General features: G+C 43.7%; 56 protein-coding genes and 1 riboswitch (2 of these 57 only partly in view). Of the genes, 37 read left to right on the forward strand and 19 right to left on the reverse strand.

Annotated features, from left to right (window positions below; genetic code table 11):
- The 5 genes from ACWPWY_RS01130 to ACWPWY_RS01150 form a co-directional block, all read left to right on the forward strand.
- Positions 1-8: the 3' portion of a TetR/AcrR family transcriptional regulator gene (locus tag ACWPWY_RS01130; protein WP_191797266.1), read on the forward strand. The gene continues 574 nt to the left of window position 1, outside the view; only the last 8 of its 582 coding nucleotides appear in the window; the start codon falls outside the window, past its left edge; the stop codon is at positions 6-8.
- Positions 9-223: 215 nt separating this feature from the next.
- Positions 224-1,291 carry a sulfate/molybdate ABC transporter ATP-binding protein gene (locus tag ACWPWY_RS01135; protein WP_454190015.1) on the forward strand — a complete coding sequence of 356 codons (1,068 nt, stop codon included), beginning with the start codon at positions 224-226 and terminating at the stop codon, positions 1,289-1,291.
- Positions 1,292-1,447: 156 nt separating this feature from the next.
- Positions 1,448-3,055: an ABC transporter substrate-binding protein gene (locus tag ACWPWY_RS01140; RefSeq protein ID WP_454190016.1), complete on the forward strand. Its 1,608-nt coding sequence runs from the start codon at positions 1,448-1,450 to the stop codon at positions 3,053-3,055.
- A gap of 160 nt (positions 3,056-3,215) precedes the next feature.
- Complete coding sequence (locus ACWPWY_RS01145) at positions 3,216-3,662, forward strand: hypothetical protein (protein WP_454190017.1); 447 nt, start codon at positions 3,216-3,218, stop codon at positions 3,660-3,662.
- Between the two features lie 32 nt (positions 3,663-3,694).
- Entirely contained in the window at positions 3,695-4,480 is a 786-nt protein-coding gene (locus ACWPWY_RS01150) for an MBL fold metallo-hydrolase (RefSeq protein WP_454190018.1), read from the forward strand.
- A 22-nt stretch (positions 4,481-4,502) separates the two neighbouring features.
- On the opposite strand, the gene ACWPWY_RS01155 is transcribed toward ACWPWY_RS01150, so the two are convergent.
- The gene (locus tag ACWPWY_RS01155) at positions 4,503-6,035 is read right to left on the reverse strand and encodes an aminotransferase-like domain-containing protein (RefSeq protein WP_454190019.1); all 1,533 of its coding nucleotides are present in this window, start codon (positions 6,033-6,035) and stop codon (positions 4,503-4,505) included.
- Between the two features lie 134 nt (positions 6,036-6,169).
- On the opposite strand from ACWPWY_RS01155, the gene ACWPWY_RS01160 reads away from it, so the two are divergent.
- Entirely contained in the window at positions 6,170-7,123 is a 954-nt protein-coding gene (locus ACWPWY_RS01160; RefSeq protein WP_454190020.1) for a DMT family transporter, read from the forward strand.
- Positions 7,124-7,360: 237 nt separating this feature from the next.
- On the opposite strand, the gene ACWPWY_RS01165 is transcribed toward ACWPWY_RS01160, so the two are convergent.
- Both ACWPWY_RS01165 and ACWPWY_RS01170 read right to left on the reverse strand, forming a co-directional pair.
- Positions 7,361-7,870, reverse strand: coding sequence for a hypothetical protein (locus ACWPWY_RS01165; RefSeq protein WP_454190021.1), 510 nt, complete (start codon positions 7,868-7,870; stop codon positions 7,361-7,363).
- Positions 7,871-8,050: 180 nt separating this feature from the next.
- On the reverse strand, positions 8,051-9,079 hold the full coding sequence (locus ACWPWY_RS01170) for an ABC transporter substrate-binding protein (protein ID WP_454190022.1): 1,029 nt from the start codon (positions 9,077-9,079) through the stop codon (positions 8,051-8,053).
- A gap of 214 nt (positions 9,080-9,293) precedes the next feature.
- Here ACWPWY_RS01170 and ACWPWY_RS01175 point away from each other — a divergent pair, with 214 nt between their 5' ends.
- From ACWPWY_RS01175 to ACWPWY_RS01185, 3 genes are read left to right on the forward strand one after another with little or no spacing between them, the layout of a single operon-like run.
- Positions 9,294-10,280: a FecCD family ABC transporter permease gene (locus ACWPWY_RS01175; protein ID WP_454192755.1), complete on the forward strand. Its 987-nt coding sequence runs from the start codon at positions 9,294-9,296 to the stop codon at positions 10,278-10,280.
- Positions 10,277-11,320, forward strand: a complete 1,044-nt coding sequence (locus ACWPWY_RS01180; protein WP_454190023.1) for a FecCD family ABC transporter permease — start codon at positions 10,277-10,279, stop codon at positions 11,318-11,320. The genes ACWPWY_RS01175 and ACWPWY_RS01180 overlap by 4 nt, the downstream gene beginning before the upstream one ends.
- 37 nt (positions 11,321-11,357) lie before the next feature.
- Positions 11,358-12,176: an ABC transporter ATP-binding protein gene (locus tag ACWPWY_RS01185; RefSeq protein WP_454190024.1), complete on the forward strand. Its 819-nt coding sequence runs from the start codon at positions 11,358-11,360 to the stop codon at positions 12,174-12,176.
- Positions 12,177-12,350: 174 nt separating this feature from the next.
- On the opposite strand, the gene ACWPWY_RS01190 is transcribed toward ACWPWY_RS01185, so the two are convergent.
- Positions 12,351-12,605, reverse strand: a complete 255-nt coding sequence (locus tag ACWPWY_RS01190) for a hypothetical protein (protein WP_454190025.1) — start codon at positions 12,603-12,605, stop codon at positions 12,351-12,353.
- A gap of 39 nt (positions 12,606-12,644) precedes the next feature.
- Positions 12,645-12,956 (reverse strand): hypothetical protein, encoded by a 312-nt coding sequence (locus ACWPWY_RS01195; RefSeq protein WP_454190026.1) that lies wholly within the window; start codon positions 12,954-12,956, stop codon positions 12,645-12,647.
- 219 nt (positions 12,957-13,175) lie between these two features.
- Between ACWPWY_RS01195 and ACWPWY_RS01200 the strand changes: the two genes are divergently transcribed.
- On the forward strand, positions 13,176-13,805 hold the full coding sequence (locus ACWPWY_RS01200; protein ID WP_454190027.1) for a hypothetical protein: 630 nt from the start codon (positions 13,176-13,178) through the stop codon (positions 13,803-13,805).
- Between the two features lie 349 nt (positions 13,806-14,154).
- Here ACWPWY_RS01200 and ACWPWY_RS01205 read toward each other — a convergent pair whose 3' ends face one another.
- Both ACWPWY_RS01205 and ACWPWY_RS01210 read right to left on the reverse strand, forming a co-directional pair.
- Complete coding sequence (locus ACWPWY_RS01205; RefSeq protein WP_454190028.1) at positions 14,155-14,955, reverse strand: Cof-type HAD-IIB family hydrolase; 801 nt, start codon at positions 14,953-14,955, stop codon at positions 14,155-14,157.
- 59 nt (positions 14,956-15,014) lie between these two features.
- On the reverse strand, positions 15,015-16,016 hold the full coding sequence (locus tag ACWPWY_RS01210) for a lipoate--protein ligase (RefSeq protein WP_454190029.1): 1,002 nt from the start codon (positions 16,014-16,016) through the stop codon (positions 15,015-15,017).
- A 213-nt stretch (positions 16,017-16,229) separates the two neighbouring features.
- Here ACWPWY_RS01210 and cobD point away from each other — a divergent pair, with 213 nt between their 5' ends.
- The 12 genes from cobD to ACWPWY_RS01270 all read left to right on the forward strand — a co-directional run bounded on the left by cobD (position 16,230) and on the right by ACWPWY_RS01270 (position 29,587).
- Complete coding sequence (gene cobD / locus ACWPWY_RS01215; RefSeq protein ID WP_454190030.1) at positions 16,230-17,321, forward strand: threonine-phosphate decarboxylase CobD; 1,092 nt, start codon at positions 16,230-16,232, stop codon at positions 17,319-17,321.
- A complete protein-coding gene (locus ACWPWY_RS01220) occupies positions 17,321-18,091 on the forward strand; it encodes an adenosylcobinamide amidohydrolase (RefSeq protein WP_454190031.1) in 771 nt (256 codons plus the stop codon). The genes cobD and ACWPWY_RS01220 overlap by 1 nt, the downstream gene beginning before the upstream one ends.
- The gene (gene cbiB, locus ACWPWY_RS01225; RefSeq protein WP_454190032.1) at positions 18,088-19,065 is read left to right on the forward strand and encodes an adenosylcobinamide-phosphate synthase CbiB; all 978 of its coding nucleotides are present in this window, start codon (positions 18,088-18,090) and stop codon (positions 19,063-19,065) included. Before ACWPWY_RS01220 ends, cbiB begins: the two co-directional genes overlap by 4 nt.
- Complete coding sequence (locus tag ACWPWY_RS01230; protein ID WP_454190033.1) at positions 19,059-19,724, forward strand: histidine phosphatase family protein; 666 nt, start codon at positions 19,059-19,061, stop codon at positions 19,722-19,724. The genes cbiB and ACWPWY_RS01230 overlap by 7 nt, the downstream gene beginning before the upstream one ends.
- A gap of 167 nt (positions 19,725-19,891) precedes the next feature.
- Positions 19,892-20,102: riboswitch (cobalamin riboswitch) on the forward strand.
- A gap of 164 nt (positions 20,103-20,266) precedes the next feature.
- Positions 20,267-21,265 (forward strand): ABC transporter substrate-binding protein, encoded by a 999-nt coding sequence (locus ACWPWY_RS01235; protein ID WP_454190034.1) that lies wholly within the window; start codon positions 20,267-20,269, stop codon positions 21,263-21,265.
- Positions 21,262-22,308, forward strand: coding sequence for a FecCD family ABC transporter permease (locus tag ACWPWY_RS01240; RefSeq protein WP_454190035.1), 1,047 nt, complete (start codon positions 21,262-21,264; stop codon positions 22,306-22,308). The genes ACWPWY_RS01235 and ACWPWY_RS01240 overlap by 4 nt, the downstream gene beginning before the upstream one ends.
- Positions 22,305-23,132: an ABC transporter ATP-binding protein gene (locus ACWPWY_RS01245; protein ID WP_454190036.1), complete on the forward strand. Its 828-nt coding sequence runs from the start codon at positions 22,305-22,307 to the stop codon at positions 23,130-23,132. Before ACWPWY_RS01240 ends, ACWPWY_RS01245 begins: the two co-directional genes overlap by 4 nt.
- Positions 23,133-23,335: 203 nt before the next feature.
- A complete protein-coding gene (cobT, locus tag ACWPWY_RS01250; protein WP_454190037.1) occupies positions 23,336-24,418 on the forward strand; it encodes a nicotinate-nucleotide--dimethylbenzimidazole phosphoribosyltransferase in 1,083 nt (360 codons plus the stop codon).
- Positions 24,415-24,969, forward strand: a complete 555-nt coding sequence (cobU, locus tag ACWPWY_RS01255; RefSeq protein ID WP_454190038.1) for a bifunctional adenosylcobinamide kinase/adenosylcobinamide-phosphate guanylyltransferase — start codon at positions 24,415-24,417, stop codon at positions 24,967-24,969. Before cobT ends, cobU begins: the two co-directional genes overlap by 4 nt.
- Positions 24,966-25,799 carry an adenosylcobinamide-GDP ribazoletransferase gene (gene cobS, locus ACWPWY_RS01260; RefSeq protein ID WP_454190039.1) on the forward strand — a complete coding sequence of 278 codons (834 nt, stop codon included), beginning with the start codon at positions 24,966-24,968 and terminating at the stop codon, positions 25,797-25,799. Before cobU ends, cobS begins: the two co-directional genes overlap by 4 nt.
- Positions 25,800-25,939: 140 nt before the next feature.
- Positions 25,940-27,523 carry a cobyric acid synthase gene (locus tag ACWPWY_RS01265; protein WP_454192756.1) on the forward strand — a complete coding sequence of 528 codons (1,584 nt, stop codon included), beginning with the start codon at positions 25,940-25,942 and terminating at the stop codon, positions 27,521-27,523.
- A 669-nt stretch (positions 27,524-28,192) separates the two neighbouring features.
- Positions 28,193-29,587, forward strand: coding sequence for an L-cystine transporter (locus ACWPWY_RS01270; RefSeq protein ID WP_454190040.1), 1,395 nt, complete (start codon positions 28,193-28,195; stop codon positions 29,585-29,587).
- Between the two features lie 111 nt (positions 29,588-29,698).
- Here ACWPWY_RS01270 and ACWPWY_RS01275 read toward each other — a convergent pair whose 3' ends face one another.
- Positions 29,699-30,790: a M24 family metallopeptidase gene (locus ACWPWY_RS01275; protein ID WP_454192757.1), complete on the reverse strand. Its 1,092-nt coding sequence runs from the start codon at positions 30,788-30,790 to the stop codon at positions 29,699-29,701.
- Positions 30,791-31,010: 220 nt separating this feature from the next.
- Here ACWPWY_RS01275 and ACWPWY_RS01280 point away from each other — a divergent pair, with 220 nt between their 5' ends.
- Both ACWPWY_RS01280 and ACWPWY_RS01285 read left to right on the forward strand, forming a co-directional pair.
- Complete coding sequence (locus tag ACWPWY_RS01280) at positions 31,011-31,880, forward strand: SDR family oxidoreductase (RefSeq protein ID WP_454190041.1); 870 nt, start codon at positions 31,011-31,013, stop codon at positions 31,878-31,880.
- Positions 31,881-32,014: 134 nt separating this feature from the next.
- A complete protein-coding gene (locus ACWPWY_RS01285) occupies positions 32,015-32,512 on the forward strand; it encodes an N-acetyltransferase family protein (RefSeq protein WP_454192758.1) in 498 nt (165 codons plus the stop codon).
- A gap of 44 nt (positions 32,513-32,556) precedes the next feature.
- Here the strand turns inward: ACWPWY_RS01285 and ACWPWY_RS01290 are convergent, their stop codons facing one another.
- The 3 genes from ACWPWY_RS01290 to ACWPWY_RS01300 form a co-directional block, all read right to left on the reverse strand.
- Positions 32,557-32,994 carry a threonine/serine exporter family protein gene (locus ACWPWY_RS01290; protein WP_285746938.1) on the reverse strand — a complete coding sequence of 146 codons (438 nt, stop codon included), beginning with the start codon at positions 32,992-32,994 and terminating at the stop codon, positions 32,557-32,559.
- A gap of 66 nt (positions 32,995-33,060) precedes the next feature.
- Positions 33,061-33,807 (reverse strand): threonine/serine exporter family protein, encoded by a 747-nt coding sequence (locus ACWPWY_RS01295; RefSeq protein ID WP_454192759.1) that lies wholly within the window; start codon positions 33,805-33,807, stop codon positions 33,061-33,063.
- Positions 33,808-34,036: 229 nt separating this feature from the next.
- On the reverse strand, positions 34,037-34,954 hold the full coding sequence (locus ACWPWY_RS01300; protein WP_191797318.1) for an ArsR/SmtB family transcription factor: 918 nt from the start codon (positions 34,952-34,954) through the stop codon (positions 34,037-34,039).
- A gap of 365 nt (positions 34,955-35,319) precedes the next feature.
- Here ACWPWY_RS01300 and ACWPWY_RS01305 point away from each other — a divergent pair, with 365 nt between their 5' ends.
- Together ACWPWY_RS01305 and ACWPWY_RS01310 are read left to right on the forward strand one after the other, a co-directional pair.
- Positions 35,320-36,270 (forward strand): glycoside hydrolase family 43 protein, encoded by a 951-nt coding sequence (locus ACWPWY_RS01305; protein WP_454192760.1) that lies wholly within the window; start codon positions 35,320-35,322, stop codon positions 36,268-36,270.
- 328 nt (positions 36,271-36,598) lie between these two features.
- Entirely contained in the window at positions 36,599-37,606 is a 1,008-nt protein-coding gene (locus tag ACWPWY_RS01310; RefSeq protein WP_454190042.1) for a glycoside hydrolase family 43 protein, read from the forward strand.
- Positions 37,607-37,689: 83 nt separating this feature from the next.
- Here ACWPWY_RS01310 and ACWPWY_RS01315 read toward each other — a convergent pair whose 3' ends face one another.
- Positions 37,690-38,541 carry a VCBS repeat-containing protein gene (locus ACWPWY_RS01315; RefSeq protein WP_454190043.1) on the reverse strand — a complete coding sequence of 284 codons (852 nt, stop codon included), beginning with the start codon at positions 38,539-38,541 and terminating at the stop codon, positions 37,690-37,692.
- A gap of 201 nt (positions 38,542-38,742) precedes the next feature.
- Between ACWPWY_RS01315 and ACWPWY_RS01320 the strand changes: the two genes are divergently transcribed.
- Positions 38,743-39,132, forward strand: a complete 390-nt coding sequence (locus ACWPWY_RS01320; protein WP_454190044.1) for a hypothetical protein — start codon at positions 38,743-38,745, stop codon at positions 39,130-39,132.
- A gap of 109 nt (positions 39,133-39,241) precedes the next feature.
- Here the strand turns inward: ACWPWY_RS01320 and ACWPWY_RS01325 are convergent, their stop codons facing one another.
- Positions 39,242-40,105, reverse strand: a complete 864-nt coding sequence (locus ACWPWY_RS01325) for an SDR family oxidoreductase (RefSeq protein ID WP_454190045.1) — start codon at positions 40,103-40,105, stop codon at positions 39,242-39,244.
- The gene (uxuA, locus tag ACWPWY_RS01330) at positions 40,102-41,199 is read right to left on the reverse strand and encodes a mannonate dehydratase (RefSeq protein ID WP_454190046.1); all 1,098 of its coding nucleotides are present in this window, start codon (positions 41,197-41,199) and stop codon (positions 40,102-40,104) included. Before uxuA ends, ACWPWY_RS01325 begins: the two co-directional genes overlap by 4 nt.
- A gap of 243 nt (positions 41,200-41,442) precedes the next feature.
- On the opposite strand from uxuA, the gene ACWPWY_RS01335 reads away from it, so the two are divergent.
- From ACWPWY_RS01335 to ACWPWY_RS01345, 3 genes are all read left to right on the forward strand, one after another.
- Complete coding sequence (locus ACWPWY_RS01335; RefSeq protein ID WP_454192761.1) at positions 41,443-42,483, forward strand: NAD(P)-dependent alcohol dehydrogenase; 1,041 nt, start codon at positions 41,443-41,445, stop codon at positions 42,481-42,483.
- Positions 42,484-42,645: 162 nt separating this feature from the next.
- Complete coding sequence (locus ACWPWY_RS01340) at positions 42,646-43,422, forward strand: class I SAM-dependent methyltransferase (RefSeq protein WP_454190047.1); 777 nt, start codon at positions 42,646-42,648, stop codon at positions 43,420-43,422.
- 132 nt (positions 43,423-43,554) lie between these two features.
- Positions 43,555-43,848, forward strand: a complete 294-nt coding sequence (locus tag ACWPWY_RS01345) for a GNAT family N-acetyltransferase (protein WP_454190048.1) — start codon at positions 43,555-43,557, stop codon at positions 43,846-43,848.
- Between the two features lie 104 nt (positions 43,849-43,952).
- Here the strand turns inward: ACWPWY_RS01345 and ACWPWY_RS01350 are convergent, their stop codons facing one another.
- On the reverse strand, positions 43,953-44,510 hold the full coding sequence (locus ACWPWY_RS01350; protein WP_454190049.1) for a GNAT family N-acetyltransferase: 558 nt from the start codon (positions 44,508-44,510) through the stop codon (positions 43,953-43,955).
- Positions 44,511-44,674: 164 nt separating this feature from the next.
- On the opposite strand from ACWPWY_RS01350, the gene ACWPWY_RS01355 reads away from it, so the two are divergent.
- A complete protein-coding gene (locus tag ACWPWY_RS01355; protein WP_213533399.1) occupies positions 44,675-45,001 on the forward strand; it encodes a hypothetical protein in 327 nt (108 codons plus the stop codon).
- Positions 45,002-45,075: 74 nt separating this feature from the next.
- On the opposite strand, the gene speD is transcribed toward ACWPWY_RS01355, so the two are convergent.
- The gene (gene speD / locus ACWPWY_RS01360) at positions 45,076-45,945 is read right to left on the reverse strand and encodes an adenosylmethionine decarboxylase (protein WP_213533397.1); all 870 of its coding nucleotides are present in this window, start codon (positions 45,943-45,945) and stop codon (positions 45,076-45,078) included.
- A 223-nt stretch (positions 45,946-46,168) separates the two neighbouring features.
- On the opposite strand from speD, the gene ACWPWY_RS01365 reads away from it, so the two are divergent.
- Both ACWPWY_RS01365 and ACWPWY_RS01370 read left to right on the forward strand, forming a co-directional pair.
- Positions 46,169-46,957: a class I SAM-dependent DNA methyltransferase gene (locus ACWPWY_RS01365; RefSeq protein WP_454190050.1), complete on the forward strand. Its 789-nt coding sequence runs from the start codon at positions 46,169-46,171 to the stop codon at positions 46,955-46,957.
- Positions 46,958-46,960: 3 nt separating this feature from the next.
- Positions 46,961-47,740 (forward strand): hypothetical protein, encoded by a 780-nt coding sequence (locus tag ACWPWY_RS01370; protein WP_454190051.1) that lies wholly within the window; start codon positions 46,961-46,963, stop codon positions 47,738-47,740.
- A gap of 136 nt (positions 47,741-47,876) precedes the next feature.
- On the opposite strand, the gene ACWPWY_RS01375 is transcribed toward ACWPWY_RS01370, so the two are convergent.
- A complete protein-coding gene (locus ACWPWY_RS01375) occupies positions 47,877-48,908 on the reverse strand; it encodes an RluA family pseudouridine synthase (RefSeq protein ID WP_213533392.1) in 1,032 nt (343 codons plus the stop codon).
- Between the two features lie 186 nt (positions 48,909-49,094).
- Here ACWPWY_RS01375 and ACWPWY_RS01380 point away from each other — a divergent pair, with 186 nt between their 5' ends.
- Positions 49,095-49,934 carry a MetQ/NlpA family ABC transporter substrate-binding protein gene (locus ACWPWY_RS01380; protein WP_213533390.1) on the forward strand — a complete coding sequence of 280 codons (840 nt, stop codon included), beginning with the start codon at positions 49,095-49,097 and terminating at the stop codon, positions 49,932-49,934.
- A gap of 182 nt (positions 49,935-50,116) precedes the next feature.
- Here the strand turns inward: ACWPWY_RS01380 and ACWPWY_RS01385 are convergent, their stop codons facing one another.
- Positions 50,117-51,487, reverse strand: coding sequence for an alkaline phosphatase (locus tag ACWPWY_RS01385; protein WP_213533388.1), 1,371 nt, complete (start codon positions 51,485-51,487; stop codon positions 50,117-50,119).
- 339 nt (positions 51,488-51,826) lie between these two features.
- Between ACWPWY_RS01385 and recQ the strand changes: the two genes are divergently transcribed.
- The 3 genes from recQ (at position 51,827) to ACWPWY_RS01400 (ending at position 56,110) form a co-directional block, all read left to right on the forward strand.
- On the forward strand, positions 51,827-53,704 hold the full coding sequence (recQ, locus tag ACWPWY_RS01390) for a DNA helicase RecQ (RefSeq protein ID WP_213533386.1): 1,878 nt from the start codon (positions 51,827-51,829) through the stop codon (positions 53,702-53,704).
- An 85-nt stretch (positions 53,705-53,789) separates the two neighbouring features.
- Positions 53,790-55,559 (forward strand): B12-binding domain-containing radical SAM protein, encoded by a 1,770-nt coding sequence (locus tag ACWPWY_RS01395; protein WP_454192762.1) that lies wholly within the window; start codon positions 53,790-53,792, stop codon positions 55,557-55,559.
- A 272-nt stretch (positions 55,560-55,831) separates the two neighbouring features.
- On the forward strand, positions 55,832-56,110 hold the full coding sequence (locus tag ACWPWY_RS01400; protein WP_454190052.1) for a hypothetical protein: 279 nt from the start codon (positions 55,832-55,834) through the stop codon (positions 56,108-56,110).
- A 380-nt stretch (positions 56,111-56,490) separates the two neighbouring features.
- On the opposite strand, the gene ACWPWY_RS01405 is transcribed toward ACWPWY_RS01400, so the two are convergent.
- On the reverse strand, positions 56,491-57,185 hold the final stretch of the coding sequence (locus ACWPWY_RS01405) for a DEAD/DEAH box helicase (RefSeq protein WP_454190053.1). 2,284 nt of this gene lie beyond the right edge of the window; only the last 695 of its 2,979 coding nucleotides appear in the window; its start codon lies beyond the right edge, outside the window; it ends in the stop codon at positions 56,491-56,493.

Below are 57,185 nucleotides of genomic sequence, written 5' to 3' on the forward strand. Positions count from 1 at the left end.
GTCTGTAATCCCCTTCTTTTGGTATACGTCAACACCATGTCACGCTTACATACTTCAAAGCGGTAAACTATCATAACGTTACAATATCATAACGGTAATATGCGAAAGTGTTTTCTGATCATCAGACGAGAAATGATTGACGAAATCCCCCTATATTTGGTAAAGTATCAAATAAAGTAATTCCTACCTAAATAATAGGGAATATGTGATGGAGGATGGCGTCATGCATGTGGAAGTCCGTGGACTTAGCAAACATTTTGGCAATTTTCATGCAGTTAAAGATGTTTCTTTTGATATAAAAAAAGGTCATCTCATTGGTTTACTCGGTCCAAGTGGAGGAGGAAAAACTTCCATACTACGTATCTTGGCTGGGCTTGAAAATCCCGATGCGGGTGAGATTCGCTTGCATGGACAGCTAGTTAACCATCTTCCGCCCCAAGAACGGGGAATCGGATTTGTATTTCAAAACTATGCTTTATTTAAACATATGACCGTGTTCGATAATATCGCGTTTGGACTTAAGGTGAAGAAGCAGTCCAAAACACAGATTCATAATCGAGTTATGGAGCTTGTTGAACTAACAGGTCTCAGCGGCTTTGAGAAGAGATACCCTCACCAGTTATCTGGAGGACAAAGACAGCGGGTTGCGTTTGCAAGAGCGCTTGCTCCTGAGCCTCAGCTTCTTCTGCTGGATGAACCTTTTGCTGCAATTGATGCCAAGATTCGGCATGAGCTGAGATCCTGGTTGCGTGAACTCATAGAGCGGGTAGGTATTACCTCGATTTTCGTTACACACGATCAGGACGAAGCGATTGAAGTCGCTGATGAAATTATGATTATAAATGGGGGAGCACTCGAACAAAAAGGGACTCCTTGGGATATATATAAACAGCCGGAAACACCTTTTGTAGCCTCTTTTATTGGTGAATCAACGATTGTTGAGCATGCACGGGAACTGAAGGGATTTGACAAGTTAACAGGTTCTGCTGTTGAAGCGAAGGCTCTGATTCGTCCCGAATATATTGAGGTAGGGTCAGAACATGAATTTACTTTACTGTCGGCTACCGAAAAGGGGAAGGTTCGTGCCTTGCACTTCCGCGGCAGCGAATGGCTTGTTGAAGTCATGGTGGGGAATAACAAGTTGATTACGTATCGTTCGTTAGAGAAAGAGACACTATCAGTAGGGCAAGAGGTTCGTGTCCTTGTTCACAGGGCCTATCTTTTTAATGATCATGAAAACTGGATGGTCGAAAATCACCTGAAAAGTGATCCGATGCCAGTATCTATATAGGGAAATTCACTTTTACCCTGAACGTTAACTGACGTGCAGGGTTTTTATTATGGGTTATATTATTTTGCTTTTTAGATGAACCTTGTTTATACTACATTCATAATATTGGCGAGGATACCTAAATGCTATTTATGCATCAGGAGGATAACAACGAGAATGAAATATTCAAAATGGATTCGAAAGATGTTGCCGCTTCTTCTCATCTTAGGGTTACTGCTGACTGCATGTGACACGCAAGAAGATCAGACTAAAGTCGGGAATGCGGGCAATGAAATAACCGGCGAAGTAAGCTCCCCTGAAAGAGGGGGTAGTATCAACATCGCCGTACAAGATGATCCGAAGGTAATGAATCCCTTATATGCGACAGATCGGATTACGCTTACCGTGAACCAGTCGCTCTATGCACCGCTCTTTTATATGGACAATGGAAAGAAAGTATACGCCTTGGCTGAGCGTGCATATGCTTCAAAAGATTACAAAACTTATTTTATCAAGCTGAAAGAAGGACTTACATGGCATGATGGAAAAGCCATTACTGCCGATGATATTGTGTTTACCGTCAATCAAATCATAGATGATACACAGAATAGTCCCTTCCGTAGCCAGTATGTTTTTGATGGACAACCAGTGAAGGTAGTAAAGATCGATGAACTGACTGTCAAATTTGTACTACCTGAAGCAACTCCTTCATTCGAGGGCGCATTAATGTATCTTTATCCGATTCCAAAGCACATCTATCAAGGCGAGAAAGATATCGCTCATAGTTCTAAGAATGATCATCCCATTGGATCGGGCCCTTTTAAGTATAAGGAATATGTACCAGGTGAGCATCTAACTTTGGAGCGTTTTGAAGACTATTATGACGGGGCAGCCTACTTGGATACGATTTCGTATCAAATCATGGACCCGGATACAGCAGATCAGGCACTCCACGAGGGTGTTGTGCAGATGTCACTGATTGATACCCAGGAATATGAGGTGCTGAATGAATCAGGGGAATATAACCTCGTAACTTATGCAGATGGTCGTCTCGAGTACATGGTATTTAATATGAATACACCGAAGATGAAAAAGAAAGAAGTCCGGGAAGCGATCGCCTATGCTTTGGATAAAGAAGAAATGATTCGAATTTCGTATCTGTCGAGCAGGTTTGCAGATCAGGCTTCTTCTATATTTACACCAGATACGCTATATCATACTTCCGAAGTAAGGACCTATGATTATGATCCTGAGAAATCCAAGGAATTGCTGGAACAGGCAGATGTTACAAATTTAAAAATCCGTCTTGCTTATGTGAAAACCAGCAAAACACAAATGAATCAGGCTCTCTACATCCAGCAGAAACTCAAAAAGGTTGGAATCGAAGTCGAGCTAAAACCGATGGAAGCAGCCGTGTATGAAAAACGAAAATTGGATCAAAACAATACTGATTTTGAGCTTTCGCTTGCCGGCTATATTCTTGGTCCAGACCCTGTTAGTTATGAGACTCTTTATATGAGCAGTGGGGTATATAATGAATCGCATGCTGAGAACGAAGATCTGGATACCTTGTGGGAACGTGCTTCCGAAGAAGTCGATTCGGCTGCTCGCCAGAAGTTATATGTACAGATTCAACAGAAGATTGCAAAGGAACTTCCGGTTTTGCCGATTGCTTATACCAAAAGTGTCATCGCAGTAAGTAAAGGTTATGGAGGACTAGAAGATGCGATCGCTCAGCCGATTGTTCTCTTCCGTGATTTATCCAAAATTCACTTCATTAAATAAAGAAGAGGAAACGACCGATGCAGGTCGTTTTTTCTTTTGCAAACATCGGTTGATCTTGAACAAGGGATGAATAAAGGTCTACAATAGAATCAATTTCATAATCCCTTTAGTTGCTTTAATCAGGAGTATTACATTACCATGCGAAGAGGAGTGTTACCTCATGAACCAGGAAGTGAAACTGTCGCAGTACACCGCTATATTACTAGAGAATGCAAGAAGAACCGGGCTCACGAATGAAGAGATAGTAGAAGCAGTACGAGCGGAGAATACGGAGCTGTTAAAAGTCGCCGAGCGCCCGCATTATACATACGAGTCTTTTTTCTCTTATGCGAAAGAGCATGGCGAAGATTTAGAAAAAGCAATAAAGGAAGGATACCGGATTACATTTAATACGAATAATGGTCTCAAAAACTGGATTGCAACTACATTTCAGCTTGATCCTAGCAAAGATTTTACCTTAGGAGAGGGACGGATCGAAGGCCTGGTCTTGACTGAACCACAAGTAGAAAAACTGGAGCGCACGCTTGCATTTAATTGGGAGATAAAAGAGATCCGGCAAACAGCAGACGGGCGCAAACAGCTCACGCTGGGCATTCGCGGGCAATAATGAACGCGGGACGCAAGAAAGGAGAATGATCCATGACAAAATATAATAAGCTGACCTTTCTTGGTACGGGTGACGCGATGGGTGTGCCGAGGGTATATTGTGATTGTAAAGTGTGTGAGGAAGCAAGAACAACCGGGATGAATCGCCGATATCGCTCTTCGGTGTTTGTAGAGAGTGACCAGGGGGAGTTTTTCATCGATGGAGGGCCAGATTTTCGGCACCAGATGGAGATGCTGAAGAAACGTAAACTTCAGACGATGCTAGTGACACATCCTCATTTTGATCATATTGGCGGACTTCCTGAGTGGGCTGATGCCTGCCGCTGGCTCGGAGAGAAGGGTGAACTGTACGCACCGCAAGAAGTGCTGAATGCGATTCAGGCACAGTTTCCTTGGCTCCAAAGTCATATTGAGATGAAACCAGTTGATCTGGAGAATGGCCTTGCGCTTGCGGGATACCACATTCGGGCCTGGAAAGTAAATCATGGAAAAAACGGTTACTCGTATGCATATCGCCTTGAGAAAGATGGGTACATATGGGTATACTGCTCCGATTCTATTGATCTAAGCGAAGAAGAACAAAAACCGCTGTATGGTCTTGATCTGCTTGTGCTGGGTACAAGTTTTTATCATGAGGAAGCTGCTTTTGAAACTCGGTCGGTATACGACATGATGGAGGCACAAGAACTCATTACCAAGGTACAGCCAAAACAAACGATTTTTACTCATATGTCTCATGACGTTGATCTTCGCAAAGATTATACGTTAAGCCCAGGTATCACACTTGCTCATACCGGGCTAATGCATTCGTTAACATAAGGTTGCTTTCTCTAATTCGTGCTCATACGGTGCGTATCATAGAGTTGTAAGCATCTATTAGTCTCTGCATTCCTTCTTCGATCTGACGCTCACTTGTATAACAGTAGCTCAGTCTAATACTTGAGCTGTGATGTACAGCGTCAGGATCGCAGAAGGGACCAGGTACGAAGGATACAGATAAGGCAAGGCTTCTCCGTAAGAGTTCCATGGACGACACACCTTCGGGTAACTGAACCCACAAACCGAGTCCGCCTTTTGGGGGAGTCCACTCCCAATTCGTCTTCGCAAGACATCTCTCCATAGCTTCCTTCCGCAGTGACAGAGCAATACGCAGCTTCTCCATGTGAGTCTGCATCCGGGAAGAAGTGAAGTAATGCATAAAAATTTTCTGCCCAAGGAGAGGGGAACCTCCATCTGCTAGTGATTTTAGAGTTAATAAATCCTTCATAAGCCAAGGACTACACAGAACGGCTGCAATCCGCAGACCTGGCGCGATATATTTACTGAAACTTCGTATATACATGACAACACCTTCTGTATCATAGCCGTAAATAGGCAGGGGAGGTTCCTCTTCAAAATACATATCATAAGTTGTGTCATCTTCCGTAATTAGAAAGTGATATTCTTCTGCAAGCTCGACAAGCCGTTTTCGCTTCGATGCAGGAAGTACATAACCGGTTGGGTTATGAAACGTAGGGTTCACATACATCATGCGCGGTTTGTAGCTCCGAATGATACTCTCAAGCTCGTCCATATCATATCCGTCCGGGAGCATAGGGATTGTGATGATATGTGCGCCTTGCTGACGAAAGATATCGATAGCCGCACTGTAAGTTGGACGCTCCACAATGATGGTATCTCCCGGTTTAATCATAAGTCTAGCGATGAGATCAATCGCCTGCAGGGCTCCGGAAGTAATGAGTATATCTTCAGGAAGAAGAAAGAATTGATGCCTTTTTTTGAAGTATTCTGCAAGAGTCACGCGAAGTTCTTCATCCCCCTGAACCGTAGAGTAAGTACCGAGAAGTTTAGGATAGAGATCAAACACTTTTTTTACATATTCGGACATATACGCATTGGGCAGCAGAGCTGGATCTATGAGTGCTTTGGAGAACTGGTAATCTACCTCATGTGCCTGAAGCTCAGATAACATATTGGTACGAAGCGGTGAGCTGACAACAGGCGGTTTGAAATTCATGCCGGATAGACTGGGAGGAGATAGTAACTGCTGAATGCTGCGTGTGCCATCGTAAGTCTGATCGCTTACTGAAGCTAGGTTATGTTGAAGGTTACTATTGTTCAATTCTTTCTCTATACAGGGCATTACATAATATCCGGACCGATCTTTGGCATATATTCTGCCGTTATGAACGAGCTGTTGATAGGACTTAAATACGGTCAGCCTGTGCACCCCGAGCTGCTCTGCAAGTGTACGTACCGAAGGCAGTTTGTCATGAGCGATATAGTCTCCGCGATCGATTCGTACTAGAAGAAAGTCAGTAACTTGCTGAGAAAGAGGTTGCTTTGTCAAAAAATCATGGCGTTTATTTTTCATCGGTTCCACCTTTTTCTGTGGTTGCTGTGAGTTCATTGTACGACACATTCCTGCTTAATCTGTTCTATTGTAGCACTTCTGTTCTATTCCTAGCAGATTACAATGAGCAGATAGATATGAGGAGGATGGATGGAATGAGACGATTGCTTACGGCGTATACCGTTATGTGTTTAATCTTTGGAACGACTTTTTTAGCTATAAAAATCGGGAACGACGCGGGTGTGCCGCCTTTCTTTGCTGCTGGTGTGCGATTTACGCTTGCGGGTTCCCTATTATTTTTATTTTGTTTGTGGAAAAAAACAACCACCTTGTCTCTGCTTTGGCGTAAAGAAGTATTGATCATAGGAAGTTGTCTGACGTTTCTAACGTTTGCAGGTTTATATTACGGGGAAAAATATATCAGCTCCGGAGTGGCGGCGGTGTTATCCGCAACCGGACCGCTGATGATTATATGGATTCAATCCGCTATGACGAAAAAAAGACCGCACGTCTTGTCAGCGCTGGGTTGTATCACTGCTTTTGCAGGTGTTGTGCTAATTCTTGTGCCTGAACTATCTATTCAAGCGGGAGGCATGTGGCTCGCTGGAGCTGTAGCTGTGCTGATCGGAGAAATCTTTTATGCCTCGGGGTCAGTATATTCTGGACGAACAGCATCAAGGCTAAGAGATCATGCCTCAATTGCCGTTAATGGTGTTCAGATGTTATATGGCGGGGTGATGTTGTTACTGCTGTCTGCGATCACCGAGCAGCCGAAGGTAGAGGTCTTATTTCACCCGTCAGCAGCCGGGTCTGTTCTGTATCTGACAGTATTCGGTTCTATGATTGGTCATAGTCTGTTCTATTACCTTGTTACGCGTACGAATCCGCTATTTCCGTCTACATGGCTGTACATTTCTCCAATGATTGCACTCGGAATCGGGATGTTTTTCTATGGAGAGCATGTGAGCTGGTTGACCCTGCTCGGATCGGTCATTATCATTGGAGGACTGATTCTGGCAAATTGGCATACGTTAAAAGGACTTTTACAAACGAAAAAAGAAATCAAAGCAATAGGATCAAACCAAATTTCAACCGAAACGGCATCATAAAAAATAAATTCTCTGCTTGCGTATCGTTTTTCCATGGTCAGTCGTTTACCTGTTATAAGCGCTGAAGAGGCTGTGGAATATGGGATTGTAGATAAGATTGTTGCAAAATAAATCAAGTAAGGCAGAGGGTACCCTCTGCCTTTTTTATATACATAATACAGGCCTCTTCTCGGCGTAAGAAATGAGAGAGGCCTGTATTTTTTGAATTATGTAATATCACATCATGTACATTATGTATTAGTAAGAATGTTTTTTTGGACGGAAGAGCGTATAAGCTCCAGCAACGATGAGCAGAAGAGCAAGGATTGGCTGGATAATGGAGAACTGATGCAGCATGGAACCAATGGAGAATGCGATGAAGAAAATAAAGGATAGTACAGCCAAAATATTGATGGGAATCAGCAAATATTTGTTTTTGTTACCGAACCAGTAAAGTTCAAATAATCCGACCGCTACCGCCAGTATAAAACCAGGCCACATGGTAATCCAGCTGTCTGTAACAATAGCAATCTGGCAAGTCAGTCCTGTGGTGAGCAGAATACCTCCGGGAACGAGAAGCCCGATTCCACGGCCGATCAGCGAGAAATACATCCAGTGGAAAAGTACCCCTAGCGGAATAAGGAAGAAAGTCGGCCAGAAGTAGGCAAAAATAGAGCCCGTTCCAATATCCTTACCGGAGTTGAGGAGCAGAAAAATACCGATCAAAATGAGTAGCGGGGCTACAAGATTTTGTTTCCTTAATCTCAAATGAATCACTCCTTTCTATAAATTCAACTAAACGTATCATAGCAAATAAGAGTGAAGCTGTAATCGGTCTAGAGCAAGTGAATCATACTAGACTTAAGTCCAGTTGTGAGAAGGATATGAAGTGATGTTTATAAAAAAAAGGCACAGTTCTTTGAACTGTACCCATGAGCTAGTATTCTATTATTCTGCAATCTCATAAAACCCGTAGAGTTCATCAAGTAGCAAGTTTGCTGCCAGAATTCCTCCGGCTGTATTCCATACAGCATCGTCTACTTTATATGCTCGGCCATTCTTAACGGCATTTAGATTCTGCCAAAGCGGGTCTTGTATCATTTCCGTCTCGGTATCATTACCTTTGTCGTCGCCAGTGTCATAGGTAAAGTAAAAGAGACGATCGGCATCAGCTTCCGGCAAACGTTCTTTCGTAATTTCATCTACGAATTCAGTTGCATTTTGGGTGATTTCTGTCCGTGCCAAGCCTATTTTTGCAAAGATATTACCTGTGAACGTATCGGTATGATAAATGCGGGTTTTGCCAGCCATAAAACGGACAACAGACACCGTTTCATTCACTTTGTCGCCTGCTTTAGATTTAAAATCGGCAATGCGATCGTTGAATTCGGTGATTTTCGCTGCGCCTTCTTCGGTTTTATTCAGCGCTTCTGCATAAAGCTTGAAATTGATTTCCCAGTCACCGCGAAGATCCTCAGCCATAACGGTTGGAGCAATTGCTTTTAACTGATCATAGACTTTCTCTTGGCGCATTTTGTTACCGATAATAAGATCAGGCTGCAAACCTGCGATCAGTTCGAGATTCGGCTGACTCTCGTCCCCGACTACGGTTACGCCTTCCATTTGATCTTTAATATGTGCGTACCAAGGATCTCCAGTCCAAGATTTAACGGCTCCAACGGGTTTAACTCCTAGAGAAAGCAGTGCTTCGGTTCCTTCGTTAGTGAGAATAACGACCTTCTGAGGTGTTCCTTTGATTTCTGTTTCACCCATTGCATGTTTTACCGTGTATGTACCTGTGCCTGTTGTTTCTTCATTTGTGGTATTGCCAGAAGCAGGCTGGGAAGATTCATTGCCCGCACCGCCTTCCGTTGTCTGGCTTCCACAACCAGCTAGAACGAAGAAAATAAGCATGAGCATAACTGCTCCGAATAAGCGTAAGCGATGACTCTTTGTATGTACGTTTAAAGCTACCATGTAACCAGTTCCCCCTGAAATAATATATTGATAATGATTATCAAACATTAAGTCTGAATATATAACCAGTTTCTACCATTGTCAAGCGTTGAATGAGAATGAATATCAAAAAGATTGACAGTTCTTTCTTTCTTCTACTAAAATTGCGGAGTGAACTATTAGATGGAATTCTATGAATAAAATGATATATACAAAAATGAGTAGGGGATTAATGATGCGCATCTTGGGGCTGGCCTTATCGATTGGACTACTGATTTTTGCCATGATGAGTAGTGTTATTTTTGGTGTCACCCGCATTCCTCTGTCGGTTATTTGGCAGGCGGTGATGGAACCAAATGGAAGTACCGAACACTTAATTATCCAGACAGCAAGGATTCCTCGTGCACTGATCGCTGCTGCAGTTGGCGGGAGTCTAGCTGTTGCTGGAGCTATTATGCAGGTTCTCACTCGTAATCCAATCGCTTCTCCGAGTACCTTAGGTGTGAATGCGGGAGCAGCCTTTTTCGTCGTTGTGGCTACAGGCTGGTTAGGTATATCCGGTCTTCAGCAAACGACTTGGATTGCTCTTTTTGGTGCTGCTGTGAGCGGTGGGGTTGTGTTTTTCCTTGGCAGTATGGGCCGAGATGGAATGACACCTGTGAAAATCACACTAGCTGGTGCTTCGATGACTGCATTTTTCCATTCTCTGACTCAAGGTTTAATGTTGTCAGACGGCAAGATGTTTGATCAGGTACTGATATGGCTTGTCGGATCCGTTGCTGGTAGGGAACTTGATCAGCTCATGGCTGTTGTCCCTTATATGGGGATTGGACTACTGATTGCACTCCTGCTGTCAAGACATCTTAACGTATTGTTCATGGGAGACGATATTGCGGCAGGGCTAGGACAAAAGACGGCTATGATTAAAATTCTTTCGGCCGTCTCTATTATTTTACTGGCAGGTGCATCGGTTGCTGCAGCAGGTCCAATTGCGTTTATAGGTATTATCATTCCGCATATCATGAAGTTTTTTCTGCCGAATGATTATCGCTGGATCTTACCGTATAGTTTCGTATGGGGTGCGGTACTCCTTGTTTCCGCAGACGTGCTGTCCCGCTACATTGCGATTCCCAAAGAGGTGCCAGTCGGTGTCATGACGGCCATCATCGGCGTTCCATTCTTTGTCTATATTGCAAGAAAGGGAGGACGCCAAGGAGCATGAGCAAATACAAGTCATTTCAAATGTCTAACGGCAAACTTTCATTTTTAATTGAAAAAAGGACCTTATGGGTTACGCTCGTTCTGTTCATCCTCTGTGCTGCGGCCATGGTAATCTCAACGGGAATCGGAAGTCAGTACATTTCTCCATCGCAAGTGATCAGCTCCCTATTTGGTCAAGCAGATCCAACGGTAGAAATCATTGTAGAAAAGCTGAGACTGCCGCGTATTCTTACTGCCGTAATGGTTGGGGCTTCTCTTTCGGTTGCAGGAGCTGTGCTGCAAGGAGTGATTCGAAATCCACTTGCATCACCAGATGTAACGGGAATCACGGACGGTGCTTCACTCGGAGCTGTACTTTTCATATTTTTCACATCAGGCACAATTTCAATAAAATACATGCCGCTTGCCGCGATCCTGGGCGCAATTCTAGTAACCGGACTGTTGTATGTTCTGGCTTGGAGAGGCGGAGTAACGCCTTTGCGTCTTGTGCTTGTCGGTACAGGCCTTGCAGCTGCGCTCAAATCAGTCTCTTACATGTTTATTATTGCAGGTCCGATGCAGCTGGCAGAGCGGTCCATTACGTTCATGACGGGGAGTATTTATGGAGCATCATGGGATTCGGATGTGTATATCCTGCTTCCTTGGGTCGTTATCCTTCTACCATTAACCTGGTTTCAAGCGAGAAAGGTAAACATTCAAGCACTCGGAGACGAAGTAGCGGTAAGTGCAGGGGCGCATGTGCAGAAACATCGCCTGCTGCTCATCGTGCTCAGTGTGGCACTAGCAGGATCAGCAATCGCAATTGGCGGTGCCATTGCATTTATTGGGCTGATGGCACCGCATATGGCGAGGAAGTTGGTGGGACCTTCTTTTGGAAGTGTTGTGCCGGTAAGTGCACTGCTCGGAGCCTTGATTTTATTAATAGCGGATCTAGTAGCCCGAACGGCATTTCTCCCTGCTGATGTTCCTGCAGGCGTATTTACAGCAGCCATTGGAGCTCCGTTCTTTATGTATCAGCTATATAAAAGCCGCAATCGTTGATTCGATATACTAGTAATCTAAAAAGGAATGAATGCTGATGGATATCATGCGCGCCGAGAAGCTGGGGCTTTCGTACGGAGATGCTTACATTTTTGAAAATATGGATTTATCTATTCCAAAAGAAAAAATAACCGTATTCATCGGGAGTAACGGCTGCGGGAAATCAACGTTGTTGCGATCTCTTGCAAGACTGATAAAGCCACAGCAAGGGGCCGTCATTCTTGATGGTGAACAAATCGCAGGGATGAAGACAAAGGATATTGCACGCAAACTCGCTATCTTACCCCAAGGACCTGTTGCCCCGGAAGGTCTTTCGGTGCTTCAACTGGTGAAACAAGGGAGGTATCCTTACCAGAACTGGCTAAAGCAGTGGTCACCGGAAGACGAACAGGCAGTAGAGAAAGCTCTGAACTCTACGAGAATGAAGGAACTCAAGGATCGCACCGTAGACTCCTTGTCAGGTGGTCAAAGACAGCGGGCGTGGATTGCGATGACGCTGGCTCAAGAAACACCGGTCATTCTGCTCGACGAACCAACAACCTATTTGGATCTGACCCACCAGATTGAAGTGCTGGATCTGTTGTATGATCTTAATCGATCAGAGCAGCGGACGATCGTAATGGTGCTTCATGATATCAACCTTGCTTGTCGTTACGCAGATCATATCGTAGCGATTAAGGATGGAGGCATTGAAGCGGGAGGGCATCCAGCAACTGTGATCGATGCCGAACTTATGGCAAAGGTTTTTGATCTGAGGTGCGATATTATTCCCGACCCTATATTCGGTACTCCGCTGTGCATCCCGCATGGCAAAGGCGGACTTCGTAAGCCTCCTAAGGAGACGGCGAGCATATAATAACGAAATGATCTCACAATAAAGGAAAGGAATCACGAGGATCGTGGTTCCTTATTTTTAGCTAGCATTTAGTAAGTATTTCCTTTTAGTTATTAAACCTCACTACATTTTCTTTCTCTTACATAATCGGTCGGTTTCTTGTTTAGTCATTGTTCATATATCCGTGCTACCTTTTTAATCACCATACTCAATTACTTCAATCTTATTTAGCATAGCTTCAGGCATTTTTGACATAGCTTCTTCAAATGTTGAATATTTCTTATTATTTGATAGGAGATAGATGGTATCTCCATCATGGCCTATGTGAAAAACACTAGCATCTTTTATATCACCAAGAATAATAATACCAAACTGCCCCTTATCCCCAACTTGTTCAACCCGGCAAGGATTTATTTTTGTGCTTAAAATGCTTAAATCATTCACAGACATAGAAAATAACTCAATCAATTCTGAAATCGAACATAATTCTTATTTATTATTTGCCTGTACTATGTAGTACAATTGTTTGCGTCTAGAATTTTCGATTTTTGTAACTTCATAAGGCAGTGTGCACATTTCTGAAAAAAGATCATGAAATACATTATCTGAGATTACGCAATAATAAACAGGATACTCATCTAAGTTGTCGATCCATTCTGCAAATGGTTTGATTCTAAATTGTCCTGTTCCTGGACTGGAAAGAATGATTACATACTTACTCTCCTCATCTATTCCGAATTCAAAATCATTCACTATATGTTTTATTTTGATATGCTCATTGGCGGCATAACCGATATCCATTTCAATCTCTCCTAATTATCTACATTACTCTTTATAAAAATAGTATAGAAAAGATCAACAATTGGCTACTAAAGAGTGCTAGTTGAGAAATTTGATGAACAGATGGATAAAAAGGGCAGCTGATTCGAATCAGCTGTTTTTTTGCATCACGAATAAAATTAGAGGATTTGAGTTAATTTACAGTAAGCGAAGAAATACATAGAAGGAAGGGTTACTCTAGTGGAAGAAAATAATATTGTCGTTGCCGTATTCAATGATGACAGCAAGGCTTATCAAGTTCTATCTGAATGTAAATCTAAAAGGCATGAACAATATAAAATATTGGATGCAGCCGTCATTCAGAAAGAAAACGGGAAGATTGTTTTCAAAGATGGGTTTAGCTCACCAAGTGAAGCAGACGCTTCGGCATTAAAAAGCAGCCTGATTGGTTCCATGATTGGAATTTTGGGCGGTCCGATCGGTATTTTGCTTGGTGGAAGCATTGGTTCCATGATTGGGGCGAGTAAAGTCGTAAACCGTCATAAGGAAGGCTTTAGCCTGATTGAGCGGACAGTGGCTGAATTATATAACGGGGAGACTGCTTTTGTTGCCAATATAAAAGAAAACAATGAGGTCGCTTTTAATTACTTTCTTCAGCAGTATGATCCCCAATTGGTGTACCGAAAAGAAGTATCGATGATGGAACATGAAATGAATAAGGCCAGGGAGATGGAGCAACAATTAGCTCAGGAGGAGGAAGAACGTAAACGAAAAGAACGAGTAGAAGACATACAAGAAAAGGCAGAGGAAATGAAGGAACGGATTAAGTCGGAGTTTCATCGGATCAAAGAAAAATTAACAGATAAATAAAAAGAAGGGCGTAAGAATGGAAGGTGAAAACCTTATCTTACGCCCTTTTTGCTATAAATTTTTAATTGAATTAAGAATCTTCTTCATCCCATTTTTTTGAATAACCTTTCTTGATCGCATAGAAGAAGGAGTACATCAAAAGCGCAGACACGACGACAACAAGTCCAATAAGCAGTCCTGATTCCAAGTATATAGCCCCCTGACGCTCGTATTAACGATAGATAACGTATGCCTTTACTATACTTGAAAGGTGTATTTTTACAAGTGAAGTAAACATTCTATATTTCTTTCAATAATCAAATAACCCCGAAACCAAGATAGGTTTCGGGGTTAACTAATGTAAGAGAGCTTAAGCGTTCAAGACAAATTTTTCAATGACTTGCTTGATTCCGTCTTCATTGTTACTGAGCGTAATATAGTCAGCAATTTCTTTCAGTGCAGGAATGGCATTACCCATAGCAACACCTAGGCCGGCAGCTTCGAGCATTTCGTGGTCATTCCAAGAATCACCTACAGCAATGGTATCTTTAAGATCCACTCCAAAATGGTTCGCAAGGAACGTTAGCGCATGACCTTTTGTTCCTTCATGATGCATGATTTCAAGGAAGTGAGGTTTGGATTTCGTAATATGAACCTCGCTGCCGAGCAGCTCACGCAACTGTGGAGCGATTTCGTCCAGCAGTTCCGGAGTATCGATCATGAGCAGTTTTGGTGCAGGCTGCTCAATCATTTTCATGAAATCAGGTTCAATATAATAAGGTGTCTTGTTCAGATTACAGTAGTCAATCAGCTTCTCGTTCTCCTCGCGGGAGTACAGCTTATCATCAACATAAGTTTGAAGATGCAAATTCCGTTCCAGACAGAACTCGTAAAGCTTGCGAGCTGCATCTTTGGGAACATAACGTTCATAAAGGACTTCTTCGTCCATCAAATTCTTGATGAGTGCACCTTGATACGTAATGATGGGAACGTTGAGTCCTGTTTGTCTAGCAATCGCTTGAGCGGAAGCATAGGCACGTCCCGTTGCAAGGGTAACGACTACATCTTTGGCTACAGCTGCTTCTAGCGCACTTTGTGTTGCAGGGGTTACTTCTTTGTCGTCATTAATCAGAGTGTCATCAATATCAATCGCGATCAGTTTATAAGTCATGGTTTCTCTCCTCTATATCTAGTTCTATTATTTGTGTGGTATAACTCTAAAGGGTAGCCCTACTCTTCAAGAAAAACAAGACCGATGAAGTCATCCATATCGAGATTGCCAAAATAATGCTTTATATCAACGTCTTTGAGTGCTTCTCTAACTTCCGCTTCCTCATAACGTTTGCCACGAAGCGAGTTCTCGATATCAGCGACATCTCCTACACCAAAGAAATCACCGTAGATTTTAATATCCTCGATTCGGCCTTCTTTGATATTCATACGAAGATCGATAATACCGACCGGGAATTTCTTAGAATGTTTCACGTTACTTTCCGGTGACTGTCCATAGTTCCAATCCCAGTTCTGATAACGTTCTTTAGAAATTTCATGGATTTTCTTCCAATCTTCTTCTGTCAGATGATACTGAGGAACTTCACTTGCTTCCATGCCAAAAATATGACGAAGAAGTTCTTCACGGAATTCTACAATCGTCATGTCTTTATCCATCAAAGAACGGATATTCGTTACACGGCTGCGTACGGATTTGGTGCTCTTCGATTTGAACTTCTCTGGATTCACCTTTAATGAAGCTTGTACATCGTCGAGGTTCAGATCAAACATGAGCGTACCATGGCTGAACATCCGGCCGCGAGTTGCAAACTGGGCATTTCCTGAAATTTTTTGTTCTCCGACTTGAAGATCATTACGTCCAGTAAGTTCTGCGTTAACGCCAAGATGATGGAGTGCTTCTACAACAGGCTGGGTGAACTTACGGAAGTTGTGGAACGAATTTCCGTCATCTTTTGTAATGAAGCTGAAGTTAAGATTGCCTAAATCATGATATACGGCACCGCCGCCAGAAAGTCTGCGCACAACGGTAATTCCATTCTGCTGTACATACTCCTGGTTAATTTCCTCAATGGTGTTCTGATGTTTCCCAATGATAATAGAGGGAGCGTTGATATAAAACAGCAAGTAACTCTCGTCCAAAGACAAGTGTTTAAGGGCATATTCCTCGATGGCGAGGTTAATCCGTGGATCCGTAATGCCTTGATTGTCAATAAACAACATGGTGATTTCCTCCGATACCTTATAAAATATGTAAGCAAGAATCATAAACGGGACATGCCCGAACAATTCTGATGAATACAAAAAGACTCTATTCTTATTGTAAACCAATAACGCAAACGATACAAAAGAGAAATCCCATTGACGCAATCTAAAATCTCCCATCATAATGGGAACGTCATGCTGTAATGCAGCAAAGAAAGGAAGGACATACCTTTGATTGAAATCTATGGACATGGCGGGGATGTAGAAACCGCAGCGCGTAGGTATGGAAAGAAACCTGCCGATTTTCTTGATTATAGTGCCAACATCAATCCTCTTGGACCACCGGAGGAAGTGAAAGTAGCCTTGAAAGAGGGCTGGAAAGCAATCATTCGTTACCCCGATCCAGGACACCGGGCGCTGAAACAGAGATTATCAGCCCAAGTAAAGCTTGGAGAAGAACACATTCTCATTGGAAATGGTGCTGCCGAATGTATGGCTCTTTTGCTTATGGCATTGTCACCGGAAACCGTTGGAACGATTGAACCTGGCTTTTCCGAATACCGTTCACTTGCCCTTCAATTTGGAGCCAAGGTAGACTCTGTATATGGTCAACAGGAACTTGAATACCGGGCAGATGTAAACGACATTGCTACGCTTATGGAAAGGGTACAGGTTCTTTTTATCGGTCAGCCAAATAATCCGAACGGAGTTCAGTATTCGCTGACGGATCTTGTGACGCTAGCGAAGAAGGCGCATCGAACAAAAACGAAACTGGTTATTGATGAAGCCTTTATTGACTTTATTCCGGAGGAAGAGCGCATTTCAATCGCATCTTCACTAGAGAAATATCCGGAAGTTATCATCATTCGATCAATGACGAAATTTTATGCTATTCCGGGACTGCGGCTCGGTTATGTGCTCGCAAGTCCTGACCTCATTCGTTCTATGACTCAGAAGCAAGTAACCTGGAGTGTGAATGGTCTTGCCTTGCTTGCAGGGGAAGCTTGTCTTCAGGCAGGCTCTTCCTACGAACAAAATACAATATCGCTGATTAAAGCAGAGAGAAAAAGGCTTGCAGAGGGTCTTAGAAAATATGGGTTTACTGTATATCCAGGGGAAGCAAATTACTTGCTGGCTGAAGCAAGAGCACCATGGACCGCCGGTACACTGCAGGAAGCAATGGGACGACAAGGGATTCTGATTCGCAGCTGTGCAATGTACCCGGGGCTTACTGAGCACGCTTTTCGTATTGCCGTTAAGGGTACAGAACAAAACACGCAGTTTTTAGAGACATTTAGGCAGATCATGGAGGGAGCAAAGTAATGGCGACGCCATTCTTACATACAGATTCTGAATCCGAAGGTTTACCGGTGTTGTATTCATCAAGACGATGGCCAGGGATGACCATCTCCCGTTATGAAGGGCATCTGCTTCTAAAGTCTCCTCATATGCTGGATGCGATCTCCAGCAGCATTCATGGAGGGGGGATGAGTCGTTTGGACCGTGCTGTCAACATTTATGTGGATCGGCACTATGATTCAAGTGACCCTGCCCGTGATATTCAGCAGTTGCTTAAAAAATGGGGTCATCCGGATCATCAGACTGCAGGACTGCTAACTGCGGTTAGACTAGAGCATGTTTCTATTGTGGAAGAAGAGGCCAATGGAGTGGTTTTATTATGCTGTACAACTGCAGGAGTATCTAATGGGGCAAGAGCGGGTTCACCGAGGACTGTATTTGATGCGGGTTATAGTCCAGGTACGATCAATATCATGCTGTTCATAGCCGGAAAATTAACTCCATTTGCACTCGTGAATGCGTTGCAAACAGCGGTTGAAGCGAAGGTTGCGGCTCTCCAGGACTTAGGTGTAAGAGATGCAGAGAATGGACTATGTGCTACCGGAACAACTACCGATGCCATCGTTATTGGAGCCAGCGGACTTGCTGCGGATGGGACAAATGCGAGACTTACGCATGCTTATGCGGGCACGGCAACCCGACTCGGCGATAGTATTGGACGGCTCGTATATCAGTCTGTTACCGAGAGTTTATGTGCTTCAGGTTACACAGCAGAGAGGAGGCAATTATTATGATGGGAGCTTGGATTATTCTAGCTGCTTACACACTGGATCTTATCATCGGTGACCCAAGGTGGATCCCTCATCCGGTTATTACCATGGGGAAGGCGATTACTGGTCTTGAGAATACCATTCGCAGAAAAGTGACAACGCAGCGAGGACTGCGTTATGCAGGGTTTCTTTTTCCTTTATTAATTGTTACTGGGGCATTTGTTCTGACTTGGGCGTTGTTAAAGTTACTATTTTATACCCATCCAGTGCTTGCTATAGTGGGTGAAATCTTGCTGATTGCCACAACGATCGCAACAAAAGGATTACGAGATGCAGGTTTAGATGTATATAAACATCTTAGGGCCGGCAAATTGCCGGAAGCAAGGGCTGCACTAGGCATGATTGTAGGTAGGGATACGAAACAGCTGGAGTCTCCTGAAGTGGTAAGGGGAACCGTTGAGACCGTAGCCGAAAACATTGTAGATGCGATTATCTCTCCTCTGTTTTTTGCTTTTCTTGGGGGAGCGCCTCTTGCCATGGCTTATCGCGCGGTAAACACACTCGATTCTATGGTCGGTTATAAAAATGAAAAATATAAATCGCTAGGTATGGCCTCTGCTAGACTGGACGATATTGCAAATTTCATCCCAGCACGGATTACGGCACTTCTACTATTTGCTTCCGCTGGGGTATTAGGTCTACATGTGAAAAACAGTATGCGCACAGTGAAGCAGGACGCACGCAAGCACCCAAGTCCTAACGGCGGGTATCCGGAATCAGCCGTTGCTGGTGCGCTCGGGATCCGGCTCGGGGGATATAATGTCTATCATGGGGTTCGTTCGTTCCGTGCTTATATGGGGGTTCCTTACCATGAGATGGAAGCAAGCCATATTCGGACAACAATTACGATGATGTATATTTCATCGAGTCTATTTGTGGTCATCCTCGTGTTCTTGTTATGGCTCATGTCTATTACAGGAGTCGCTTGGCTGTGGTGAGTACGTCTTCTAACCATATGCCTTCTGTCGATGTTTATCTGGTCCGGCATGGACGAACACTTTGGAATGAGCAAAAAAGATATTTGGGACACACGGATATTCCATTGCTTCCTGAAGCGGGAGAGGAACTTGCGGGACTACGTGCTTCTTTGGGGCAAATTCCATTTGACCAAATCTACGTAAGTGATCTTATCCGCTGCGTAGAGACACTGCACATTCTTGTCCCGGAACGGGTTCATACCGCCGTGCTGGACGCAAGGCTCCGGGAGTATCATTTTGGAGCATACGAAGGACAGACGTATGAAATGCTGCAACATGATCCGCTCTATCGTCAGTGGATTGATCGTCCTAACCTTGTGAGACCGCCGGGAGCAGAGTCGTTTCCCCATTTTTCCGAAAGAATTGTCGCGTTTGCGGAACAGCGGATCAGACCTTATTTAGGTAAGACCAAGAGGAGTAATCAACAGGATATAGTCGATAATGAGAAAGAAGTACCTAAGATCCTTGTGGTAACTCATGGCGGCGTTATCAGGCAATGGGCTGCCAAATGGCTTGCAGAAGCCGAATTTAATACTTTTATGCCTCGTCCGGGGGAATGTCTTGTGCTTCGGTTTACTTTGTCAGGCGGAGCACTTTCGGCACAAAAAATAGATTTTTGAATCAATTCCATAACTCATTAAAACGATGTCTTTTGGAACATAAAGGGAATGTTTGGTTGTCGAAAATTCCTCTATCCCCTATAATGGCAAAAGATGTGAAGACCTGATACGAATTGAACTTGAACATCTGAGTACATAAAGACGTCATGTGAATCCATATGAAAAGTCTATAATACCGAGCAAGGTCCAAAAGAATAGATGCTTTCTATTCTTTCGGTTAAAAGGGAAGCTGGTGCAAATCCAGGACGGTCCCGCCACTGTATACCAGGGGCAGCTGCAAAAAATCCACTGTTTTCGTCCATAACGAAGATGGGAAGGGAGCAAGCTGTTATTTTAAACTTGGATAGTCAGGAGACCTGCCTTGCCCTTGGTAAACGTGTAATCCTTCGAGGAAAGGATACGTTTTGCATATTTTTTGTGCCTTTCTAGTTAGAGGCAGCAGCTGCGAGACGTAACCTTGTTCTTATGATAGGAGCAGGGTTTTTTGGTGTTCATACCTGATAGGATCGCTTGGCTTCACGAGTAAAGAGAGGGAGAGAACAATGAAAAAAATGAATGGACGTTTTTTATCAATCTTAATGTCACTTATGCTCGCCATTATGCTGGCAGCGTGTGGTAACGAGACTGGAACAGAAGGACAAGGTACAGGTCAGACAACGGAGCAAGGTACCGCAGCAACAGACAATCAAGATGAGACAAGTCTTGAGACGGTATATCCTCTGACACTCACGGATGCAACGGGAGAGTCGTTCACATTTGAAAAAGCACCTGAAAAAATCGTATCCGTATCTCCAGCAGAGACAGAATCGCTTTATGCGATCGGACTGGACGAGCAAATTGTTGGGGTATCCGACTATGACGATTATCCAGAGCAAGTAAAGGACAAACCGAAGATGGGCAGCCTGTATACACCTAATGCAGAAGCAATCATCGAGGCTGAGCCGGATATTGTCTTCACAGGTATTTCGATGGATGAGGCAGCAGTGCAGAAACTGCGCGATTTAGGAATCGTTATTTTCAAAACAGATCCAAAAACAATTGAAGATGTAATGAAAAATATTGAAGTGTACGGACAAATTACAAATCATCAAGAACAAGCGCAAGAAGTTATTGCGAAGATGAAAGCAGATGTGAAAGAAGTACAAGACAAAGTAGCATCCCTTTCTGATGATCAGAAAAAACAAGTGTATGTAGAATTTTCTCCAGGCTGGACCGTAGGTAAAGGTGAATTTATGGATGAAGTCATTACCCTTGCAGGCGGAGTGAATGTAGGTGGAGATGCAGAAGGTTGGTATGAAATCAGTGAGGAAAACATCATTGCTGCGAACCCAGATGTCATTCTCTATGCAAGCGATGTGGTAGACAATGACAAAACACTCGACCAGATCATTAAAGCTCGTGATGGTTGGAATGAGATTACTGCAATCAAGAATGAGCAAGTGATCTCGATTAATGCCAATCTGCTTAGCCGCCCAGGTCCGCGTGTAACGGAAGGACTTAAAGAAGTAGCGAAAGCGATCTATCCGGATCTGTTCCAATGAAAAAGAAACTAGCAGGATATGGATTGATCGGAATCATCCTGCTTGTACTGACCCTGCTGTTATGTCTTGCGATCGGGTCAGTACATCTCCCGATTCATCATATCGCAGGGATTCTTATGAATCATATTCCGGGGATGGATGGGTTCATTGAACCCGTATGGAATATATCGTCTGAACAGATCATCATGAAGGTGCGTTTACCGCGTGTACTGCTCGGTATCCTGGTTGGTGCAGCGCTAGCCATTGCTGGCGCAGGATTTCAGGGTGTACTTCGTAACCCGCTGGCAGATCCTTATACGCTTGGTGTATCGGCCGGTGCTTCTGTCGGAGCAGCGGTGATGATCTATTTTGGTTTGCAATATGCTTGGCTAGGAGAATGGATGCTGCCGATGGTTGCTTTTACAACAGGGGTCATTACACTATGGGGTGTTCTGATGCTGGCTAGAGAAGGCGGTAAAATACCGACGAACAATTTGATATTGTCCGGTGTTGTGATGAATGCTTTCCTAGGAGCCGTTGTTTCTTTTCTGACTGCTATGTCAAAGGATACGGTCAATCAAATTTTGTTTTGGACGATGGGGAGTCTTAGTTTGCGGGGATGGTCTTACACGGCCATCCTTTTCCCTTATGTAGGGATTGGGATGATCTATCTATGGAGCAGAGGGAGATCACTGAATCTATTGGCACTAGGAGAAAGACAGGCAGCTCATCTTGGAGTTCGAGTTGATGTACTCAAATTATCCGTACTCTTAGTATCTACATTGTTAACAGCTGCAGCGGTATCTGTCGCTGGTGTGATTGGTTTTGTGGGGCTTGTTGTCCCTCATATCATCAGGCTCCTTGTCGGACCGGATTATCGTCTGATTATTCCACTGTCTGCGGTAGGGGGAGGTATCTTTCTGGCCTGGGCCGATATGGGCGCGCGGACATTACTCGCTCCTACGGAGATTCCGCTTGGCGTACTGACCGCTTTTGTAGGGGCTCCGTTCTTTGCTTACTTATTGCATCGGAATAAAAAACGGCGAGGAGGCATCAGCGGATGACAGAAAGATTCGTTCATCAGTCTGAAATCTCGTCTACAGTTCCTGTGGTTGAAGCTACGGCACTCCGTAAAGAGTACAGTCAGTTTATTGCGCTGGATCACATTCATTTTACCGCTGAGGAAGGTGACTGGTGGGGAATTGTAGGGCCGAACGGGAGTGGGAAATCTACTTTGCTTCATTTACTGTCGGGCATCCTGTCACCAAACCAGGGTACGATCCATATCAAAGGCAAACCTGTTCAAGATTACAGCCGTAAAGAGCTTTCGAGGATTATCGCTGTCCTACAGCAAGATGGATTACCTGAGATTGGTTATTCCGTCAGGGACGTTGTGGCAATGGGAAGATATCCTTATCAAGACTGGCTGGGCAGAGATCAGGGCTTTGGAGAAGAAAAAATAGAACAAGTCCTGAAGAAACTCGATCTTACTTCTCTTGCGGAACGCAGATTGGATGAACTTAGTGGAGGTCAAAGACAGCGGGTAGCCCTTGCCAAAGTGATGGTGCAAGAACCTGAAATTTTGCTGCTAGACGAACCAACTACTTTTCTCGACGTTCGTTACCAACTGCAGTTCATGGATCTGCTGGCGCAGTGGCAACAGAGTACAGGGATTACGATTATTGCCGTATTGCATGATTTGAATTTGGCTTCTCTTTATTGTGATTACTTATGTGCATTAAAAGAGGGTAAGCTCTTCCTTCAGGGTTCTCCGGCTGAGGTGCTTACGGAGGAGAATATTAGAGGCTTGTTTGAGATCCAGCCTGTAATGGTTCAACATCCGGATCATCACATCCCTCAGTTTTTACTGCGTAAACAGCAAGAATAAGATGATTTTAAATATGAGAACAAAATAGAAGAGGACCTGATATCCATAAATCAGGTCCTCTTTTTTTTCAACCTAAGGGAATATTTATCTCCTTTTTCAGTTCCTTAAAAAAATGCATGATTTCTTTTGAAGTGTTAACTCACTTTTCGTTATAATCTAAATATACAAGCTGTACAACAGCAGTAGATAAGGATGGAGATATCATGGAGAGAGAACAGCAACTCGAAGCATGGGTTCAGCAGATTACCGCATTAGACGAGGCAGCGCAGAAAGCAGCTGCAAGTCATTTAGATGATTTAACGAAACCACCGGGGAGTTTAGGTAAGTTAGAAGAACTTACGATCCGGTTGGCGGGGATTACGGGAAAGAACATGCCTGCTTTTTCTAGAAAAGCAGTTATTGTTATGGCATCGGATCATGGAGTCGTAGAAGAAGGAGTCAGCAGTTTTCCAGCAGAGGTAACGCAGCAAATGGTTCATAATTTCCTTGCAGGCGGAGCGGCAGTGAATGTGCTCGCTCGTCATGCCGGAGCTGAAGTGATATGTGTAGATATTGGTGTGAACGGTGAGCCTGCTCATCCCGATCTTGTATCTCGTTCCGTCCGCAAAGGAACAGCAAATATGGCGAAGGGTCCTGCGATGAGCAGAGAAGAGGCGCTTGAAGCCATTCTTACCGGGATCGACGTTGTTCAAGAATCCGTGAGAAAAGGGACGCAGTTATTTGTTACGGGAGAGATGGGGATTGGCAATACAACACCAAGTGCGGCAGTTACCAGTGTTCTTACCGGTGTCAGTGTGCAGGAGGCAACAGGAAAAGGGACAGGTCTTGATCAAGCAGGTGTTCAGCATAAAGCAAGCGTGATTGCCCGGGCAATAGAGCTGAATCAGCCCGATCCAAATGATCCAATCGATGTGCTTGCTAAAGTAGGGGGGCTTGATATAGCGGGCCTAGCAGGTGTCATTATCGGTTCAGCTGCCTTGAAATGTCCGGTTGTGATCGATGGGTATATTTCTACAGCTGCTGCTTTAGTTGCCAGTCGTATTGCACCCGCATGCCGAGATTATATGATTGCTTCTCACACGTCGGAAGAAAGAGGGCATGCAGCACTCCTGCAAACATTAGACCTTTCCCCTATGCTTCAAGTTGGAATGAGACTTGGCGAGGGAACGGGCGGCGTTCTATGTCTTCACCTGATTGAAGCTGCAGGCAGAATTATGGACGAGATGGCCACATTTAGCAGCGCAGGTATTTCTAACACCCAAGAGAAGAGTGGGGCACAATTATGATTATTCTTGTAACGGGTGGTGCCCGTAGCGGTAAAAGTACCTTTGCTGAGAAACTGTGCATGAGCCGATCCTCTGAAGCGATCTACATGGCGACTGCACAAGCTTATGATCAAGAGATGACCGACCGAATTGCTGCACATCGCAGTCAGCGTGAAGATGGGGCCTATCTGTGGCATACGATTGAAGAACCGCTTGAGGTAGCTGAGACACTGGACGGGTTAATGGAGGCGACACTGCCTGTACCAACTATATTACTCGACTGTCTTACCTTGTGGCTCTCTAACGTGCTCATTGCCAAGGAACAAGAGGGACCTGACGCAGTAACAGAAGAGATCGACCGTCTTGTCCGCAGTGTTGCTGCTTATCCAGGTCTCATTATTCTGGTGACCAATGAAGTAGGCGACGGGATCGTTCCTGAATATCGATTGGGCCGAATATATCGGGATTATGCCGGAATTCTGAATCAGCGTATGGCAGCAATCAGCCAGGAGGTATTCCTTGTAACGGCTGGTATTGCTATTGAACTGAAGAGCAAGGAGTATAAAGTATGAGAGAAAATACAAAAGCGGCTGCGGCCGCTTTTCAGTTTTTAACACGATTTCGGGTGAAAATGCAGCTTGAATTCACTCCAGAATTAATGACGCGAAGCACCTTATTCTATCCGGTTGTTGGCTTATGTATCGGGGCTTGTGTCTGGATCGCTGCTTGGCTCAGTGGATTCTTATTGCCTCCGGCTCCTTCGGCAGTGCTTGTTCTTACGATCTGGGTATGGCTCACAGGCGGGCTTCATTTAGATGGCTGGATGGACTCTGCTGATGCACTTCTCAGTTACCGAAGCAGGGAACGGATGCTTGAGATTATGAAGGACAGCCGGGTGGGAGCTATGGGTGTGATTGCCTGTGTTCTGCTGTTGATGCTGAAAGTAACGCTTCTATACAGCTTAATGAGACAACCTTTTCTGATTGGGGCAGCAGTCTTGCCTTTTCTATGGAGCCGTTTCTTTATGGTGTATGCCATGGTGAAATACAAACGGGCTAGAGCAGGGGAAGGTCTGGCAGGAATGTTTACAGGGGTTCAGAATGAACTGCTTTACAAAGTGGGAGCGGTAACCTTACTTCTTTCTACGATCTCCTGCGGTGTATTTCTACTTGCTGCGTATGCTGTAGATGGGCCGCAGTTTACATGGACTCTAGATATGGGCGTTATATTGTCTGCCTTTTTTGTTATTCCTCTATTTATATGGGGCTGCGGAAAATGGGCTGCGGATCGGATAAGCCATAGCCTTGGGGGACTCACCGGAGATATCTATGGAGCACTGAATGAGGGGCTCGAAGCAGTCGGGCTGCTCATACTTGTTATTGTCACTACAGTCATGCATTAAGTTGAGAAAATTGCACCCCAAGTCATGTTGTTGGTGAATGGTGATAAGAGAAAGGGGACTCGCTCATGGAAAATAAGAATACCGGGAACGCAGATAAGGAACAGGATAACAAGAAAACACAGGGACAAGCTGCTGTTCTTATGCTTCAAGGAACCGCTTCGGATGTCGGAAAGAGCATTGTTACAACAGCGTTATGCCGCCTTTTTTTACAGGATGGATATCAGCCAGCTCCTTATAAATCGCAAAATATGGCGCTTAATTCTTATGTAACCCTAGATGGGAAAGAAATAGGAAGAGCGCAGGGAGTACAAGCAGAAGCTTGCGGTTTGCCAGCGACAACCGATATGAATCCCATCTTGATTAAGCCGATCAAAGATATGCATTCTCAGATTGTTGTCCATGGAGTACCGAAGATGCAGATGAGCGCGATGGACTATAGGAATCACTTTTTACCGCAAGCGAAAACCATTGTACTAAATGCCCTGGATCGTCTGCGCGAACAATATGATATTGTGCTGATGGAGGGGGCTGGAAGCCCAGCAGAGATAAACCTGAAAGACAGAGATATTGTGAACATGAATTTGGCGGGCTGGGCAGATGCACCTGTTCTGTTGATATCGGATATTGACCGCGGCGGTGTATTTGCTTCGCTAGTAGGCACACTGGAACTGCTTGAACCACACGAACGGGCAAGGGTGAAAGGCTTTATTATTAACAAGTTCCGCGGAGATCTCGCGCTGTTGCAGCCGGGGCTGGATTGGCTTACGGAACGAACGGGAATTCCTGTACTTGGAGTGCTGCCGTATATTCCAGAACTACGTATTGAAGCGGAGGATTCGGTTGTGCTGGATGACCTGCAATATCGCAGACAAAAAGAGAAAGAACTTGATATCGTCGTCATTCGGTATCCCCGGATTTCTAATTTCACTGACTTTGATGCACTCGGCTGGGAGCCTGATGTGGTTGTGCGATATGTCAGTAATGCGGATAACCTTGGCGACCCGGATGTTATTATACTGCCCGGCACAAAGGATACGATCAGCGATCTGACCTTTCTTAGAGAAAGAGGACTAGACCGTGCGATTACCGAGCAGTGGCGCGAACGTGGGGTTCAGCTTGTCGGGATTTGTGGCGGATACCAGATGCTGGGGGAGAGATTGTGTGATCCTTATGCTGTTGAGAGTGAAACAAAGCAAGCGGAAGGACTCGGACTACTGCCGCTTGCTACTACCTTCTCTAAGGAGAAAAGAACGGTTCGCGTGAAAGGTACAGTTGCGAAGGAAAGTCCACTCCGAGTGGATGAGAACAAGGAAACACGGCCTACGGTAGAAGCATATGAAATTCATATGGGAATCACAGAAAGTGACGAATCCGCTGGTATACGAAGCGAAAAGTTCAGACCGTTATTTGTGCTGAATGCAGATGCAGAAACCGTTTCTTCAGCAGAGGGGATAGAGAGTGTACACTTAGAGGGGTGCGGAGCGGCAGACGGAAAAGTGTGGGGAACCTATCTGCACGGTCTCTTTGATAATGATGAATTCAGGCGGACATGGCTTGATGGACTTCGCTTACAGAAAGGACTTCCACCAATCAGCGAAACTTTTCAAGCGGCTGTCTATAAGACACAGGAGTTTGATCGGGTAGCTGAGATTGTCCGTAACCATCTGGACCTGGACCGAATATATGAAATAGCAGGATTGCGTAAAAAAGAGATGTTTAGATAGTTTCTGAAGCAAAGGTTGAAGTATGAAAAGAACGATAAAAAAAGGGTTGCGATGTTCCAGAAATTTATCTCTGGGAAACGCGGCTCTTTTTCTGTTGAGGTAGGGGAGAGTTGGTATATAGTAACCGCTGTACCGCGGCTTGGTATACATGAAAGTTCGTATCTACAAGATGATCCATCCTCGAAAGAGGCTACTATGATCTTTTTGTATAACCTATGGCAAAATGATCCATCCTATACTAAATGTTGTCAGTCTGTCGAAACATATAATGACTCCTTTTATGCTATGGATGGCTCATCCTTAAGACCTGCATTCTAGTAAAGCAACCGAGAAGATTTATAGCTGAGAATTGAGAGGGGATTTGTGTATTATTCTACCTAATTAACCTGAGTTTAGAGGAAGAATTGGAGAAAAAAACGCGAGATTATGCTGTTGTTGCGCTGTTTATATTCTATTTTAATAAAAGTCTACCTGTTTAATTGGTTTTATGATATAGTATGGATTATTATTAAAAGTCAACCTAGACGCAAAGACCTAGATTATGCAGATGCCATTCTTTTATTTGTTTTCCCTATTGGATTAATGGGGTATATATAGGATACATGACAGAAGCAATGACCGAGTCTGAACGTTAGAGTTCATTAGATGATGTGGAGGGAAATAGTTATCATGGAAACGTTGCAGGTTATTATCAACGTGGCAGTGATGTTGGTTCTTGTCGGCATCCTGTATCGCATGCAAAAGAAACACATTTCTTTTACGAAGCGAGTATTCACCGGCCTTGGTCTAGGACTGGTATTCGGAATTCTTCTTCAAGTTATATATGGAGCTACAACAGGAGTAGTAAAAACCAGTGTGGACTGGTTTAATATTATTGGGTCTGGATATGTCGGGCTCTTGCAGATGATTGTTACTCCGCTGATTATGGTATCTATTATTTCAGCAATCATGAATCTGAAGGGTAATCAGAATATTGGAAAAATGAGTGGTTCTATCATTGGAACACTTCTGATCACGACAGCAATCGCAGCAACAATCGGTATTGGAGTTACTCAAATGTTTGGTCTTGAGGCTATTAATATCGAGAAGGGGGAAGCGCAGCAAACTAGAGCAGATCGTCTGGAAGAACAGCTTGGCGATGTTCAGGATTTGTCCATTCCACAGCAGGTACTGGAATTTATTCCGACCAATCCTTTTGCTGACATGACTGGTGAACGTCGTACGTCAACCATTGCGGTCGTTATTTTCTCCGCATTTGTAGGTGCAGCTGTACTTGGACTGGATCGTAAGAAACCTGAACAAGCAGATACTTTCCGCAAACTGGTCAATTCGTTATACGCAGTTGTTATGCGAATTGTTACGTTAGTACTAAGACTGACACCATACGGAATCTTGGCCCTGATTACCAAGGTCACGGCAACAACGGATGCCCAGGAGATTCTAAAGCTTGGGGAATTCGTTATCGCATCGTATGTAGCACTAATTCTAATGTTTATCGTTCATTTGATTCTCGTAACTGTATTTGGATTTAATCCAATTGCTTATACGAAAAAAGTTATTTCGACTTTGATTTTCGCCTTTACTTCTCGTTCGAGTGCGGCATCAATTCCGCTGAATATTGAAACACAAACGAAGAAGCTTGGTGTATCCCAAGGGATAGCGAACTTGTCAGCTTCATTTGGTGCAACCATTGGTCAGAACGGATGCGCAGGGATTTATCCCGCCATGCTGGCTGTAATGATTGCTCCTACGGTTGGAGTAACGATGGATTGGCAGTTCTACGTGACATTGGTACTGGTTGTTATGATTAGTTCCTTCGGTGTTGCCGGTGTCGGCGGCGGAGCTACCTTTGCTTCTCTTATTGTTCTTTCTACGATGAATCTTCCTGTCGGTCTTGCCGGTCTTTTGATTTCCGTAGAGCCACTGATTGATATGGGACGTACTGCTCTTAATGTCAACGGTTCGATGACCGCAGGTCTCGTATCCAGTAAGATGCTGAAAGAAAACGATCAAGAAATTTTCGACAAAGCGAATTTTGATTTAGACTCAGCACACGAAGGATAAGCTGATTTACGATAAAATAAACCTGAAAAGGTGCCTCTTTTTATGAGCATGATACTCGTAAGAAGGGGCACCTTTTCATTTTCATATAACAGCTGAGCATATACTTGCAGATTAGCCGAGAATCTGAAGTTCTTTCGGGAAGCTAGTTAACAACTCAACGCCGTCCGCAGTCACAATCACTTCATCTTCAATCCGGACACCGCCGAGACCTGGGATATAAATACCGGGTTCGATGGTAAAGGCCATTCCTTCAGTCAACAATTCCTGATTCGCACCATGAACAGAAGGATATTCATGTACATCAATACCCAGGCCATGTCCAAGACGATGGAGGAAGCGATCACCATAGCCAGCATCAATCGTTACTTGTCTAGCAGCCAAATCAACCGAAGCTAAAGTGACGCCTGGTTTCACACTTTCAATTCCTTTTAGATTGGCCTCTAGCACGGTGTTATACACCTTTGTCTGTTCAGGAGACAGTTCTCCAAAAGCAAAGGTACGAGTGATATCAGAAGCATATCCATTGACATACACGCCCATATCAAACATCAGCAGGTCACCGTAAGCAAGTTTACGAGTGCCAGGCACACCATGAGGGAGTGCAGTGTTTGGTCCACTAAGAACCATCGTATCAAAAGAAGGGCCAGAAGCGCCGAGTTTCTTCATCTGATATTCCATTTCAGCAACGAGTTCAATCTCTGTTACGCCTTCTTTCACGTGAGTGAGTCCTCTACGAAGCACTTCTTCAATCACATTAGCGGCAACTTTCATACGTTCTACTTCATGAGGTGCTTTTCGAACACGCAGTTCACGTAGAAGAGGACCGATATCTGCAAAATTTTTGGCTTCCGCATATTGAACAAGTTCTTCATATCGGGACAAAGATAGATGATCTTTCTCGATGCCGAAACTGTTCATCGTACGAGGAAGGTATTTTTTTAAGATATGATAAGGATTATCTGTATCTTGATGAGTGACAATATTTTTCACAGTTGAAGCTGCTGAAGCTGCTTCTTCATCGAGGCTCGGTACGATCAAAGTGGGTTCTTCCCCTTGTACCAGAACAAGACCAAGGAAACGTTCATGAGGGTCACTTGCAAAACCGGTGAGGTAGTATACATGTTTTGGATCGGTAATAAGAACGCCGTCTAGTGCATGGGTGGTTATCGCTTGATTCAGTAATGAGATAGGTTGTTTTGTCATCATTCGTTACCGCCTTTTCTTTCAGTTTCAATTCTTATTATAAAGCTTCTCCACAAAAATCCCAAAAGGGAGAAAATATAAAAAGATCGATTCCTTATAATTCTATCACAGACCTCTTGTTAAATGGATTCGTAGTGCTTGATCACTTGTTTTCTTTTGTGGTTGGTTTCTTGTATGATGATACTAAGGCAGTCTGTTTCCACCCGAAAGGATGAATGGAATGAATACAAAAATAGCAATTGTTACCGGTGCCAATTCAGGAATGGGACTAGCCACTTCCATGGAACTCGCATTACAAGGTTACCATGTTGTGATGGCCTGCAGAAGTGAGGAGAGAGGACGTATTGCTCTGAAAGAAGCGATTACGGCCACGGGCTCAAAACAGATTGAATTAATGAAGCTGGATCTAGGATCTTTACATAGTATAAGGAGTTTTGTCTCCGAGTTTACAGCCAACCATCCTAAACTGGATGTTCTTATTAATAATGCAGGTGTTGTCTGTTTAAGAAGAGAAGAGACTTCGGATGGATTTGAAATGACACTCGGTGTAAATCATCTGGGACACTACTTATTAACGCGATTGCTGATTCCTTCTCTTAAGGCAGCAGCCGAAGCCCGAGTCATTAACGTTTCTTCAGGTGCTTATAAGGTTGGGAAGATTCACCGGGAAGACCCTAATTTGAAGAAACGTTATCATGTGATCAAAAGTTATTCGCAATCGAAACTTGCAAACATTTTGTTCACGAGAGAACTTGCTGAGCGCCTTCAAGAGACTCAAATAACCGTAAATGCACTGCATCCGGGAGCGGTTGGAACGAACATAGGAATTAATCGTACAACTGGATTTGGAACAGCCATTATGGCGATGGTGCGAAAAATCCCTTCATTCCTTACAGCGGAAGAAGGGGCAAGAACAGCGATTTATCTGGCAGTTCATCCCGAGGTAAGAGGGATTACAGGAGAATATTTTTATGAGCAAGAAATTCAGGAACTAAAGCTTAACGCGTTAGATAAGGACACTGCCGTATTTTTATGGAACTGGAGTGCAGAGCAGACGGGTCTGCCTATGGACATAGAGGAAAGCGATTAACGATGGTTGTCTCCTGAATTTCGTATTGATCATTCAAAGGTGATTCTGATAGTCTAGGGATTATATGTAGAATGTGAGATTGCCGGATGAATATAAAGTACTGGGCGTGGGGGAGACTGCACTTGAAGAAGCCAATGATTCAATTTAGTTATGCACAGCGGGATGATTTGCCTGATATTGTTGCTATTTATAATTCTACGATTGCTGGACGTATGGTGACAGCAGATTTGGAACCGGTTACGGTAGAGAGCCGTATTCCCTGGTTTGAAGAACATACACCAGACAAGCGCCCCTTATGGGTCATGAGAGTGGACGGAAAGATTGCAGGTTGGGTAAGTCTGAGTTCCTTCTATGGGAGACCGGCCTATGATGGTACAGCGGAAGTAAGTGTTTATGTGGGTGAAGCATACCGGGGAACTGGTGCAGGAAGCAGGCTCATGGAAAAAATCATTCAAGATTGTTCACGTCTTCAGGTGAACACCTTGCTCGGATTTGTATTCGGACATAATGAACCCAGCCTCCGGTTATTGCAAAAGTTTGGATTTGAACAGTGGGGATACTATCCCGAAGTCGCTGTACTTGATGGGATAAAGCGTGATCTTGCCATCCTTGGCAAGAAATTGGATACTTAAATAAGAAAACTCGCTCTTTCAATAAAGAAAGGCGAGTTTTTTTGTTATGACTTTACTTTTCGACGGAAGGCTTGGTTAAGCACTTCGGATAGAACCAGACCGACAGCAATGGTTCCTGCAAGAATCAGGGCTTTTGCTGCGTGTTCTACTGCTGTTGAATAATCATTTTGTACAAAATATCGCATGGCATTATAAGATAGGCCACCGGGGACAAGAGGAATGATGCCGGCTACGCTAAAAATAATGACAGGTTGTTTGTATTTTCGAGCAAAAAGTTGGCTCATAACGCCAATAACAACCGTTGCAGCGAGCGTAGCGGAAACCGCTTGGTATCCCGGTTCGATTACAAAATAAATAAGCCAGCTCAGCATGCCGACAGTACCGCACGGGATTAACATATTTTTAGGCGCGTTAAAAATCAGGCCGAATAGGAGAGAGGCAATAAAACTGGTAAGCCCCTGTTCGATGATAGGAATAAGCATAACACCGGAAAACCTCAACTTTCTTTTCATCACATATTTATAAAATAAGACAAACGATCAGTTGGTTTACATTAAGGTAAATACCACTGCAACCCCTGCCCCAATAGCGAAGGCTGTTAAAAAGGCATCCGCCCCTTTGGACAATCCCGACACGAGATGGCCTGCCATCAGATCCCGAATTGCATTGGTAATAGCAAGTCCCGGAACAAGAGGCATGACTGAGCCGATAATGATCTTGTCGAGCTCCTTACCCGCACCGATATAGACGAGAAACAGGGATAACAGTCCAATAATAAAGGAGGCAACGAACTCTGCAAAAAAGCGAACTTGTACAAGCCGATGAAATAAACTTACGGCAGCATATCCTGCTCCTCCGCAAAGAATGGCAGGTAAAAAATCAACCCATTGCCCTTGAAACATAATCGTGAAGCAACCACTTGCTAGTGCAGCAGCGGCCGTTCGCATCGGGACACTGAATTGAACGGAAGAACATTCAATTTCTTTTAATTTATGGTAAGCTTCGGAAGGATTCAGCTCTTGATTTCCAATCATTCTAGAAACGTGGTTGACAGCGGACACCTTCTGAAGATCGGTAGTGCGTTCTGATATTCGAATGATTTTGGCAGGACTGAGTGAATCCGTAGAGAAAAGAATTCCTGTTGGAGTTACATAACTATTGGAATTTGGCATTCCGTACGCGGAAGCAATTCGCATCATCGTATCCTCAACTCGGTAGGTTTCAGCCCCACTTTGAAGCATAATTTTTCCGGAAAGCAAACACACCTCGATAATTTTAATCGTTATGTCGTTCATGTCTGTCTTTATCGATGGTTCCACTTTGTCCAAAATCGTTCTCTCACTTTCTTTATGTAGGTTTGATTACACATTGTATCATAGTTTTTTCATTTTCCATAAGAAACTGAAAACTGCCAAAACGCCTGTGTCCTTTGCAATACCGATGGTGGGTATCGTGAAGAAAGCAGGCGTTACATACGTGCAATTCATGGAATTTACGAATGATAAATGAATAATAATTTATGAGTTATGAATGATCAATATTATACAGTACACGAGCGAGAATATCCTGACTATAGTTTCCGAAATTTTTACCATAGAGAGTGAGTCCTCGTTTGTTCGTGTTTCCTTCTGTTACGGCGATTCGAAGAAGAATGTCGCTCTTATAATGAAGACCAATATGGCTGAGTGTAACATCGGATATGCGGCAGCCATCAATAAAACTTCCTTCTTCATTAATTCGAATCAGCTTGAGCATGCCATATTGGTTCAGATGCGGCGGCCACCAATCTGGGTTAAAAGTACCTTTTGTATCACCGAAATCGCCAGGACTTGTCCAGCAACCGATCTCAATACCATTTACATAGAAATAAATATCAGAAGGGTAGTTATTGTTAAAACCCGGTGCCTCAGAGCTCAGCTCCATAGAGAATTGAATCTCGCTGAAGGTTTCATTGGATTTCAAGTAGTTTGGAATCCGGTATTCCAGAAATCCTTCTGACAGCCAGATGAGTTCAGCATCGATTCGCATCGGATCTGCGAAATAACGAGGTTCATCAAAATCACCCACAATGCTGTCCTTTGTAGCTAGGCCGCAGGTAGGAACCGCATAGTAATTGCTGAAATGGCCAACTTTAACCTCTACCTCATAGCGGTTATGGACTTCTTGGCTTCGAAGATCCACCATCAGCTTATCTTCATTCAAATAACAGATCTTTTGAATTCCGTGTTTACCTACGGCCGTGTTGATATTAATAAGGCCACTCTCCTCTAACTTTTTGATATGCATCGTTACGGCTCCGTTCGTAAGCTGAAGCCGATTTGCGATATCGTTAAGGTTAAGGCTTTGATGATGAGACAACATTTCTATAATTTGAATTCGAACTTCCGAACTAAGCGCTTTGAAGATAGGGACCCCAGACATTAAATCTTTTATATAGATCATGATAAAATCCTTTCCCGGCAATGAAAAAGACTGCATCTGCGGTCTCATTTTCATTACGAGTTTAGTTGAAATAACTTTAAAGAGATGAAAATCAATATAGTAGTAATCATACAATAGATCGCAACATAAAAGAAATAACGGAAGAAACGTTATCCCACAAGGGATAGATCGTTACAAAGCTGCTTACTTCATCATATTCTAATCGATGAAAAAGTTAGGAACAACCATTATTTAAAAATTCAAAATAAGGAAAAAATACCCTTGTTATAAAATGAAAACGCTTTTATAATCTGAGAAGCCTAAACTATTTTATACAAACGGAAAGTAAAAATAGGTTAGTCCAATCATATGAAGGTGGTGTAATGATGAAAAAAGGGAAGAAATGGTTAGTTGCAGGTATACTCGCAGGTTCGCTACTTGGTCTGAGCTCCACAAGTTTTGCTGCATTCTGGAATGTAACAGGAGATACGGGTGTTCATGATCCTAGTATCATCAAGGAAGGAAACAGTTGGTATACTTTTTCTACAGGTCAAGGGATTCAGGTGTTAAAATCGGATAATGGTACTCAGTGGTACCGGGTTCCGCAGATTTTTCTGACTCCGCCTTCATGGTGGAAGACCTATGTCCCGAACCAAACTACGAATGACGTATGGGCTCCCGACATTCAGGAGTACAACGGCAGAGTATGGCTGTATTATTCCATTTCTTCTTTTGGTTCTAATCAGTCTGCAATCGGTCTAGCTTCTGCTACTAGCATAGGTGCAGGGCAATGGAGAGATGATGGACTCGTACTTAGAACAACAACATCTAACAATTATAACGCAATTGATCCGAACTTGGTTATAGATGCTGCTGGTGACCCTTGGCTGGTGTTCGGTTCTTACTGGAGTGGAATTAAGCTAACGAAGATTGATAAGAATACGATGAAGCCAACAGGCAGCATCACATCCATTGCAGCAAGACCTTCGAACTCCGGAGCGATTGAGGGACCGAGTATAGTATACCGAAACGGATATTATTATCTTTTTGCTTCCATCGACAGTTGTTGCCAGGGTGTGAATAGTACGTACAAGATGGTATACGGACGTTCTAAAAATATTACCGGTCCATTTGTTGATAAGAATGGGGTAGATATGCTGAATGGCGGGGGAACAATACTTGATTCTGGAAATAATAAATGGATAGGTCCAGGCGGACAAGACATTTACGGCACGAATATCATTGCCAGACATGCTTACGATGCAGAAGATAACGGAAATCCTAAACTGCTGATTAGTGATCTGAATTGGGACTCGAATGGATGGCCGACATACTAAATTCACTGTTTTTCATCCTTGTGTTTATATTTATGTAAAGTGATTTAAAAAAACGTTGAACAGTCTTCTAATATTTGTTACATTATAAAAACAAACAAAGTGAATTACACATTGTTATATTTTATAGGACCTAGAAGTTCTAGGCCTATTTGAGAGCTTGTAAGATGCCTTCTCCACGAGACCGATGTATACGTTTACAGCAGTTAAGGGAGAAGGCTTTTTTAAGATATGGGGAAGAGTACTCTATATTCCGTGTCCGCTTCCTTATATCTCAAGAAATAACCTTACAAGATGGTATACACAATATTTACGAGGAGAGATATAAACTATGAGTTTACAACAGAATCCTATGCAGTGGAATAATCCAGTCGTGGCCCAGCGTGCAGATCCTTGGGTATACTTGCATGAGGACGGTTATTACTATTTTACAGGTTCAGTTCCTTCCTATGACCGAATTGAGGTGCGACGTGCAAGAACGCTTGCTGAGCTAGCTGGAGCAGAACCCGTTGTAGCATGGAGAAAATATGAAGCAGGACCGATGAGCAAAAATATTTGGGCACCAGAAATCCATTATATTGATGGAAAATGGTATATCTATTTTGCGGCAGGTCAAGCAAGAGAAGGAGAAGTAGATCACTCTTTCCGTCACCGTATGTATGTTCTTGAGAACGAATCTCCAAATCCACTCGAAGGAACATGGGTAGAGAAGGGGCAGGTTATGACCGAGTGGGATAGCTTCGCACTGGACGCCACTTCTTTTGAACATCGAGGTAGAAGATACTACGTATGGGCACAACAAGATCCAAATATTAAAGGGAATTCGAACCTCTACATATCCGAAATGGAAAATCCATGGACGCTTAAAGGCAAGCAAGCAATGATTACCACACCGGAGTATGACTGGGAAGTCATTGGGTTTCTAGTGAATGAGGGAGCAGCTGTACTGAAGAAGAATGGTAAAATATTTATCAGCTATTCAGCCAGCGCTACAGATCATAACTACAAGATGGGTCTTCTTACTGCTTCTGAAGATGCAGACCTGCTCGATCCAGCTTCTTGGATCAAGAACAAGGAACCTGTTTTTGAAACGAGTGAGGCGAACGGACAATATGGCCCAGGCCACAATAGCTTCACAACCTCTCCCGATGGAGAGACGGATATTGTTATCTACCATTCAAGAACATACAAAGAGACGGTTGGTGACCCGCTGTATGATGGAAATCGTCATGCAAGAGCGCAAATTATCACCTGGAACGAAGATGGTACGCCTAATTTTGGTACACCTGTTGCAGATGGTCCTATTACTCTACAACAAAAAGAGCTTGTTAAAGGCTAATACAGAAGATACACAAGACAAAAAGAGGACTCTTATCCGAAACATCGGACGGGAGTCCTCTTCATTTTATTCAGAAGAGACTTTTATAGCTTGGGTACCACGAGATCTGAGCCATACACAGCCACCCACTGATTCATAAAATTCCATCGGCCTTCTTTGTAAGTAAGAACATTCTGAACATATCCGAACCGATCTGCATTATACTGCCCCATAATTCCTTGGAAGATAAGAAGTTCATAGACACCATTCTGATCAAAATCCACCGGATATACCCCGCTTACGGGCAAGACGTCGCCTTGCAAAGGTTGCCTCAGTTTACCATTCTCGTTATAAAGATCAGATAAGTAGTCGCTTCCGCGGGAGGAGATATCAATAAGATACGATTGCCGGTTATTTAGGCTTGTTACCCGAACCCGGTAATAATCAAGGTATTCTACTGTGTATTTCTGCTCTTCGTTATATGGATTAGTATCAAAAAGAGTACGAAGCACCGCCTCTTTATAAGTATAGAGGAAGTTATATGTCATTGCCCCCGACCCTCCGGATTGAATGGAGATAAATAGATCCGGTATTCCATCCCCTGTAAAATCTCCGGCAAAGAGAGTAGGGCTGTAACCGGACTTTTCAGGGAGAGGAAAAGAGGTTTCTGCTCCCGTGCTGCCATTTTGAATAAGTAAAGTAATATCCGTTACATATTCGCTGTCAGGTGCGCTTTTATTCCAAGCTAGTCTTGCGGTATCGACCGTGCCATCTCCGGTAAAGTCACCGGTAACGATCGGAGATTCATGCTCAAATGGGGCACGTTCGTTACGAAAATTTCGAAGAATGTAAGTATAAGTGGGATACGGAGATAAGATGGTCTGACTGCATGGCTGAAAACCTGCGCGGTAGCAATGTGTGGGTGCGTAGAAGTATGCATTAGGATGTATCATCATATAGAGGATCCTCCATCTTTTTTACAACAGCCTATGTTAGAACTTCAAGATGGGTGAATGCCCTGGTGATTAAAATGTTTTTATTTGTATTTATTGGTTATTTATATTGTAGCACAGTAGCACAATTACCTCGTGATGTTACTCGAACTCAAGATGTTTCTATTGTTTTTCTTATGAATCCAAATTACAGGAGTTAAGCTCATGAAGAAAATTCTGCTTTTATGCGTACTGATGATCTTTGTCACAGGATGTACTTCAGATAATCCAGAAAAGGCAACAAATCATATATTAAAAGATCAAGAAAATGGTGTATCCGTTATCGTCTTCACAAACGAATCGTTGGAAGATTCTTATAGAAAAACATTACAGAAGAATATAGACTATATTAATAATAATCTGAAAATGGATAAACCTATTTTACATGTTTCGTTTATTAATGTAGAACAAGACGAGCGATATGACTATGAAACGATATTTGAATTAAAAACATATCCCCAAATCTTACTCTTTGAGAATGATGAATTGATTCTGAAGACGAATGACCCGGATGAGCTTGTTCAGTATTATGAAAATGAGCCAATAGGGAAATAGATGAAGAATCCTTTAGTTTAACATATTTTAAAATAAAAAAAGAGAGAACTCGGAAATGGAAACTGTCCCGGGACTCTCTTTTTGTTTTATGAAAGTTTAAAATGAATGATTACACACCCGAATATGCATTAAAACCGCCGTCTACCGGAATCACGGTTCCTGTCACAAAACTAGCTGCATTCGGATCGGCAAGCCAGAGCAGTGTACCAAGTAAATCTTCGGGTTTACCAAATCTTCGCATCGGCGTATGAGAGATGATTTTGTGGGAACGTTCCGTAAGGCTTCCGTCTTCGTTAAGCAACAGTTTCTCGTTCTGTTCCGTAAGATAGAATCCGGGTGCGATAGCATTCACGCGAATGCCTGCTTCTGCGAGATGAACGGCCAGCCATTCTGTGAAGTTGCTGATAGCCGCTTTGGCGGCACTGTATGCAGGAACTTTTGTCATAGGGGAGTAGGCACTCATAGAAGAGATATTAATAATACTCGTTCCTTCTTTGCCTAGCATTTGTTTGGTGAAAACTTGGCTAGGGATTAGCGTACCGACGATATTGAGATCAAATACACCTCGAAATCCTTCTACTTTCATATCAAAAAAAGAAATCGTATCTTGCCGGTCTACATCTTCCGGCTGGAAGATCTCATTCGTAGTAATGGCGGTTGGGCGATTTCCGCCGGCACCGTTAATAAGAATGTCGCAAAGACCGAGCTGTGAAGCCACCTGATCTGCTGCTTCTACTACACTCGCTTCATTCGTTACATCACAAGCGATGGAGATCGCTGATCCGCCGGCTTCGGTAATAGACTGAGCGACTTCCGCTCCTTTTTCGGCGGTACGGTTCAGAATTGCTATTTTTGCTCCTTGTCTTGCTAATTCTTCAGCCATGACACGGCATAATACACCTGAGCCTCCAGTAATGACAACAACTTTATCTTGGAGGGCAGTGTGATGGGGTTGCGGATGCAGCGTACTCATACCTTGCTCACCTCTTTTTTGGAAGATTGGTTCTCTTGCACTCGGTTATAGGCGTCCCATAGACCCCATAAGTACATAATACCGAGCGCACGATCGTAAAGTCCATATCCGGGTCGGCACTGTTCCTTCCAGATTTGTCTTCCATGGTCTGGACGAGCGTATCCGGTAAAACCGATGTCGTGATAGGCCTGAACAATACCCGTAATATCTACTGTACCGTCGATTGTGCGGTGAGAAGTTTCGATAAAGTCACCATTATCAAATACTCTGATATTCCGAATATGAGCAAAAGCGATGCGCTCTTTAAATTCATAGATCATAGAGACAATGTCATTGGCGGGATTCGCTCCAAGAGAACCACTGCACAGCGTAATACTGTTGGCGGGACTGTCATAGAGGGAGAGAAACCGTCTTATATTAGACTGGCTGGTAATAAGGCGCGGCAAACCAAAAATAGGCCAAGGGGGATCGTCTGGATGAATTGCCATTCGAATACCATGTGCCTCTGCTACCGGTATAATCTCCTCAAGAAAATAGGAAAGGTGATTCCATAAATCTTCTTCCGTTACGTTCCGGTAAGCTTCGAACAGGTCTGTTAAATGGGCAAGCCGTTCCGGTTCCCATCCAGGCATGGTGAGCGTCGTATCTTGCGTAATCTGCTGGACGAGATCAAAGGGATCTTGTCCTTCAATTCTTGATTTTTCATAGAATAGAGCGGTGGAACCATCAGGACCTGCTTTGAATAAATCAGTTCGCAGCCAGTCAAAAACGGGCATGAAGTTATAACATATCACTTTCACGCCAACATGAGCGAGCTTTACGATCGTTTTCTTGTAATTCTCAATATAAAGGTCACGAGAAGGAAGTCCAAGTTTAATATCCTCATGGATGTTTACGCTTTCAACAACCTCTAAATGAAGTCCGAACTCATCAGCCTGAGATTTGATTTCTTCCATCCGTTCTTTAGGCCACTCTTCACCAACAGGTATGTCATGCAGGGCCCATACAATACCTTCTACCCCAGGGATTTGTCTGATTTGCTCAAGTGATACGGTATCATTGCCGAGACCAAAATAACGGAATACCATCTTCATTCGGGAGCAGCCACCTTTCTTCAAGTACATGATAAAAATGCATATGTATCACGTAAAAACTTCTCATTTCTTCATCATACTACCATACTTGTATGGTAGTATGAAAGGAGTAATTCCAAATTATATCCATTTATCTAATTACAGTCATAAAAATAGACAGAGGAGTGATGAAGTATGCCATTATCCCGAATAAGTAAGGAAGTAGATATAAACCGAAGTGGAGAGCAGGATATAGGAACGGTCATGAAAGCTGCTGTTATGAATAAGCCCGGAAACATAGAGATAAGGGAACTTCCCGTTCCTGAGCTTGGCCCTGATGAAGTGTTGGTTAAAATCATGGCCGTTGGTATATGCGGCTCAGATCTTCATTACTATGAACACGGGAGAATTGGGCGTTATGTTGTAGAGAAGCCCATCATCCTTGGTCATGAATGTGCGGGAATCATCGCGAGAATAGGGGAGAACGTGACCCGTGTTCAAGCGGGAGACCGTGTAGCTATTGAACCTGGTGTGACGTGTGGCCGCTGCCGTTACTGCAAGGAAGGCAGATACAACTTGTGTCCTGAGGTTCAGTTTCTAGCGACGCCTCCGGTAGATGGCGCTTTTGTACAATATCTCGCTATTCGTGAAGACTTTGTGTTCCACATCCCAGATGAGCTTTCTTTCGAAGAAGCTGCACTGGTGGAGCCATTCTCAGTCGGTATCCATGCCGCGTCACGCTGTAAACTCAGCCCAGGTTCCACCGTTGCGATTATGGGAATGGGCCCGGTCGGGCTGATGGCAGTGGCAGCTGCCAAATCATATGGAGCAAGCCGAATAATCGTCTCCGATCTGGAACAGATTCGTTTGGATGCTGCAATAAGAATGGGAGCAACGGAAGCGATCCATGCAGTAAAAGAAGATACGGATGCTAGAATTCGTGAGATCACAGAAGGTGTAGGCGTGGATGCAGCTTGGGAAACAGCGGGCAGCCCCCGAGCCTTGCAATCTGCGCTTACTTCTCTTCGGCGTGGAGGGAAGCTGGTGATTGTAGGGCTACCTGCACAAGATGAAATTCCACTGAACGTACCGTTTATTGCAGATAACGAGATTGATATTTATGGGGTATTCCGTTATGCCAATACGTATCCGGATGGCATTCGTTTTCTGGCAAAAGGAGATATCCCTGCAAGTACGCTCATAACAGACCGGTATCCACTTGAGCAGACACAAGAAGCCTTGGAAAGAGCCATTCATAACAAGAGTGGCAGTTTGAAAGTAGTTGTTTATCCTAACGGAATGTAGATGCGGAATGGATGGTTGTGATTTTCAAGGTGTCGGTGCCGCTAATAAAGGAGATATAGTTGTTAACTATTAAATTCATAGGAAACAGGTATTTAATCCAATATGATCTGCTGTGCCATAATGGCTGTAGGTTCTTCTATAGATGAAGGAGATGAGGTCAGGATGGTACAACGAAAAAGTGCGGAACAGTCATGGGCATCTGATCATTACGATCAAAAACTTTCTTTTGTATCAGAGATGGGCAGAGGAGTGATCGATTTACTTGAACCAGCCGAAGGGGAACGAATTCTCGATCTTGGTTGTGGAACGGGTGATCTAACACAAGAGATTGCTGCAAGCAGAGCGCTGGTAACGGGGATGGATCTCTCCCCTTCGATGCTGGAAAAAGCACGGATTAAATATCCTAATCTGAATTTTGTAGAAGGGAATGCGGAGCGTTTTACGGTACAAGAGCCTTTGGATGCTATATTCTCCAACGCTGCCCTGCACTGGATGAAGAATGCGGAAGAGGTGGTCCAGTGTGTCCATGATGCACTGCGCCCCGGAGGCAGATTTGTAGCTGAATTCGGAGGACAACATAATGTAGGGACCGTAGTTCAGGCGATCAGCGAGGTGCTGAAGGAGCAGGGGATCGATGCTGCATCAGTAAACCCTTGGTATTTTCCGAGTATTGGAGAGTATAGCACTCTTCTTGAAAAACACGGATTTCGGGTTACGTATGCGCTGCATTTTGATAGACCTACACCGATGATAGACGGAGAGGCAGGGCTTAGGCACTGGCTGAATGGATTTGCAAGCCCCTTCTTCACAGATGCTTCACCCGAGTTCTTAAGTAGGGCTTATGATGAGATAGCTGAGCGAACAAAATCTAATCTTTATCATGACGGGACTTGGTACGTTGATTACATGCGTCTTCGTATAAGAGCAATCAAAATATAAAATAATTCAGGATGAGTAATGGCAAGCTACCTTTACACCGTTCTGTGACTAATCTTTGAATCATGCTTCAAGAAGCCGCGGAAAGTGTATAAAAGAATAACGGGATATTGTCCCACAGAGAGGAGCTTAGCTATGTATGATATTTTACCTGGAGAAAATGAATTCTATGTGGATCAAAATGGAGAAAAGGCAGCCAGCATTGGCTTTATCCCTCGCGGTAAGGATTCAGAAGGTTATGAAGTGATCGACGTAGATCATACCTCTGTATCTGATCAGCTGCAAGGAAAAGGGGTTGGCGGAGCTTTGGTGAAGAGAATCGTAGAACATGCAAGAGAAAATAATCTGCGTATTGTACCTTCTTGTCCTTTTGCAGAAAGCACGATCCGTAAACATCCTGAGTATCAAGATGTTCTAGCGAAACAGTAGTCGCTAATTATAGATGGATTTTAAAAAGACCTGGTTTGATTTCCACTGTACGTATACGTGTAAGGTATACTCGCAGCGGGAAGATACCCAGGTCTTTTGTATTTTTATGCTTGTACCTGAGATTCCCATTCATCACGCAGCATACTCATCAGAATCAGGTCATAAGCCTTACCTCCGCGAAGTACAGAAGCACGCTTTCTGCCTTCCTCTACAAACCCTGCCTTTTTATATGCATGATAAGCTACTTCGTTATAAGAGATAACTTCAAGGCCGACCCGGTTTAAGTTAAGTTCGTGGAAAGCGTAGCGTAAGATAATCTTCAGTGCATCGCTGCCGTAACCTTTTCCCCGATCTTTTGCTTTACCGATGCCGATAGCAAGTTTTGCAGCCTGGTTATTCCATTCAATGCTGTGCAGGGCCACAAATCCGATCAGACGATCTTCATCAATGGTGCGCAGCATAAATTCTACACCGTTCTCTATCTTTGCGCTTTTTGGGCCCGCTTCTGCTACGGTTTGCGGAACGGCATAATCGGTATCTAGGTTACGCATATAATCGTAATCTTCTGTATAAGCGGCTAAGGTCTGAGCATCTTGCTGGATCGCGGCTGCGAGGCGAACCTTGCTGCCATGAAACCAATTGGGATTAGTCGTTGTTTCCAAGGGGGATGGTACACTCCTTTAATATCAAGTTCGTCTATGTACATTATAGCGGGTATTCATATAAATATCTTCCATATAAAGCTTGTCAGTTTAAGTCTAAGCCGTTATCGTTATACTAGATTCAAGTGAAGTACCGATGATTAAGAAATGAATGGAGATATAAAATGACAAGCATGAACACAAATCAGGCAGCAAGTTTACTTGAGAAATGGATTGTTTTTCTCGATATGGATAATCCGAAGGCATGGGACAAGGACGAATACAGCTACATCAAAGACAGTTGTAAAATGATTCGATCTTCCGTAAGTTGCCTGCGAGGTAAAAGTCAGGGGAAAGGACCTTCCCGCAGGGAACTTTCTGAACTTATGGAAGAGTTTATTGAAGAGATTGCTCTGGATGACCCGAATGAATGGGAAAAGGAAAATAAGGATTTTGTGAGTGAAGTGCTGGAAGCAGCGCGATTCACGGTGAAGTTTCTACGTCAGAAATAGCTGAATACGTAAAGAAAGGGATCGCGTTTATATAAACGTAATCCCTTTTTTGATGATTAATGATGATCGAGAAGTTAGTTTGATTCCGGAGCCCGTTGATATACAAAATCTTCTTCCGCATCTTCGTCAATCGATCCTGCATCCATATTCATTCCGTAATAGATCTCATCCATCTCAAGTTTGAGCTGCTCCGAGATGTCCTTCTGTTCTTCTTCGCTGAGTGTATCCTTTGTATATCCAAACAGATAGTTATTCAGGTCAAATTCTTTCAATTTGCATTTGGTATGGAAAATATGATGCTGATATACATTGATATCAATCATATCAAATTGTTGCTGCACACTCTCAGGAATATAGTTCTGAATGGAACTAATATCATGGTCAATAAATAATTTCTTGCCGTTAATATCCCGCGTAAAGCCGCGGACCCGGTAATCGATCGTCATAATATCCGTATCAAAAGAATGGATTAAATAGTTCAGTGCCTTCAGCGGTGAAATCTCCCCGCAAGTAGATACATCGATATCGGCCCGGAACGTACTGATCCCCTCATGAGGATGGAATTCCGGATACGTATGCACGGTGATATGGCTTTTATCCAAATGCATGACCACATGATCAGGCAGCGGCCCCGGTGACTCCTCAAAAGATTCCTCTCCTGCACCATCCACAGGTCCTTCTGATACAAGCAGTGTTACGCTAGCTCCTTGGGGAATATAATCCTGCTTGGCCACATTCAGCACATGGGCTCCAATAATATGAGCTACATTTGTTAAGATTTGAGTTAATCGATCCGCGTTATACTGTTCATCAATATATTCAATATAGGCTTCGCGTTCTTCTTTGGTCCGGGTATAACACACATCATACATATTAAAGCTGAGCGATTTCGTCAAGTTGTTGAAACCGTGCAGTTCGATTCTTTGTTCTGGAGTGAGTGTCATAATGATGCCTCCTGTCCCTAGGGTGACTTGGTATCTGTATGTACCTTTATGTACTTTAACCATATCGTGGGTAGCTTAAAGCGTTTTTTGACGATTTATATTGAAGTTATCTGAATTGGGTTTATATGGTAAAGTGTATTGGAAGTAAAGTCTATTGAAAGTAAAGTGAATTGAAAGAAGTCCGGTGGAGAATAAGAACACCCTGAGAGAGGCGGAAATATCGATGGAATATCGTGGTTCGCAGTTTTATGACCGTAAGGAACAGTTTGCAAATTATACAGCCCGGAGAGGCATGCCGGAGAATGCGAACGATACGCTGGAGGAACCAATCATTTGGGAGATGGCGGGCGAAGTGAAAGGCTTCTCGGTACTGGATATTGGATGCGGTGATGCCCAGTTTGGACGGAAGCTGCTAGATGCAGGAGCTGGGAAGTATACCGGAATGGAAGGATCGCAGAATATGTATGGTCTTGCTGTTCAATCATTACAAGAGGTAGCGGATCGGGGGAATGCGATATTCACCACGATTGAGGACTGGGTTGCAGCAGAAAACAGGGCAGAAGCGGACGCAGCTATAGCCGAAAAAGATGCAGGTTCCTATGATCTGGTTATATCCCGTCTAGTTCTTCATTATCTTGAGGATCTAGCCCCTCTGTTCACCAAGATCTATGAGATTCTTAAGCCGGGAGGAAGATTTATTTTCTCCATCGAGCATCCGGTTATCACCTCTACCCTTCAACCCTCAGGCATTCGCACAAACTGGGTCGTGGATCAATATTTTGTGCCTGGTTATCGTAAGCAGGAATGGATGGGCGGACCCGTAATGAAATATCATCGTACGGTAGAAGATTATTTTCAGACAGCTTGCAGGGCAGGATTTAAGGTATCTAATCTTCGAGAGTCTAAGCCGGTACGGGAACGATTTATCCATGAAGAAACCTATGAACGCAGGCTTCGGATTCCTTTATTTTTATTTATGGAGCTTACGAAAAATTCATCTGAATCGAGGTAAGGCATGCGATATACGAAGACGATGGTAAAAAGGCGGCCTAGCCATCATTGGATGTTCTTGCTTCTGTTGTCTATGAGTTTGCTTCTAAGTGGTTGTGAGGAACCAATTCCTGGGCTAACGAAGTCGAAAATACATAGGGACACCATCAATCACAGTACTAGGTTCCACCACTATGAGCTAGGTGATACAGAACATGCGATATTCTATAAACCTGTCAGCCCAGATCTCCTGCTGGAGAAGTATGCTATACTGCGCCCAGGGCGCCAAATTCAGTTCAGCAGCAAGGACATGCCTTTTGAGGTGGAGAAAGAAGAAGCATTTCTTGTGCAGTATGGCAGTAAAGAATCCCCTAGTTATCAGGTTCAACTGAACTATTATGGACAAGCAGATGACTATGGCCATTACGGAGATTTGTTTTATAAGATTAACATGATGGAAGTAAAGGAAGATCCTTTTCAATCATATATTCCACACCATGACGGAGATCAGGATGATTTGCTGAACCGGGTGGATGTGAGTACAGACGAAGCAGGAACAACGTTTTACCACTTCATTCAGACGACAGACAGCTCGTATGCGTACAGTTCTTATGTAGAGAATGAGATGGGTGACGTCATTGTATTGACAACGGCGGCGGATGAAATTATGTTTTACAAAAATGGGTTTATGGTCGAGATTGGCTATCTCACTCCTTCAAGATATAACGATCCAGAAAGGGTCCCAAACGAAACGGTAATTGCCGAGATGCTTGCAACCGCTCAGAAGCTTGCGAAGCAGCTTTGATTAGAAAAGAAAGATCCCAAATCAGAAATAAGAATAGGATACCAAGAATTTTGATAGGCCTCATATTTAGATGAAGTTTCTTAGAAAAAATAAAAACTCGGGATTTCGCATGAAGCGAAGCCCGAGTTTTTAACGTTTATTTTGGCTGATTCTTCTGGAAAGGTCTAAGGAATCCTTTTGGTACAGGACTCTCAAAACGCATCAGTTCGCCTGTTCCCGGATGAGTGAAAGCGAGCACTTTCGCATGTAGCCCAAGTCTGCCGATGCCGCGGCTGCGCGCACCATATTTCTTATCTCCGGCCACCGGATGTCCCAATTCCTCCATATGAACACGAATCTGATTCTTGCGTCCGGTTTCGAGCTGAACTTCCAGTAAGGAGTACTCACTTTCCGCTTCCAGCGTTTTGAAATGAGTGATGGCTTTTTGGCCGTTATTAGGGTAAGGCGAAGAGTACATTTTGAGCGTTTTACTCTCTTTTAAGTAGGATGTGATAGTACCTTGGCTTTGCTTTACTTTTCCTTCAACAAGGGCAATGTAAGTACGTTCTTCTACAGTATCACGCCAAGTATCTTGGAGTGCTTTTTGAATCTCTTCACGCTTCGCAAACAGCATCACGCCTGATGTATCCCGGTCGAGACGGTGAACGATGAAAATACGATTGCTTGGATGTTCTACGCGTACATGCGTCATTAACTGACGATAAGCCGTTACTTCTTGCTCCTTATCGGAGGCAACGGACAATAGTCCGGAATCTTTATGAACGACAATAATGTCGTTATCTTCGTACAGAATAGCAAGTCCCAGAAGGGGAGGAGCTTCTTCTTTTTTCTCGCTGATAATGGAAATCCTCATTCCAGGTTTAAGCGCGTAATTGTATGCTGTTACCACTTTGCCATTTACGAGAATTTGTCCTCTCGCCAGCATGGATTTGATCGCATTACGACTCTTAGAGAGATGAGTAAGCAAGTAAGCAAGTAGCTCACTGCTTTCTTCTACAACATAAGCTTTAGGTGAATCTACGGAAGATCCTGTTTTTTTGCTATTTGGGCGAGGAGCAGAGAAGGTGCTCCCTTTCGATTTTTTATGTGATTTCGCATGACTTTGCGCCTGGGGACGAGTACTGTAACCATCCTCTGTGCTAAGATGCGGTGCTTGTTTTTTTCGCATGCCTTATGGCCTCCTGATTGGGTAAAAAGATTGTCCGGTTTAATTCCGATTGTCTTGGTTAATATACCACGTAGAGGGTGGAAATGCACGAACACAGCCCGTTAGCAATTCGCATTCGTTAGATCTTCCATGGTAAGCTACTTGTATATAGAATAGAAAAACATCTATAGAGGGAGAATACACAACATGAAGACGAAAAAAATGTGGTTTAAATGGATGGCAGGAATGACTTTAGTCAGCGTATTACTCGCAGGATGCAGTACAACAACGGTAGACAATAATGGAGAAGGTTTGAAAGACCAAGATGAACCTCAAGTAATAAAAGTCGGGGTACCTGCCGGTTCCAGTAAGGAAATGGTAGAAAAGACGATGAAAGATCTCGTTGAAAAACAAGGTTCCAAATTGGAAGTAGTAGAGATCAGTGACCCGGATGAATCCTTAACGGAACTGACGAATGGTTCGATTGATGCTTTTCTAAATACATTTACCAATAACAGTGATAATGCTGTAACGTCCATTATTGCCGTGCCGACAGAGCCGCTTGCGCTTTATTCCAAATCGGTTACTGACGAAGATGCTATTGCGAAGAACAGTACAATCTTCCTTCCAGAAGAGCCGATTTTGCTGACTCGCGCATTATTAATGCTGGAAGATGAAGGTGTGATTGGGATTCGTACCGGCGCTTCTTACACGGACATGTCAATCGATACGGCGGTAGAGGAGAATCCAAAGAACATTACACTAAAAACCATGCCAGTAAGCGAATTGGGACAAGCAGTAACAGATGAGAGTACAGAACTCGTGTTGATGCCTGTTATGATGGCAGCAGAAGCTGGATTTACGGATAAAGATGAGCTCGATACGGAGGATATTCCTGAGAATCTAAGCAATCGACTCGTTGTACGTGCAGCAGATCAGAATGCTACCTTTGCCCGTACGCTTAAAGAAGTCGTTCAATCTGCAGAATACAAGAAGCTGCTTGATCAGAACTTCCCAGAATACGAAGAGCCAGAGTGGATGGATTAAACAACAGTTCGAATGAACCCATAATCAACTAGATCAATCTCTTATTACAATTAAAATAAAAAGGTACTCCCTTATCGTTCGTACGTGAACGCAAAAAAGAAGTACCCAGACTGCAGGAAAACTAGCTTACACTAGTCTATCTGCAGTCTTTTTTTAATTTTATTACATTTCATTTCTTCCTATTACTTATGCTTACTTAAGATATCGAAAATAATGCGGGCGTTGTCTGTGTTATCGATCAGTCCTGCAAACCGATCTTTGCCTGGTCCATATGCGTACACAGGAACATCATCTCCTGTATGACCGCCCGTTGTCCAGCCGGTAAAAGAACGGTTATCAAAGATTGCTTCAATGGCATTATCAATATCGGTTACCTTTTTCTCTGTCGCTGCGTCTTGTACAGACTTGATCTCTTCTGCAGTCAGTTCAAGATCAATATATATCTTAAGCGTATCTTCCACAGAACTTCCTGCTGCGATCTCTGCTGCCATAAAGTCAGGCGTGCGTTTGGCTGCTTTGATCGGGGCTGCGAGAAAATTGTATTCGCCGTCTTTTCCAAGCGTAAGTCCACCAGTAGAGTGATCTGCTGTAGCTACGACAAGCGTTTCACCATCTTCTTTTGCAAAATCAATCGCCGCCTTAAAAGCCTTCGCGAAGTCTTCCATCTCACTCATGGAACCTACGATATCATTATCATGACCTGCCCAGTCAATCTGGCTGCCCTCGATCATGAGGAAAAATCCGTTCTCGTTCGTGCTCAGGCGATCAATCGCTGTATCTGTCATCTCTGCCAGAGAAGGAGTCGCACTGGTACGGTCGATCGTTTTATCGAGGCCACCATCTGCGAACAAACCTAGGATTTGGTTGTTGTTATCTTTCAGTAAGGCACTGCGATCCGTAACATAGCTGAATCCCGCACTTTGAAATTCTTTAGTCAAATCACGATCTTCTCTCACGAAATTTGATTTCCCGCCGCCAAGCAAGACATCCACTTTATGTTTTCCATTCACAAGCTGATCGAAGTAGTCATCTGCGATGGCATCCATGTTTTTACGGCTAATATCATGCGCACCGAAGGCAGCAGGGGTCGCATGTGTAATCTCGGAAGTAGCGACAAGACCTGTTGCTTTTCCGTTTTCTTTGGCCTGTTCGAGCACGGTTTTTACTTCGGTATGATCGTTATCTACCGCAATGGCTGCGTTATACGTTTTGACTCCAGCTGACATCGCCGTTGCCGCGGATGCAGAGTCCGTTACATTCTGGTGCTCATCTTCAGGATACGTCATTTGTGCGCCAATGAGGTATGGATCGAACTCGGTTTTCTCCATGAGGGGAGTAGAAGGGTTATCTTTCATATAGCGGTAAGCTGTTGTGTAAGGAGTCCCCATCCCGTCACCAATCAGAAAAATAATGTTCTTAATTTTCTTCGTCTCTACACTGACCGCATTCACCGTGTCTACAGCATGTGCTTGGCCTGCAGAAAGAATCGTCGAGGCCGCAAGCGTGATCCCGAGAATGGCGGGCACCATTTTTTTCGTTTTCTTATGTAGCATGTTTATATTTCCTCCTCTTCATCAGTTAGGAAAAGATTGTAATTATGTATTGATTAATTGAAGAATAACACTGGAATGTAAAAACAAAACTTCATCTTGATCAGCGGAATATTAATATTTGTAATTTTGTAAAACCGCGATGAAATCTGAGAAACTTCCAGGATCTGTGCTTTTGCAGTGCATTATCTTGTGAAATCCATTGTTTATTCTCTATACAATCCCTTGATGTTAGTATGTATTATTCGGTACACTTAATAGAATGAACGGAAAAAGTACGAATGGATAAGATGAAGTTTTCTTTTCCTGAAAATACAGGAGAAGGTGAGGAGTTTTTGAAAGATGAGTATTCAGACAAAAACAATGACAGAAGCGCAGGAAATGCTGCAAACTTATTTTGGATATCCTGATTTTCGGGAGGGTCAGAAAAAGATTGTAGAAAGCCTGCTTCAACATAATGACACGCTTGGCATTATGCCGACGGGCGGCGGGAAGTCGATCTGTTACCAGATCCCGGCCTTGCTGTATTCGGGTCTGACTTTGGTCGTGTCACCGCTGATCTCGCTAATGAAGGATCAGGTCGATGCACTGCTCGCCATGGGCATTCCTGCTGCTTATATCAATAGTACGCTGAGCGGACGTGAAGTGAATGACCGAATCAGAGCTGCCCGCAGCGGGGAACTGAAAATGCTCTACGTTGCACCGGAGCGGCTTGAGCTGGACTGGTTCCGTGATGAGATGGCAGAGCTTGAGATTTCTTGTGTAGCAGTGGATGAGGCTCACTGTGTATCGCAGTGGGGTCATGATTTTCGGACGAGTTATCTATCAGTAGCTCCTTTTGTAGAATACTTGCCAGAGCGCCCAATTGTAGCCGCTTTTACCGCAACAGCAACTCCGGCAGTAATGGAAGATATTCTAAGACTGCTGCGTTTACGTAATCCGGAGACGTTTGTCACAGGACTTGGACGAGATAATCTCGCCATGCAGGTACTGCGCGGGGAGAACAAAAAAGAATATGTAATGGACTATGCCCGTGAACATGCGGACGAAGCGGGGATTATCTATGCTGCGACCCGTAAGGATGTAGATGATCTGTACAGTCGTTTGCAAGAGGCCGGAGTGGCTGCCGGACGTTATCATGCTGGAATGACAGATGAAGAGCGCGCAGCAAGTCAGGAAGCTTTCTTGTTCGATGATCTTAGAGTGATTGTGGCAACGAATGCATTTGGGATGGGTATCGATAAAAGTAACGTGAGATATGTGATCCATTATAATATGCCGAAAAATATGGAAGCCTACGTTCAGGAGGCAGGACGTGCAGGTCGGGACGGCGAACCGAGTCAGTGTATCCTGCTGTTCAGCGCGCAAGATATCATGACTCAGAAGTTCCTGCTGGAGCAGGGGGATGCAGATCCTGAGCGCAAGCGTAACGATTATCGTAAGCTTCAGCAGATGATTGACTATTGTTATACGACGAAGTGTCTGCGCAGTGCGCAGCTGGACTATTTTGGAGAGGAACATGACGATACGGGCTGCGGGATTTGCAGTTCTTGTACGGATGACCGGGAACTCATTGATATGACCGTTGATGCCCAGAAAATCTTCTCCTGTATTCACCGGATGAGAGAGCGTTTTGGCGTGTCGCTTGTGTCGATGGTACTCAAAGGTTCGAGAAACAAAAAAGTGCTGGAATATGGTTTTGACAGTCTGCCTACGTATGGAGTGATGTCGAATCGCTCGGAAAAAGAAATCTCCGAAATTATTAACGTTCTCGCCTCCGAAGGATATCTTGCTTTGTCGGAAGGACAGTACCCCGTGCTGAGACTTCAGCCGCTTGCGGTCGAAGTACTGAAAGGACAGCGCGAAGTGATGCAGCGAGTGGCGAGAGTAAGTGCGGCTTCTTCAAGAAGCAGCAGATCTTCTAGAACAAGTAAACGGGATATGTCTCCATCTGCGGTGAATGAGACGATATTCGAACAGCTGAGACTGATTCGACGTGAAATGGCAGAACGCGAGCATGTACCGTCCTATATTATTTTTAATGATGCAACGCTTCGAGAGATGAGTGTGGTATGTCCGCAGAGCGAACGTGACATGCTGAAGATTAAAGGGGTCGGAGAAGTGAAGTACCGGAAATACGGACAACCTTTTCTCGATTTCTTCTTGAACCAAGGAAGTAGTGAAGTAGAAGCACCAGCTTATGATCCTTTTGAATTCTAAAGCAGCAGATTAGTTGTTAATAAATACAGAATTAAATACAGGGCACTGCAATGAGCAGTTCCACTACGGTAAAGGTTGTGCGCATATGAAAGTGATTTTGTCGACGCTGAATGCGAAGTATATTCATACTTCTCTTGCGATTCGCTGCCTGAAGGCTTATAGCGAAAAAGATTTTGATATTGAGCTTGCGGAATATATGATCAAAGACCCGGTGATGAACATTGTGTCAGATCTGTATCAGCGCGGAGCCGATGTGATTGGATTCTCTTGTTATATCTGGAACATTGAAGAGACGATCAAAGTGATTAATATTCTAAAAAGGGTCATGCCTGAGGTGAAAATCATCCTTGGTGGACCTGAGGTATCTTATGATGTAGAGCACTGGATGAATCGTCTTCCAAACGTTGATTTCATCGTGGTCGGTGAAGGAGAAGAGACATTCCATCAGCTTTTGCAGGAGATCGAAGGGAAGCAGAAATACCACTTTGTATATGGGATCGCTTACCGTAAAGGGGAAGAGGTGATCGTGATGCCAGGCCGGCCGAAAGCCGACCTGAACGAACTGCCTTCTCCGTATCGTTTCCCAGAGGATATTCCGGATCTTGGGAAACGAGTGGTTTATTTTGAGACAAGCCGCGGTTGTCCGTTTAACTGTCAGTTCTGTCTATCGAGTATTGAAGTTGGAGTAAGGTACTTCGATATTGAACGAACAAAAGCAGATATTCTGTATCTGATCGAAAATGGTGCGAAACTCATCAAATTCGTGGATCGGACGTTTAATATTAAGCGGGATTATGCACTAGAGATGTTCGAGTTCCTAATTCAAAATCACGGGGGCTGCGTGTTCCAGTTCGAAATTACAGCAGATATCATGCGTCCAGAAGTGCTCGACTATCTGGCGGAGAATGCACCTCCTGGGGTGTTTCGTTTTGAGATCGGGGTTCAGTCCACGAATGACCCAACGAATGAACTTGTAAAACGCCGTCAGAACTTTACGAAGCTTAGCCGGACGGTAAGCAAGATTAAAGCCAGCGGAAAAATTGATCAGCATTTGGACCTCATTGCCGGTCTGCCGCTCGAAGATTACGATACATTCCGTAAAACGTTTAACGATGTATTTGCACTCGGACCAGAAGAGCTTCAGCTTGGTTTCCTTAAAATGCTGCGCGGAACGGGTCTTCGTCTTGACGCAGACAAATACAACTACACGTACATGGATCAAGCACCGTATGAAATTTTGGGCAGCGATGTGCTTCCTTTTAGCGATATTGTAAGGCTTAAACGTCTTGAGGATGTGCTTGAGAAGTACTGGAATGCACACCGCATGGACCATACGCTGAAATACCTAATGGAGCAGGAATTCCCGTCTCCGTTTGACTTCTTCCAAGCCTTCGGCGACTACTGGGAAGGGCAAGGATGGCAGAAGATCGGTCATCAGCTAGAGGATCTATTTACTCGTCTTCGTTCGTTCCTGGAGCAGCGGGGGACGAAACAAATGGATCTCATCCTGGGTCTGATGAAGCTTGATTATTTCCTTGGTCACAAGTATAAGCCGCGTAAAATCTGGTGGGATTTCACGATGGAGAAAAGCGACTGGGCGTCGTATATTAAACATCTCGCGGAGCATCCGGAAGACGTATCACCTGAATTCGCCAGTCTTTCACTGAGTGAACGAGATCTTCAGAAACATGCGGTTCTGGAAGTGCTGCCGTTCCATTTGGAACGTGTACTCGCTGGTGTAACACCAGACGATGCAAAAGGACAGACGCTTCTCGTGACAATCTATCAGCAGAATGAAGATCAAAAGCCGATGTATTTCACCTTGCCGCTGGGAGCGAAAGCGAAGTTGATCTAATGATGGAATGATGTAGGAAATAGATATGAATATTAATATCGATATTGATATCAATATTGAATTTTGATATCCATTAAGGATAAATCGATTAAATGCGAAAATTCCCTAACCATAGAATGAATGTTGGTGTCGTATGTATGGTTAGGGGATTTTTAGTAGTGACCTGCCTTAGATAATAAAAAGATATGAAGCGTTTAAATGAATAATACATTTAAATGAATAAAACATTTAAGTGTTTATTTTGCTGCCAATTCAGTCAGAGAGGTGTATTTTTGAAAGGGTTTCTAGTTTTTATTGGACTTATAATTATTAATGGTGTTTTATTTCTGTTTGTAAATTTTGATGGTTTGCTACTGATAGACATAGCTTTCATCATGACCCTTCTTGTTCTTATGTACGATAATCAAAAGGTAATCCTGCGGAAGTTAATTCGTAAGAAAGATACCCGAGAACAAAAGAACTTGCTCGCACAAAGGGAAGCAGCTGAGCAGAATTTTGACCAAAATGATCTTCCTAGCATCGATGAAGTAAAAGAATTGAATGAGCGGTAATATCCCCTATTTTGATTTGCAGACTTGGGACCACTTCCTTTTTTATTGGGATAGTGGTTTTTTGTTGTTACGCACGTGTTAATGTCCTTGTTTTCTTGTTTGAAGCCGGTGCCGTATTACCTCTTATTGAGCTGGATCTAACCACCTAAGGAGGTACAGTTTGTCCGTTCTCCAAGAATAACGTTAAAAAGAAAAGCAAACAAAAAAGAGCAATAAAGAAGAGCAAACAAAGAAGAGGCCGCCTGTCTTCTAAACAGGGACCTCTTCTTTGATGTTCAATGCGTGATGGATAACTCTAATAGATGCGGTTGTACTTGGATAATACAAATACAATGAAAGCTACTTGAAGCTGCTTTATAAGGATTAAATAAGGGCTGAAGTTAACCGGTGATATCACGCCGTAACGTGAACAGATCTTTAAGCGCCTCGGTTGACAGTTCGGTAATCCAGTTCTCCGTACTGGATATGATATTGTCGCTGAGTTGCTGTTTGCTCTCAAGCATTTCATCAATGTGCTCCTCAAGCGTACCCAGCGCGATGAACTTGTGTACCTGTACGTCCTTGGTCTGACCCATACGGTAAGCACGATCGGTTGCTTGATTCTCTACGGCTGGATTCCACCAGCGGTCAAAGTGGAACACATGATTGGCTGCTGTCAGGTTAAGCCCTACGCCTCCCGCTTTAATGGAAAGAATAAATACGTTTGGTTGTTCAGCAGGCGGCAGGGACTGGGATTGAAACTGTTCAATCATCCGGTCGCGAGCCATTTTGGAAGTACTCCCATTTAGATAAAGTACAGGCTCCTGCAGTTCCTGCTGAAGCGTCTGCTTCAGAATCTCTCCCATACCGATATACTGTGTGAAAATAAGGCAACGTTCGCCTTCTTCACGAAGCTCTTTGACCATCTCAAGCAAGCGTTCAAGTTTGGACGAACGGCTGATTAACATGTCCGTGTTAAACGGACTGTCCGGATCGTCCTGAATACCAGGGATAGACTCTTTTGTTAACAATACTGGATGATCGCAGAGCCGCTTCAAATGGGTAAGGGTTGAAAGTATGGCCCCTTTTCTTTCGA

It is taken from the genome of Paenibacillus sp. Marseille-Q7038, from assembly GCF_965111595.1.

What these genes read in the sequence shown, in the direction of transcription:
- ACWPWY_RS01305 (WP_454192760.1), top strand. Translation starts at nt 35,320, where the DNA reads ATGAAAAAAGGGAAGAAATGGTTAGTTGCAGGTATACTCGCAGGTTCG.
- ACWPWY_RS01160 (WP_454190020.1), top strand. Translation starts at nt 6,170, where the DNA reads ATGAGACGATTGCTTACGGCGTATACCGTTATGTGTTTAATCTTTGGA.
- ACWPWY_RS01325 (WP_454190045.1), bottom strand. Translation starts at nt 40,105, where the DNA reads ATGAGTACGCTGCATCCGCAACCCCATCACACTGCCCTCCAAGATAAA.
- ACWPWY_RS01270 (WP_454190040.1), top strand. Translation starts at nt 28,193, where the DNA reads ATGGAAACGTTGCAGGTTATTATCAACGTGGCAGTGATGTTGGTTCTT.
- uxuA (WP_454190046.1), bottom strand. Translation starts at nt 41,199, where the DNA reads ATGAAGATGGTATTCCGTTATTTTGGTCTCGGCAATGATACCGTATCA.
- ACWPWY_RS01135 (WP_454190015.1), top strand. Translation starts at nt 224, where the DNA reads ATGCATGTGGAAGTCCGTGGACTTAGCAAACATTTTGGCAATTTTCAT.
- ACWPWY_RS01205 (WP_454190028.1), bottom strand. Translation starts at nt 14,955, where the DNA reads ATGACTTATAAACTGATCGCGATTGATATTGATGACACTCTGATTAAT.
- ACWPWY_RS01275 (WP_454192757.1), bottom strand. Translation starts at nt 30,790, where the DNA reads ATGACAAAACAACCTATCTCATTACTGAATCAAGCGATAACCACCCAT.
- ACWPWY_RS01145 (WP_454190017.1), top strand. Translation starts at nt 3,216, where the DNA reads ATGAACCAGGAAGTGAAACTGTCGCAGTACACCGCTATATTACTAGAG.
- ACWPWY_RS01240 (WP_454190035.1), top strand. Translation starts at nt 21,262, where the DNA reads ATGAAAAAGAAACTAGCAGGATATGGATTGATCGGAATCATCCTGCTT.
- ACWPWY_RS01195 (WP_454190026.1), bottom strand. Translation starts at nt 12,956, where the DNA reads ATGGATATCGGTTATGCCGCCAATGAGCATATCAAAATAAAACATATA.
- ACWPWY_RS01380 (WP_213533390.1), top strand. Translation starts at nt 49,095, where the DNA reads ATGAAGACGAAAAAAATGTGGTTTAAATGGATGGCAGGAATGACTTTA.
- ACWPWY_RS01235 (WP_454190034.1), top strand. Translation starts at nt 20,267, where the DNA reads ATGAAAAAAATGAATGGACGTTTTTTATCAATCTTAATGTCACTTATG.
- ACWPWY_RS01210 (WP_454190029.1), bottom strand. Translation starts at nt 16,016, where the DNA reads ATGTTGTTTATTGACAATCAAGGCATTACGGATCCACGGATTAACCTC.
- ACWPWY_RS01310 (WP_454190042.1), top strand. Translation starts at nt 36,599, where the DNA reads ATGAGTTTACAACAGAATCCTATGCAGTGGAATAATCCAGTCGTGGCC.
- ACWPWY_RS01375 (WP_213533392.1), bottom strand. Translation starts at nt 48,908, where the DNA reads ATGCGAAAAAAACAAGCACCGCATCTTAGCACAGAGGATGGTTACAGT.
- ACWPWY_RS01140 (WP_454190016.1), top strand. Translation starts at nt 1,448, where the DNA reads ATGAAATATTCAAAATGGATTCGAAAGATGTTGCCGCTTCTTCTCATC.
- cbiB (WP_454190032.1), top strand. Translation starts at nt 18,088, where the DNA reads ATGATGGGAGCTTGGATTATTCTAGCTGCTTACACACTGGATCTTATC.
- ACWPWY_RS01335 (WP_454192761.1), top strand. Translation starts at nt 41,443, where the DNA reads ATGAAAGCTGCTGTTATGAATAAGCCCGGAAACATAGAGATAAGGGAA.
- ACWPWY_RS01365 (WP_454190050.1), top strand. Translation starts at nt 46,169, where the DNA reads ATGGAATATCGTGGTTCGCAGTTTTATGACCGTAAGGAACAGTTTGCA.
- speD (WP_213533397.1), bottom strand. Translation starts at nt 45,945, where the DNA reads ATGACACTCACTCCAGAACAAAGAATCGAACTGCACGGTTTCAACAAC.
- ACWPWY_RS01340 (WP_454190047.1), top strand. Translation starts at nt 42,646, where the DNA reads ATGGTACAACGAAAAAGTGCGGAACAGTCATGGGCATCTGATCATTAC.
- ACWPWY_RS01395 (WP_454192762.1), top strand. Translation starts at nt 53,790, where the DNA reads ATGAAAGTGATTTTGTCGACGCTGAATGCGAAGTATATTCATACTTCT.
- ACWPWY_RS01355 (WP_213533399.1), top strand. Translation starts at nt 44,675, where the DNA reads ATGACAAGCATGAACACAAATCAGGCAGCAAGTTTACTTGAGAAATGG.
- ACWPWY_RS01170 (WP_454190022.1), bottom strand. Translation starts at nt 9,079, where the DNA reads ATGGTAGCTTTAAACGTACATACAAAGAGTCATCGCTTACGCTTATTC.
- ACWPWY_RS01175 (WP_454192755.1), top strand. Translation starts at nt 9,294, where the DNA reads ATGCGCATCTTGGGGCTGGCCTTATCGATTGGACTACTGATTTTTGCC.
- recQ (WP_213533386.1), top strand. Translation starts at nt 51,827, where the DNA reads ATGAGTATTCAGACAAAAACAATGACAGAAGCGCAGGAAATGCTGCAA.
- ACWPWY_RS01295 (WP_454192759.1), bottom strand. Translation starts at nt 33,807, where the DNA reads ATGAACGACATAACGATTAAAATTATCGAGGTGTGTTTGCTTTCCGGA.
- ACWPWY_RS01280 (WP_454190041.1), top strand. Translation starts at nt 31,011, where the DNA reads ATGAATACAAAAATAGCAATTGTTACCGGTGCCAATTCAGGAATGGGA.
- ACWPWY_RS01370 (WP_454190051.1), top strand. Translation starts at nt 46,961, where the DNA reads ATGCGATATACGAAGACGATGGTAAAAAGGCGGCCTAGCCATCATTGG.
- ACWPWY_RS01185 (WP_454190024.1), top strand. Translation starts at nt 11,358, where the DNA reads ATGGATATCATGCGCGCCGAGAAGCTGGGGCTTTCGTACGGAGATGCT.
- ACWPWY_RS01265 (WP_454192756.1), top strand. Translation starts at nt 25,940, where the DNA reads ATGCTTCAAGGAACCGCTTCGGATGTCGGAAAGAGCATTGTTACAACA.
- ACWPWY_RS01190 (WP_454190025.1), bottom strand. Translation starts at nt 12,605, where the DNA reads ATGTCTGTGAATGATTTAAGCATTTTAAGCACAAAAATAAATCCTTGC.
- ACWPWY_RS01385 (WP_213533388.1), bottom strand. Translation starts at nt 51,487, where the DNA reads ATGCTACATAAGAAAACGAAAAAAATGGTGCCCGCCATTCTCGGGATC.
- cobT (WP_454190037.1), top strand. Translation starts at nt 23,336, where the DNA reads ATGGAGAGAGAACAGCAACTCGAAGCATGGGTTCAGCAGATTACCGCA.
- ACWPWY_RS01320 (WP_454190044.1), top strand. Translation starts at nt 38,743, where the DNA reads ATGAAGAAAATTCTGCTTTTATGCGTACTGATGATCTTTGTCACAGGA.
- ACWPWY_RS01290 (WP_285746938.1), bottom strand. Translation starts at nt 32,994, where the DNA reads ATGCTTATTCCTATCATCGAACAGGGGCTTACCAGTTTTATTGCCTCT.
- ACWPWY_RS01220 (WP_454190031.1), top strand. Translation starts at nt 17,321, where the DNA reads ATGGCGACGCCATTCTTACATACAGATTCTGAATCCGAAGGTTTACCG.
- ACWPWY_RS01150 (WP_454190018.1), top strand. Translation starts at nt 3,695, where the DNA reads ATGACAAAATATAATAAGCTGACCTTTCTTGGTACGGGTGACGCGATG.
- ACWPWY_RS01315 (WP_454190043.1), bottom strand. Translation starts at nt 38,541, where the DNA reads ATGATGATACATCCTAATGCATACTTCTACGCACCCACACATTGCTAC.
- ACWPWY_RS01155 (WP_454190019.1), bottom strand. Translation starts at nt 6,035, where the DNA reads ATGAAAAATAAACGCCATGATTTTTTGACAAAGCAACCTCTTTCTCAG.
- cobU (WP_454190038.1), top strand. Translation starts at nt 24,415, where the DNA reads ATGATTATTCTTGTAACGGGTGGTGCCCGTAGCGGTAAAAGTACCTTT.
- ACWPWY_RS01180 (WP_454190023.1), top strand. Translation starts at nt 10,277, where the DNA reads ATGAGCAAATACAAGTCATTTCAAATGTCTAACGGCAAACTTTCATTT.
- ACWPWY_RS01345 (WP_454190048.1), top strand. Translation starts at nt 43,555, where the DNA reads ATGTATGATATTTTACCTGGAGAAAATGAATTCTATGTGGATCAAAAT.
- ACWPWY_RS01245 (WP_454190036.1), top strand. Translation starts at nt 22,305, where the DNA reads ATGACAGAAAGATTCGTTCATCAGTCTGAAATCTCGTCTACAGTTCCT.
- cobS (WP_454190039.1), top strand. Translation starts at nt 24,966, where the DNA reads ATGAGAGAAAATACAAAAGCGGCTGCGGCCGCTTTTCAGTTTTTAACA.
- ACWPWY_RS01285 (WP_454192758.1), top strand. Translation starts at nt 32,015, where the DNA reads ATGATTCAATTTAGTTATGCACAGCGGGATGATTTGCCTGATATTGTT.
- ACWPWY_RS01300 (WP_191797318.1), bottom strand. Translation starts at nt 34,954, where the DNA reads ATGATCTATATAAAAGATTTAATGTCTGGGGTCCCTATCTTCAAAGCG.